59 protein-coding genes and 1 tRNA gene (2 of these 60 only partly in view) are annotated in these 55146 nt (G+C 58.0%); 32 read left to right on the forward strand and 28 right to left on the reverse strand.

What is annotated here, in order from left to right:
• From MARHY_RS14685 to MARHY_RS14695, 3 genes are all read right to left on the reverse strand, one after another.
• Nucleotides 1-219, reverse strand: partial view of an ankyrin repeat domain-containing protein gene (locus tag MARHY_RS14685; protein ID WP_014422499.1) — the beginning only. Its footprint begins 408 nt before the window's first position; 219 of the gene's 627 nt are visible here — the first part of the coding sequence; its start codon is at nucleotides 217-219; its stop codon lies off the left edge, out of view.
• 100 nt (nucleotides 220-319) lie between these two features.
• Nucleotides 320-1825: an MFS transporter gene (locus tag MARHY_RS14690; protein ID WP_014422500.1), complete on the reverse strand. Its 1506-nt coding sequence runs from the start codon at nucleotides 1823-1825 to the stop codon at nucleotides 320-322.
• 46 nt (nucleotides 1826-1871) lie between these two features.
• Nucleotides 1872-2333: a universal stress protein gene (locus tag MARHY_RS14695; protein ID WP_014422501.1), complete on the reverse strand. Its 462-nt coding sequence runs from the start codon at nucleotides 2331-2333 to the stop codon at nucleotides 1872-1874.
• Nucleotides 2334-2605: 272 nt separating this feature from the next.
• On the opposite strand from MARHY_RS14695, the gene MARHY_RS14700 reads away from it, so the two are divergent.
• From MARHY_RS14700 to MARHY_RS14710, 3 genes are all read left to right on the forward strand, one after another.
• A complete protein-coding gene (locus MARHY_RS14700) occupies nucleotides 2606-3964 on the forward strand; it encodes an MFS transporter (RefSeq protein ID WP_041655043.1) in 1359 nt (452 codons plus the stop codon).
• 88 nt (nucleotides 3965-4052) lie between these two features.
• Nucleotides 4053-4511 (forward strand): EVE domain-containing protein, encoded by a 459-nt coding sequence (locus tag MARHY_RS14705; protein ID WP_014422503.1) that lies wholly within the window; start codon nucleotides 4053-4055, stop codon nucleotides 4509-4511.
• 77 nt (nucleotides 4512-4588) lie between these two features.
• Nucleotides 4589-5410 carry an ion transporter gene (locus MARHY_RS14710; protein ID WP_014422504.1) on the forward strand — a complete coding sequence of 274 codons (822 nt, stop codon included), beginning with the start codon at nucleotides 4589-4591 and terminating at the stop codon, nucleotides 5408-5410.
• A 1-nt stretch (nucleotide 5411) separates the two neighbouring features.
• On the opposite strand, the gene MARHY_RS14715 is transcribed toward MARHY_RS14710, so the two are convergent.
• Nucleotides 5412-5783, reverse strand: a complete 372-nt coding sequence (locus MARHY_RS14715; RefSeq protein ID WP_014422505.1) for a SirB2 family protein — start codon at nucleotides 5781-5783, stop codon at nucleotides 5412-5414.
• 123 nt (nucleotides 5784-5906) lie between these two features.
• On the opposite strand from MARHY_RS14715, the gene MARHY_RS14720 reads away from it, so the two are divergent.
• Nucleotides 5907-7091 (forward strand): NnrS family protein, encoded by a 1185-nt coding sequence (locus tag MARHY_RS14720; protein ID WP_014422506.1) that lies wholly within the window; start codon nucleotides 5907-5909, stop codon nucleotides 7089-7091.
• A 71-nt stretch (nucleotides 7092-7162) separates the two neighbouring features.
• On the opposite strand, the gene MARHY_RS14725 is transcribed toward MARHY_RS14720, so the two are convergent.
• Nucleotides 7163-7678, reverse strand: a complete 516-nt coding sequence (locus MARHY_RS14725; protein WP_023008620.1) for an SRPBCC family protein — start codon at nucleotides 7676-7678, stop codon at nucleotides 7163-7165.
• 201 nt (nucleotides 7679-7879) lie between these two features.
• On the opposite strand from MARHY_RS14725, the gene fabA reads away from it, so the two are divergent.
• Both fabA and fabB read left to right on the forward strand, forming a co-directional pair.
• The gene (gene fabA, locus MARHY_RS14730; protein ID WP_011786589.1) at nucleotides 7880-8389 is read left to right on the forward strand and encodes a bifunctional 3-hydroxydecanoyl-ACP dehydratase/trans-2-decenoyl-ACP isomerase; all 510 of its coding nucleotides are present in this window, start codon (nucleotides 7880-7882) and stop codon (nucleotides 8387-8389) included.
• An 11-nt stretch (nucleotides 8390-8400) separates the two neighbouring features.
• Complete coding sequence (gene fabB / locus MARHY_RS14735) at nucleotides 8401-9612, forward strand: beta-ketoacyl-ACP synthase I (RefSeq protein WP_014422508.1); 1212 nt, start codon at nucleotides 8401-8403, stop codon at nucleotides 9610-9612.
• Here fabB and MARHY_RS14740 read toward each other — a convergent pair whose 3' ends face one another.
• Nucleotides 9613-9969, reverse strand: a complete 357-nt coding sequence (locus tag MARHY_RS14740; protein ID WP_023008621.1) for a helix-turn-helix domain-containing protein — start codon at nucleotides 9967-9969, stop codon at nucleotides 9613-9615.
• A 188-nt stretch (nucleotides 9970-10157) separates the two neighbouring features.
• Here MARHY_RS14740 and trhP point away from each other — a divergent pair, with 188 nt between their 5' ends.
• The 8 genes from trhP (at nucleotide 10158) to MARHY_RS14780 (ending at nucleotide 18152) form a co-directional block, all read left to right on the forward strand.
• Nucleotides 10158-11480, forward strand: a complete 1323-nt coding sequence (gene trhP, locus MARHY_RS14745) for a prephenate-dependent tRNA uridine(34) hydroxylase TrhP (protein WP_014422510.1) — start codon at nucleotides 10158-10160, stop codon at nucleotides 11478-11480.
• A 299-nt stretch (nucleotides 11481-11779) separates the two neighbouring features.
• Entirely contained in the window at nucleotides 11780-13228 is a 1449-nt protein-coding gene (sufB, locus tag MARHY_RS14750; protein WP_014422511.1) for a Fe-S cluster assembly protein SufB, read from the forward strand.
• 209 nt (nucleotides 13229-13437) lie between these two features.
• Nucleotides 13438-14199, forward strand: coding sequence for a Fe-S cluster assembly ATPase SufC (gene sufC, locus MARHY_RS14755; protein WP_011786594.1), 762 nt, complete (start codon nucleotides 13438-13440; stop codon nucleotides 14197-14199).
• A gap of 15 nt (nucleotides 14200-14214) precedes the next feature.
• Nucleotides 14215-15501, forward strand: coding sequence for a Fe-S cluster assembly protein SufD (gene sufD, locus MARHY_RS14760; protein ID WP_014422512.1), 1287 nt, complete (start codon nucleotides 14215-14217; stop codon nucleotides 15499-15501).
• Nucleotides 15502-15506: 5 nt separating this feature from the next.
• Nucleotides 15507-16760, forward strand: a complete 1254-nt coding sequence (locus MARHY_RS14765) for an aminotransferase class V-fold PLP-dependent enzyme (RefSeq protein ID WP_011786596.1) — start codon at nucleotides 15507-15509, stop codon at nucleotides 16758-16760.
• 12 nt (nucleotides 16761-16772) lie between these two features.
• Nucleotides 16773-17129: a HesB/IscA family protein gene (locus MARHY_RS14770; protein ID WP_011786597.1), complete on the forward strand. Its 357-nt coding sequence runs from the start codon at nucleotides 16773-16775 to the stop codon at nucleotides 17127-17129.
• Nucleotides 17130-17154: 25 nt separating this feature from the next.
• On the forward strand, nucleotides 17155-17697 hold the full coding sequence (gene sufT, locus MARHY_RS14775) for a putative Fe-S cluster assembly protein SufT (protein ID WP_041655047.1): 543 nt from the start codon (nucleotides 17155-17157) through the stop codon (nucleotides 17695-17697).
• Entirely contained in the window at nucleotides 17694-18152 is a 459-nt protein-coding gene (locus MARHY_RS14780) for a SufE family protein (RefSeq protein ID WP_014422516.1), read from the forward strand. Before sufT ends, MARHY_RS14780 begins: the two co-directional genes overlap by 4 nt.
• A 3-nt stretch (nucleotides 18153-18155) precedes the next feature.
• Here MARHY_RS14780 and MARHY_RS14785 read toward each other — a convergent pair whose 3' ends face one another.
• Nucleotides 18156-19367 (reverse strand): flagellar assembly protein T N-terminal domain-containing protein, encoded by a 1212-nt coding sequence (locus MARHY_RS14785; protein ID WP_014422517.1) that lies wholly within the window; start codon nucleotides 19365-19367, stop codon nucleotides 18156-18158.
• A 55-nt stretch (nucleotides 19368-19422) separates the two neighbouring features.
• The gene (locus MARHY_RS14790) at nucleotides 19423-19959 is read right to left on the reverse strand and encodes an LPP20 family lipoprotein (protein ID WP_041655613.1); all 537 of its coding nucleotides are present in this window, start codon (nucleotides 19957-19959) and stop codon (nucleotides 19423-19425) included.
• Nucleotides 19960-20210: 251 nt separating this feature from the next.
• On the opposite strand from MARHY_RS14790, the gene traF reads away from it, so the two are divergent.
• The 5 genes from traF to trmL all read left to right on the forward strand — a co-directional run bounded on the left by traF (nucleotide 20211) and on the right by trmL (nucleotide 25248).
• Nucleotides 20211-21464: a conjugal transfer protein TraF gene (gene traF, locus MARHY_RS14795; RefSeq protein ID WP_041655049.1), complete on the forward strand. Its 1254-nt coding sequence runs from the start codon at nucleotides 20211-20213 to the stop codon at nucleotides 21462-21464.
• A 140-nt stretch (nucleotides 21465-21604) separates the two neighbouring features.
• The gene (locus tag MARHY_RS14800) at nucleotides 21605-22726 is read left to right on the forward strand and encodes a tRNA nucleotidyltransferase/poly(A) polymerase-related protein (RefSeq protein ID WP_041655051.1); all 1122 of its coding nucleotides are present in this window, start codon (nucleotides 21605-21607) and stop codon (nucleotides 22724-22726) included.
• A 13-nt stretch (nucleotides 22727-22739) separates the two neighbouring features.
• A complete protein-coding gene (locus MARHY_RS14805; protein ID WP_014422521.1) occupies nucleotides 22740-23480 on the forward strand; it encodes a pteridine reductase in 741 nt (246 codons plus the stop codon).
• 125 nt (nucleotides 23481-23605) lie between these two features.
• Nucleotides 23606-24784 carry an acetyl-CoA C-acetyltransferase gene (locus tag MARHY_RS14810; protein ID WP_014422522.1) on the forward strand — a complete coding sequence of 393 codons (1179 nt, stop codon included), beginning with the start codon at nucleotides 23606-23608 and terminating at the stop codon, nucleotides 24782-24784.
• The gene (trmL, locus tag MARHY_RS14815; protein WP_011786605.1) at nucleotides 24784-25248 is read left to right on the forward strand and encodes a tRNA (uridine(34)/cytosine(34)/5-carboxymethylaminomethyluridine(34)-2'-O)-methyltransferase TrmL; all 465 of its coding nucleotides are present in this window, start codon (nucleotides 24784-24786) and stop codon (nucleotides 25246-25248) included. The genes MARHY_RS14810 and trmL overlap by 1 nt, the downstream gene beginning before the upstream one ends.
• A gap of 67 nt (nucleotides 25249-25315) precedes the next feature.
• Here trmL and secB read toward each other — a convergent pair whose 3' ends face one another.
• On the reverse strand, nucleotides 25316-25813 hold the full coding sequence (gene secB, locus MARHY_RS14820; protein ID WP_014422523.1) for a protein-export chaperone SecB: 498 nt from the start codon (nucleotides 25811-25813) through the stop codon (nucleotides 25316-25318).
• 132 nt (nucleotides 25814-25945) lie between these two features.
• Nucleotides 25946-26362 (reverse strand): rhodanese-like domain-containing protein, encoded by a 417-nt coding sequence (locus MARHY_RS14825; protein ID WP_014422524.1) that lies wholly within the window; start codon nucleotides 26360-26362, stop codon nucleotides 25946-25948.
• Nucleotides 26363-26562: 200 nt separating this feature from the next.
• Between MARHY_RS14825 and gpmM the strand changes: the two genes are divergently transcribed.
• The 4 genes from gpmM to MARHY_RS14845 all read left to right on the forward strand — a co-directional run bounded on the left by gpmM (nucleotide 26563) and on the right by MARHY_RS14845 (nucleotide 31573).
• Nucleotides 26563-28110, forward strand: a complete 1548-nt coding sequence (gpmM, locus tag MARHY_RS14830; RefSeq protein ID WP_014422525.1) for a 2,3-bisphosphoglycerate-independent phosphoglycerate mutase — start codon at nucleotides 26563-26565, stop codon at nucleotides 28108-28110.
• Between the two features lie 56 nt (nucleotides 28111-28166).
• On the forward strand, nucleotides 28167-29267 hold the full coding sequence (locus MARHY_RS14835) for a murein hydrolase activator EnvC family protein (protein WP_014422526.1): 1101 nt from the start codon (nucleotides 28167-28169) through the stop codon (nucleotides 29265-29267).
• Nucleotides 29268-29351: 84 nt separating this feature from the next.
• Nucleotides 29352-30758 carry a S41 family peptidase gene (locus tag MARHY_RS14840; protein WP_014422527.1) on the forward strand — a complete coding sequence of 469 codons (1407 nt, stop codon included), beginning with the start codon at nucleotides 29352-29354 and terminating at the stop codon, nucleotides 30756-30758.
• Nucleotides 30755-31573 (forward strand): divergent polysaccharide deacetylase family protein, encoded by an 819-nt coding sequence (locus MARHY_RS14845; protein ID WP_014422528.1) that lies wholly within the window; start codon nucleotides 30755-30757, stop codon nucleotides 31571-31573. Before MARHY_RS14840 ends, MARHY_RS14845 begins: the two co-directional genes overlap by 4 nt.
• Here MARHY_RS14845 and hisF read toward each other — a convergent pair.
• From hisF to MARHY_RS14870, 5 genes are all read right to left on the reverse strand, one after another.
• Nucleotides 31570-32343, reverse strand: a complete 774-nt coding sequence (hisF, locus tag MARHY_RS14850) for an imidazole glycerol phosphate synthase subunit HisF (RefSeq protein ID WP_011786612.1) — start codon at nucleotides 32341-32343, stop codon at nucleotides 31570-31572. The genes MARHY_RS14845 and hisF overlap by 4 nt on opposite strands.
• A 9-nt stretch (nucleotides 32344-32352) precedes the next feature.
• Complete coding sequence (hisA, locus tag MARHY_RS14855) at nucleotides 32353-33090, reverse strand: 1-(5-phosphoribosyl)-5-[(5-phosphoribosylamino)methylideneamino]imidazole-4-carboxamide isomerase (protein ID WP_014422529.1); 738 nt, start codon at nucleotides 33088-33090, stop codon at nucleotides 32353-32355.
• Nucleotides 33084-33725, reverse strand: coding sequence for an imidazole glycerol phosphate synthase subunit HisH (hisH, locus tag MARHY_RS14860; RefSeq protein WP_014422530.1), 642 nt, complete (start codon nucleotides 33723-33725; stop codon nucleotides 33084-33086). Before hisH ends, hisA begins: the two co-directional genes overlap by 7 nt.
• 27 nt (nucleotides 33726-33752) lie before the next feature.
• Nucleotides 33753-34346, reverse strand: coding sequence for an imidazoleglycerol-phosphate dehydratase HisB (gene hisB / locus MARHY_RS14865; protein ID WP_011786615.1), 594 nt, complete (start codon nucleotides 34344-34346; stop codon nucleotides 33753-33755).
• A gap of 102 nt (nucleotides 34347-34448) precedes the next feature.
• A complete protein-coding gene (locus MARHY_RS14870) occupies nucleotides 34449-34910 on the reverse strand; it encodes an SRPBCC family protein (RefSeq protein ID WP_014422531.1) in 462 nt (153 codons plus the stop codon).
• A 196-nt stretch (nucleotides 34911-35106) separates the two neighbouring features.
• On the opposite strand from MARHY_RS14870, the gene MARHY_RS14875 reads away from it, so the two are divergent.
• From MARHY_RS14875 to MARHY_RS14890, 4 genes are all read left to right on the forward strand, one after another.
• Complete coding sequence (locus MARHY_RS14875; RefSeq protein WP_014422532.1) at nucleotides 35107-37332, forward strand: AsmA family protein; 2226 nt, start codon at nucleotides 35107-35109, stop codon at nucleotides 37330-37332.
• Complete coding sequence (gene mutY, locus MARHY_RS14880; RefSeq protein WP_014422533.1) at nucleotides 37332-38396, forward strand: A/G-specific adenine glycosylase; 1065 nt, start codon at nucleotides 37332-37334, stop codon at nucleotides 38394-38396. Before MARHY_RS14875 ends, mutY begins: the two co-directional genes overlap by 1 nt.
• A gap of 64 nt (nucleotides 38397-38460) precedes the next feature.
• Nucleotides 38461-38733, forward strand: a complete 273-nt coding sequence (locus MARHY_RS14885; protein WP_014422534.1) for an oxidative damage protection protein — start codon at nucleotides 38461-38463, stop codon at nucleotides 38731-38733.
• Nucleotides 38734-38852: 119 nt separating this feature from the next.
• Nucleotides 38853-38928, forward strand: a tRNA-Phe gene (locus MARHY_RS14890).
• A gap of 192 nt (nucleotides 38929-39120) precedes the next feature.
• On the opposite strand, the gene MARHY_RS14895 is transcribed toward MARHY_RS14890, so the two are convergent.
• From MARHY_RS14895 to MARHY_RS18815, 3 genes are read right to left on the reverse strand one after another with little or no spacing between them, the layout of a single operon-like run.
• A complete protein-coding gene (locus tag MARHY_RS14895; RefSeq protein ID WP_158011894.1) occupies nucleotides 39121-40458 on the reverse strand; it encodes a serine hydrolase domain-containing protein in 1338 nt (445 codons plus the stop codon).
• Between the two features lie 14 nt (nucleotides 40459-40472).
• Complete coding sequence (locus MARHY_RS14900; protein WP_041655616.1) at nucleotides 40473-41990, reverse strand: phospholipase D family protein; 1518 nt, start codon at nucleotides 41988-41990, stop codon at nucleotides 40473-40475.
• Nucleotides 41938-42114: a hypothetical protein gene (locus tag MARHY_RS18815; protein ID WP_162132545.1), complete on the reverse strand. Its 177-nt coding sequence runs from the start codon at nucleotides 42112-42114 to the stop codon at nucleotides 41938-41940. The genes MARHY_RS14900 and MARHY_RS18815 overlap by 53 nt, the downstream gene beginning before the upstream one ends.
• Before the next feature lie 234 nt (nucleotides 42115-42348).
• Between MARHY_RS18815 and MARHY_RS14905 the strand changes: the two genes are divergently transcribed.
• Nucleotides 42349-43917 carry a methyl-accepting chemotaxis protein gene (locus MARHY_RS14905; protein WP_014422537.1) on the forward strand — a complete coding sequence of 523 codons (1569 nt, stop codon included), beginning with the start codon at nucleotides 42349-42351 and terminating at the stop codon, nucleotides 43915-43917.
• Between the two features lie 96 nt (nucleotides 43918-44013).
• Here MARHY_RS14905 and MARHY_RS18785 read toward each other — a convergent pair whose 3' ends face one another.
• The 3 genes from MARHY_RS18785 to MARHY_RS14915 all read right to left on the reverse strand — a co-directional run bounded on the left by MARHY_RS18785 (nucleotide 44014) and on the right by MARHY_RS14915 (nucleotide 45266).
• Nucleotides 44014-44190 carry a hypothetical protein gene (locus tag MARHY_RS18785; protein ID WP_153740605.1) on the reverse strand — a complete coding sequence of 59 codons (177 nt, stop codon included), beginning with the start codon at nucleotides 44188-44190 and terminating at the stop codon, nucleotides 44014-44016.
• A gap of 120 nt (nucleotides 44191-44310) precedes the next feature.
• Nucleotides 44311-44874 (reverse strand): NADPH-dependent FMN reductase, encoded by a 564-nt coding sequence (locus MARHY_RS14910; protein WP_011786697.1) that lies wholly within the window; start codon nucleotides 44872-44874, stop codon nucleotides 44311-44313.
• A 143-nt stretch (nucleotides 44875-45017) separates the two neighbouring features.
• Complete coding sequence (locus MARHY_RS14915; RefSeq protein ID WP_011786698.1) at nucleotides 45018-45266, reverse strand: hypothetical protein; 249 nt, start codon at nucleotides 45264-45266, stop codon at nucleotides 45018-45020.
• Nucleotides 45267-45463: 197 nt separating this feature from the next.
• On the opposite strand from MARHY_RS14915, the gene MARHY_RS14920 reads away from it, so the two are divergent.
• The gene (locus tag MARHY_RS14920; protein ID WP_041655059.1) at nucleotides 45464-46108 is read left to right on the forward strand and encodes a hypothetical protein; all 645 of its coding nucleotides are present in this window, start codon (nucleotides 45464-45466) and stop codon (nucleotides 46106-46108) included.
• A gap of 27 nt (nucleotides 46109-46135) precedes the next feature.
• Here the strand turns inward: MARHY_RS14920 and MARHY_RS14925 are convergent, their stop codons facing one another.
• The 3 genes from MARHY_RS14925 to MARHY_RS18865 form a co-directional block, all read right to left on the reverse strand.
• The gene (locus tag MARHY_RS14925) at nucleotides 46136-46804 is read right to left on the reverse strand and encodes an alpha/beta hydrolase (protein WP_011786700.1); all 669 of its coding nucleotides are present in this window, start codon (nucleotides 46802-46804) and stop codon (nucleotides 46136-46138) included.
• Nucleotides 46805-46854: 50 nt separating this feature from the next.
• Nucleotides 46855-47604, reverse strand: a complete 750-nt coding sequence (locus tag MARHY_RS14930; protein ID WP_011786701.1) for a ParA family protein — start codon at nucleotides 47602-47604, stop codon at nucleotides 46855-46857.
• A gap of 154 nt (nucleotides 47605-47758) precedes the next feature.
• Complete coding sequence (locus MARHY_RS18865; RefSeq protein WP_022990772.1) at nucleotides 47759-47914, reverse strand: hypothetical protein; 156 nt, start codon at nucleotides 47912-47914, stop codon at nucleotides 47759-47761.
• Nucleotides 47915-47989: 75 nt separating this feature from the next.
• Here MARHY_RS18865 and rhtB point away from each other — a divergent pair, with 75 nt between their 5' ends.
• Both rhtB and MARHY_RS14940 read left to right on the forward strand, forming a co-directional pair.
• Nucleotides 47990-48610: a homoserine/homoserine lactone efflux protein gene (rhtB, locus tag MARHY_RS14935; RefSeq protein ID WP_011786702.1), complete on the forward strand. Its 621-nt coding sequence runs from the start codon at nucleotides 47990-47992 to the stop codon at nucleotides 48608-48610.
• Nucleotides 48611-48700: 90 nt separating this feature from the next.
• The gene (locus MARHY_RS14940; RefSeq protein ID WP_014422541.1) at nucleotides 48701-49666 is read left to right on the forward strand and encodes a calcium/sodium antiporter; all 966 of its coding nucleotides are present in this window, start codon (nucleotides 48701-48703) and stop codon (nucleotides 49664-49666) included.
• Here the strand turns inward: MARHY_RS14940 and MARHY_RS14945 are convergent.
• The 4 genes from MARHY_RS14945 to MARHY_RS14960 all read right to left on the reverse strand — a co-directional run bounded on the left by MARHY_RS14945 (nucleotide 49663) and on the right by MARHY_RS14960 (nucleotide 54561).
• Nucleotides 49663-50517, reverse strand: a complete 855-nt coding sequence (locus tag MARHY_RS14945) for an Nmad3 family putative nucleotide modification protein (protein WP_014422542.1) — start codon at nucleotides 50515-50517, stop codon at nucleotides 49663-49665. The genes MARHY_RS14940 and MARHY_RS14945 overlap by 4 nt on opposite strands.
• A gap of 86 nt (nucleotides 50518-50603) precedes the next feature.
• The gene (locus tag MARHY_RS14950; RefSeq protein WP_014422543.1) at nucleotides 50604-51470 is read right to left on the reverse strand and encodes a substrate-binding domain-containing protein; all 867 of its coding nucleotides are present in this window, start codon (nucleotides 51468-51470) and stop codon (nucleotides 50604-50606) included.
• A gap of 11 nt (nucleotides 51471-51481) precedes the next feature.
• Nucleotides 51482-53512 (reverse strand): TonB-dependent receptor domain-containing protein, encoded by a 2031-nt coding sequence (locus MARHY_RS14955; RefSeq protein ID WP_041655062.1) that lies wholly within the window; start codon nucleotides 53510-53512, stop codon nucleotides 51482-51484.
• Between the two features lie 95 nt (nucleotides 53513-53607).
• A complete protein-coding gene (locus tag MARHY_RS14960) occupies nucleotides 53608-54561 on the reverse strand; it encodes a LysR family transcriptional regulator (RefSeq protein ID WP_011786707.1) in 954 nt (317 codons plus the stop codon).
• A gap of 129 nt (nucleotides 54562-54690) precedes the next feature.
• On the opposite strand from MARHY_RS14960, the gene MARHY_RS14965 reads away from it, so the two are divergent.
• A protein-coding gene (locus tag MARHY_RS14965) for an ABC transporter substrate-binding protein (RefSeq protein ID WP_041655065.1) crosses the window boundary here: on the forward strand, nucleotides 54691-55146 show its start. The gene runs 504 nt beyond the window's last position; the window shows 456 of its 960 coding nt (coding positions 1-456); the start codon lies at nucleotides 54691-54693; its stop codon lies off the right edge, out of view.

The following is a 55146-nucleotide window of genomic DNA, read 5'->3' on the forward strand; positions in this document are numbered from 1 at the left end:
CTTGCAGTCGTCCCCTGCGTCAACCCGGGCCCCACGCTCGACCAGCTCGGCAACCCGGTCAGTCTCGCCCTCTTCCGCCGCCACAATCAGGGGAGTTCTACCCCTGCTGTCACGGGCTTCCAGATCTTCGCCTTCACCCAGGAGCTGCCAGAACCCGAGTAACAGAGCCAGCGCCGACACTGCCCCCAGCAGCCCGGGCCAGCGTTCCCAGAACCCCATGATCCCTCTCCTGCTGCAACCACTTGCCCCCGAGCATACAAAAAACCCGCCGGGATTGCTCCGCGGCGGGTTGTCACAGTTCCTTTTTGGAAGAAAGGTTCTACCGTGCTGTCTGGCTGGCCAACCGCTGACGTTCCTCTTCTTCAATCTGCAGATCAACAGAAGAAACGTGGTATTCCTCGGAGAAACCGCTCTCAGGTTCCTTCAGCCACATAATACACAGCACCCAGCTGACAAAGGCCCCAGCTGCGATGATGAAGAAGAACTGGGTCGGGGTGACAAAAGTGAAGATGGTCAGGTAGACCACCGCACCTACGTTGCCATAGGCACCAGCCATACCAGATATCTGGCCGGTCAGGCGACGCTTGATAGAGGGGATGATGCCAAAGGTGGCGCCTTCTGCACCCTGTACGAAGAAGGACGTGAACACAGTGATCGCCACTGCCACAATCAACGGCCAGTTGGAATTCAGTAGCCCCATAAGGCCGAATCCTACCGCAATACCGAACATGTAGCTGAGCATCACGAAACGGCGGTTCCCCATGCGGTCAGATACCAGGCCGCCCATCGGACGGGCCATCAGGTTCACGAAGGCGAAAGATGCCGCAATCAGCCCGGCTGCCGTTGCACTCAGACTCCAGGTCTCTTCGAAGAACATTGGCAGCATGGAGACCACAGCGAGTTCCGCGCCGAAGTTGGCGAAGTAGGTGCTATTCAGGGCTGCCACACTGTTGAACGGGTATTTGTCGTCCTCAGGCACGCCTTTCTTAAGGATGGGGACGTTCACCCGCAGGATCTGAATAATCTGATAGCAGACAATGGCGAAGATTACCGCGTAACAGATAGCGGCCCCGGTGGCAGACAGGTACCCCATGTTCTGGATACGCCAAACCAGAATAGCCAATACCCCGACCAAAGGAATGGTCCACAGGATCAGCTTGACCATATCACCCCAGGTGCTGACTTCCAGTGCCACGGCCTTGCGGGGTTTACGATGCACGGTACCAGCAGGGCCGTCGGTAATCGCGAACCAGTAGTAGACGCCGTATGCCGCCATCACGATGGCGCTCTGGGCGATGGCCCAGCGCCATCCGTCTTCACCGCCGTACATGGTAATGGCAATGGTCGGCAGTGACATGGCCGCCGCCGCAGAACCAAAGTTGCCCCAGCCCGCATAAAAGCCCTCTGCAAAGCCTATGTCCTTCGGCTTGAACCACATGGCCGTCATATGGATACCAACCACAAAGCTGGCACCGATGGAGCTCAGCACCAGGCGACTGACCAGCAACTGAGACATGGTGTTACCGAAAGCAAACACCAGTGCCGGTATGGCCATCACCACCATCAGCACCGAAAATACCCGCCGCGGTCCGAAGCGGTCCAGCGCCATACCCACGATGATGCGGGCAGGAATCGTCAGCGCCACGTTACAGATGGCAAACAGGCGCAGGTCGTCCTTGGTCAACCAGTCCACGCTTTTGAGCATGCTGGACGCCAGTGGCGCCATGTTGAACCAGACATAGAATGTAATAAAGAAGGCAATCCAGGTCAGGTGTAGTGCCCTGATTTCAGGATTGCGGACGCGGAATACGTCAGCGACTTTCATTTCAGCCTCCCGGGGCTAAGACAATGGAAACAGGTAATCCCGGCCATCAACGGCTGGGCAGAATCAGAAGTGGGCACTGGATCCGGCGAGCCAGGAAGGAGCTGACGCTGCCAAACGTCATGTAATCCAGTTCGTCCACGAAATAGGTCAATGATCGGGCAATGAAGCCGCCGTCAGGCTCATGACTGTGACGAGCGATGACCAGCATGTCTGGCCGTACCTTCTTCTCTGCGGCAAACAGCAGGCTCTTTCGGGCGTCACCCTCCAGCATCAGGGTCTCAGCGCTTACCTGCTCGCTTTCACACAGTTCCAGCGCTTCCTGCAGGTGCTGTTTCAGCTCACCAACTTCTTCCTGAAACAGGTCTTCATTGCCGGAGGTGATGTCGCGTGGGTTTTCTGCCACCGCAACCAGCGTGATTTTTGGCTCCAGCCGCCGAAACATGGTGATGGTCTGGGCCAGCGCCAGTTTCGCGTTTCGGGAACCGTCGTAGGCAATCATGATGTTCATGGGGTTCTCCCGGTATCACACCCCCCAAAACGGAGGCATTCGAGTTGATATCAGTCAGCATTACCCCATAGCACCCAGCTGCCATAATTGATCTTGATCAAGCCTGAACTCGCGTACCCCACCAGAGAAAGCCCCGGAATATCACCTTTCCCGGGATAGTGACCATTGACCTACCCCCTTTGCACCCAGCAGGAGGTACCTCTAATGCGTCGGCCCAGAAATCCGGCTTTTTGGTATGGTTTCAGAGGAGAGTTATCTGGCCAGGAGAGACCATGACGAGCACGCCCGCAAAAGCTCAGCAATATCGGGCATTGGGCCTTTCTACCTTTGCCTTCACCCTTTGTTTCGCCGTCTGGACCATCTTTTCCATCATCGGCATTCGCATCAGTGAAGAGCTGGCGCTGTCCGACACCCAGCTGGGATTGCTGATGGCCACGCCGATTCTTACCGGCTCCATCAGTCGTTTATTCCTGGGCATCTGGACCGACCGTTACGGCGGGCGCTGGGTGTTCGGTGTTCTGATGCTGACCACGGCGGCCTGCGTGTATCTGCTGACCTTTGCCACCACCTACGCCATGATGCTGGTCGGGGCCCTCGGGGTGGGCCTGGCCGGCGGCGCTTTCATTGTCGGGGTGGCCTATACTGCGGCCTGGTTTGAACCGGCTAAACAGGGTACAGCACTGGGAATTTTCGGCGCCGGCAACGTCGGTTCTGCCGTGACCAACTTCGGCGCCCCGTTTCTGCTGGTAGCCTTCGGCTGGGAGAAAACCGCGCAGATATACGCAACGGTGCTGGCCATCATGGGTATCGCCTTCCTGCTACTGGCAAAAACCGACCCGCTGGCCGAACAACGCCGAAACGCCGAACAGAAATCGTTTGCCGAACAGATGGCGCCGCTCCGAGAGCTTCGGGTGTGGCGCTTTGCCCTGTACTATTTTTTTGTGTTCGGCGCCTTTGTTGCCCTGGCCCTCTGGCTTCCCCATTACCTGATCGGCGTTTATGGTCTGGACATCAAGGCCGCCGGCATGATCGCCGCGCTCTATACCATCCCCGCTTCCCTGTTCCGCATCCTCGGGGGCTGGCTGTCGGACCGCTACGGCGCCAGACGAGTGATGTACTGGACGTTTATTGCCTCAGCAGTCTGTACCTTCCTGCTGAGCTATCCACCAACCCGCTATGTGGTACATGGCATCGAAGGGGATATCCATTTCACCCTGGCCATGAGCCTGCCCATGTTCGTGGTGCTCACCTTTATCCTCGGTTTTTTCATGTCGCTCGGTAAGGCGGCCGTCTACAAACACATTCCGGTGTACTACCCGATGCATGTGGGGGCCGTCGGCGGCGTGGTAGGAATGATCGGGGGCATAGGTGGTTTCATTCTGCCGCTTACCTTCGGCGTGCTGAACGACATAACCGGCATCTGGCAAAGCTGCTTCATGCTGATGTTCGCCATTGTGGCGGCAGCCCTGGCCTGGATGCACTACGCCATCCGCAAGGCGGAACGGGTGGAATGGGCGGCCCAGACCGAGCAGACCGATCTGCCGGAACTGGCCTCCCCGCAGTTGTTCTATCCCATGAACCGTCATCCGGTAGCAGATGCCGCCATGCGGAACTCCGACCAACACGGGTAAATGCCCCGGCCACCGTTTCGTGCTTTATGCCCCGCCTGCGGGGCTTTTTTGTATACTGGCCCGACAATGATCGAGTGGAGTCCCGCTGGTGGCAAAATGGCTGGTTAAAACCGAACCCTCTGAATGCGGCATTGATGATTTTGCCCGTCAGCCTGAGGGTGTTATTCCCTGGGATGGTGTGCGCAATTACCAGGCCCGCAACTTCCTGGCAAAGATGCAGGTGGGAGATCTGGTCTTTATCTATCACTCCAGCTGCAAGCGCATAGGCATTGCCGGTATTGTTCGCGTAGTGAAGTCCGCCTACCCGGACCCGAGCCAGTTCAACCCGGAGTCTCCCTACTACGACCCGAAAAGCACTGCAGAAAATCCTCGCTGGCAAGCGGTCGACCTGCAGTTTGAACGGAAACTGCCGGCATTGATCTCTCTGGATACACTCAAAGCCATGCCGGAGCTCAGTGAACTGCCTCTGGTGCGCAGAGGCAGCCGACTCTCGGTCATGCCGGTCAGCGATGCCGAGTGGCAGCAAATCCTCCACCTGGTCGATTAAACTCAGATCACAGACCTACCACCGCCGGCTCCGGAGCTTTAGAATTGCCGCGTTTCAATTCTCCCGGAGCCGTCGAGATGTCCATGGACATGAATCCCGCCAGCAGCTTTGCCCAGCTCAAGCGCATTGAATCGAGCAAGGTGTTCCAGACTGTTGTTATCGCCATCATTATTCTGTCTGCCCTGACCATCGGCGCCAAAACCTATGATCTGCCACCTCTGGTGGAACAGAGCCTGTCGGTGATGGACAACGCCATCACCCTGTTCTTTCTGGTGGAAATCCTGTTCCGGTTCGCCGCCTGCCCACTCAAACGCCGCTTTCTCATGGATGGCTGGAACCTGTTCGACACCATCGTGGTGATCGGCAGCCTGATCCCTCTGGACAATTCCGAGGCGGTGTTGCTGGGCCGGCTACTGCGGGTATTCCGGGTGCTTCGACTGGTATCAGTGGTGCCCGAGCTGCGCTTTCTGATCAACTCGTTGCTCAAAGCCATTCCACGCATGGGCTACATTGCCCTGCTGATGTTCATCATCTTCTACATCTACGCTGCCATGGGCTCCATGTTCTTCGCCAGCGTTGACGAAACACTCTGGGGCGATGTCGCCATCGCCATGCTCACGCTGTTCCGGGTTGCCACCTTTGAGGACTGGACCGACGTGATGTATGCCACCATGGAAGACTATCCCATGAGCTGGTTGTACTACCTGACCTTTATCTTCCTGACGGCCTTTGTGTTCCTGAACATGATGATCGGGGCAATATTGGAGGTAATGAGCGAGGAGCAGAACGCCAAACAGGCCCAGAAGGCCCACGATGAGCGGGATGAGATTGCCCGTCAGCTCCGGGCTGTACAGGAACAGCTGCAGGAACTGACGAAGCAGGTCAGCGAGAAACGCTGATTCAGAATGGCTTGGCCATGGCCAGATGGAAAATAGCCGTCACCTGCACCAGGGCAAGTACCGCCGCCACAATGCGTGCGGGCTTGCCCACAGTGGTTTTCAGCGCAAACACCCCGGCAATGATGTAACCGAACAACAACACGATCTTGGTGATCAGCCAACCGGGCATGGCTGAGGCATAACCGGCCACAAACACCAGTGCAATGGCCGCGACCAGAAGGATGGTGTCATTGATGTGGGGAATGAACCGTAGCGGCGTCTGGCGCCAGCCTGGTCGCCCGACCGCATCAAGCAGTAGCCGCAGGGCAAACAGCGTGATGGTCAGGTAGGCGGTGGTCATGTGCAGGTGCTTCAGGATCATGTACGACGTCATGGAAGTTCCTTTGTTAACAAACGGGTTGCGGCCATTGTACGCAAACTACCCCCAAGCAGGTATGGTTAATACAGGCGCGAAGGTTTAACATATACTCAGAATACATGTATATGGGAGACATCTATGCAGGCCATACCGACTTCCCCTGAACGGGCGTCTGCCAGCCTCAGCCAACTCTTTTCCTATCCTTTCCGGATTTTTTTCCTGTCCATGACGGTACTGGCCATTGTTGCCATCCCGGTATGGGTCCTGGAAGTCACCGGCGTGGTTCAACTGCCACTGGCCCTGCCCGCCCTGTTCTGGCACCAGCATGAAATGCTGTTCGGATTTTTGTCGGCAGCCATCGCAGGCTTTCTGCTCACCGCCGTGTGCGTCTGGACCCAGACCAACCGAACCCACGGTGCACTGCTTGCAGGTCTCTGGAGCGTCTGGCTGGCCGGTCGCCTGTTGCTGGCCTTTGGCGGCAACCTGCCGGACTGGCTGGTACAGGGCGTAAATCTGGCGTTCCTGCCCCTGGTGATGATCGATGCCGGCTGGCGAGTGTGGAAGGCCCGCCAGAAGCGGCAGCTGATGATTCTGCTGGTCCTCGGACTGCTCTGGCTGATGCAGATCGGCTTTGTTACCCGCCTGGATATGGCGTTCAGCTACGGAGCACTGATCATGGCCATGGCGCTGATCAGCATCATCGGAGGCCGGATTACCCCTGCGTTCTCAGCCGGATGGCTTCGCCAACGAGGCGGCAATGCCGAGGCAGTCAAGATGATTCCGGCACTGGATATGGCGGCACTGTTCTCCATGATCCTGCTGATGGCATCCCTGGTGACTGGCTGGCAAACCGTCACCGCCGTCATTGCTGTGGTTGCTGCATCGTTGATGCTGGTGCGCCTGTATAACTGGAAAGGCTGGCTGGTGCGCAAAGATCCCTTGCTCTGGATTCTGCACCTGTCCATTCTCTGGGTGCCGGTTGCACTGATCCTGCTGGCAGGCTCTTTGGTGGCCGGATGGCCAACCAATGCCTGGAGCCATGCCGCCGGTACCGGCGCCATCGGCTGCCTGATTCTGGGCGTGATTGCTCGCGTGTCACTGGGCCACACCGGCCGCCCTCTGGTGCTGCCAAAGGGCATGGTTCTCGCGTTTGTAGCCATACAACTGGCTGCGGTTGTTCGAGTGTTGACTGCCTTGAACCTGATTCCCTGGCACCCCGGCATTGGCACCAGCACCCTGCTGTGGATACTGGCCTATGGCCTGTTTCTCGTACGTTACACTGGCATTCTGGCCAGCCCCCGGCCCGACGGGCGCGAAGGCTGATCCGGTTGCAGATACAAAAGGCCGGCTCGGGGCGTAACCGAGCCGGCCTTTCTGTTTTCAGCGACAGAACTTTAAGCCGCCAGCTTCTCTTTTAGCAGCTTTTCAAAATGGGAGCGAGCCGCACGGAACCGGGCAGCCGGAAAGTGAATGCTGATACCTTCCAGTGCCGCCATCAGCATTTCCAGATGGGCATCCCAGCCGGCGCAGGCAATGGGCACCACCTCATCGTCCGGTAACGACAGCGTCAGGCAAAGCCGGGTACAGACTCCTTCCCGCAGCAATTCCCAGGTCAGCGGCCGCTCGGGGGCATCGCCGGAACTCCAGGAGTAGGACAACAGCCGGTGAGGCCGGCAGGCGGTAATGGTACAGTCGATTGGCATGCCACTGTTGCCAAAATCCAGCTGAACCCGGCCACCTTCACGAGCCTCCAGAGACCCGGCAGCCAACCAGTTGGCCAAATGCACCGAATCGGTCAGCATATTCCAGACAGCCTCCGGAGGATGTTCCAGCAACCGTTCCAGGTGTACCAATACCCGACCCGCCTCGAACCGGATTTGTCCATCGATGAATTCCTCATCCGCAGACATAGGCCCTCCCAAATATGGCGAACTTCACAGATTCGACGAAAGTATCAAACCGGACAAAAATTAGCCTTGATGACCATCAACCGGCTCTGGCTGCGGGTCCGGGGAACTTCTGGGCGGCAATCATCCACTAAAGGTCAATAGCCGTTCCCAGAACAGGCGCTAAAGTAGAAGAAATCATTTTGCAACAGAGACACAGGCAACATGTATCCTGATCACTTTGACAAAGAAGACCTGATCCGCTGCGGCCACGGCCAGCTGTTCCCGGGCGCCATGCGCCTGCCCATCGACGAAATGCTGATGGTCGACCGTATTACCCACATCGGAGCCGATGACGGCGAATATGGCAAAGGCAGCCTGGTGGCGGAACTGGATATCAACCCGGATCTCTGGTTTTTCAAAGTGCATTTTGAGGGCGACCCGGTAATGCCCGGCTGCCTCGGCCTGGATGCCATGTGGCAGCTGGTTGGCTTCTTCCTGGCCTGGAGTGGCGGTGAAGGCAAGGGGCGTGCCCTGGGGGCCGGAGAGGTGAAGTTTTTCGGACAGGTTTTGCCGGAAAACAAAAAGGTCACCTACTATCTGGATATCAAGCGGTTGATTCGCCGCAAACTGACCATGGCCATCGCAGATGCCCGTATGGAAGTGGACGGGCGGGAAATCTACACCGCCAAAGACCTTCGGGTCGGCCTGTTCACATCGACTGATGACTTTTAGGAGTTAGCACAATGCGTCGCGTTGTAGTTACCGGCATGGGGATCGTCTCCAGCCTTGGAACCAACCAGAAAGAAGTGGCCCAGTCACTTCGCGAATCCCGTTCTGGCATTGCCTTCAGCGAAGAAGCCCGGGACAACGGCCTGCGCAGCCACGTCGCCGGCAAGATCGACCTGAACCTGTCAGAACTGATCGACCGCAAGATCTGGCGCTTTATGAGCCCGGCCGCCGGCTACTGCTACCTGGCCGCCAAAGAGGCCATTGAGCAGGCTGGCCTGACCGACGAACAGCTGCGTGCAAACACCACCGGCGCCGTATTTGGTACTGGTGGTGCTTCCACCGTCGAACTGCTGGATGCCATCGACACTCACCGCGACAAAGGCCTTCGCCGGGTGGGCCCGTACCGGGTACCCCGCACCATGGGTAGCGCCATCAACGCTTCCATCACAACCGCCTTTGGCATTACCGGCATCAACTACGGCATCACTTCTGCCTGCGCCACCAGCGCCCACTGCATCGGCCACGCCGCCGATCAGATCGCCCTCGGCCGCCAGGACGTAATGCTGGCCGGCGGCGGGGAAGACATTCACTGGACCCTGAGCCTGATGTTCGACGCCATGGGCGCATTGTCCACCAAGTACAACGACACGCCGGAACAGGCCTCGCGCACCTATGACGCCGACCGTGACGGTTTCGTGATTTCCGGTGGCGGCGGTACGCTGATACTGGAATCCCTGGAACACGCGGAAGCCCGCGGTGCCACCATCCTGGCGGAACTGGTCGGCTTTGGCGCCACCTCCGACGGCGCTGACATGGTTGCACCCAGCGGTGAAGGCGCCATTCGATGCATGAAGCAGGCCATGGCCAACATCGACGGCGAGATCAACTACATCAACACCCACGGCACCAGCACGCCGGCAGGTGATGTAACCGAACTGAAAGCGCTCAAGGAAACCTTTGGCGACAAGATCCCGCCACTGAGCTCCACCAAACCTCTGTGTGGCCACGCACTGGGTGCCGCAGGCGTACATGAGGCCATTTACAGCCTGATCATGCAGCGGGAGAGCTTTATTGCCCCGTCCGCCAACATCCAGACCCTGGACGAAGGCGCCGAAGGCTACCCGATCGTGCGTGAACGCATGGACAACCAGAATCTGAACCTGGTAATGAGCAACAGCTTCGGCTTTGGCGGCACCAACGCCACCCTGATCTTCAAGAAAGTCTGATCAGGACAAGCGAAGCGAGCGGTATTCAGCCGGCGGCGTTCCCATCCAGCGCTTGAACGCCCGGCTGAAGGCGCTCAATTCCGAAAATCCGAGCTGCTCGGCAATTTCCACCAGCGGCTTGGATTTATCTTTCATATAGGTGATCGCCTGCTCCCGGCGAACCTGCTCCAGCAGAGCCGCAAACGTCAGCCCCTCCTGGCGCAACTTCTTGTGCAACGTATACCGGCTCATATTCAACTGCCCGGCCACCGTCTCAACACCTACTTTCCCTCGCTCCAACTGAATCCGGATCAGCTTGCTGACCCTCATACTCAGCGAACGCTTTGAATTTTCAGGCCTTAATGGCTCTGATGCCATGCTGGTTCCTCCTGCCTATCGTCCTGGCCCAAACTGCCAACTCCATCAGCGTACACATGTTAGCCGAAATCAATCAATACGACCTTTGAGCAAGATCAATGGCGCAGTGGATTATTTGCGGCACAATGCCCGCTTTCAGAATGCCCTACCTGCATCCATCCGCTTTTCAGTTGATACCCGGAGACACCATGACCACCCCGGAACTGCTTGCTCCCGCCGGCACCCCCGAACACCTTGAAACTGCCTTCGCCTATGGCGCAGACGCCGTCTACGCCGGCCAGCCGAGATATTCGCTGAGAGTAAGGAACAACAGTTTCAAAGACGTTGCAGCCCTGGGCGCCGGCATTGAACGAGCACACGAACTGGGAAAACAGTTCTATCTGGTCTCCAACATTGCACCCCATAACAATAAAGTGCGCAGCTACCTGAGAGACCTGGAGCCGGTCATTGAACAGAAACCCGACGCCCTGATCATGTCTGACCCCGGCCTCATCATGCTGGTAAGGGAGAAATGGCCGGATCAGCCCATCCACCTGTCGGTTCAGGCCAACGCTGTCAACTGGGCCACCGTGGAATTCTGGCGCCGCCAGGGCATCAGCCGAGTGATCCTGTCCCGGGAACTGGGCCTGGAGGAAATCCGCGAAATCCGCGAAAAAGTCCCCGCGATGGAACTGGAAGTGTTTGTACACGGCGCCCTGTGCATGGCCTACTCCGGCCGCTGCTTGCTGTCTGGCTACATGAACCATCGAGACGCCAACCAGGGCGCCTGCACCAACGCCTGCCGCTGGAACTATAAAAAAGTCCAGCACAGCCATGACCAGACCGGCGATCTGATCGCCACCTCTGCAGATGCGGTGGAAACCTGCGAGCCCAAAGAAATCCTGCTGGAAGAACCCAATCGCCCCGGCGGCTTCATCCCGGCCTACGAAGACGAACACGGCACCTACATCATGAACTCCAAAGACCTGCGCGCCGTCCAGCACGTAGCGGAACTGGTCAAGATGGGCGTTCACTCTCTGAAAATCGAAGGTCGCACCAAAAGCACCTACTATGTAGCCCGCACCACCCAGGTATACCGGAAAGCCATCGACGACGCTCTCGCCGGCAAACCCTTCGACATGCACATGATGGACGAACTCGAAGCCCTCTCGAACCGCGGCTACACCGAAGGCTTCCTGCGTCGGCACGTGCCCCAGGAATACCAGACCTACGAACAGGGCTCCTCGTATCTCGGCACCCAGCAGGTGGTAGGCACCATTGCCGACGCGGATGACCGTTGGCTCACCATCGACGTAAAAAATAAATTCGCCCCCGGCGACCAGCTGGAGCTCATCACCCCGGCCGGCAACCTGCGATTCTCTGCCAACACGATGGAAAACCGCCACGGCGAGGCCATGGAGTGCGCACCAGGCAGCGGCCACATCGTCAAAATTCCTAAACCCGCGAACGTGCCGGAAAAACTGGACTTCACCTATCTGACCAAGATTTTTCCCGAAAACACCTGCCGTTAAACTCGAGGGGGCGATCTGTACGCCCCCTTAGTGCCCCAAAGGCCGATTAAGGTATAATCCCTACACAACCGATTTAATACCTGACTATTTTACTCTGGTATTGTATAATCGCTCGCCAGAAGCAACGGGAAACCGGCCAGCAGCCATTCCCGTCATCCAAAAACCGATTGCAGGGCGTACTCACGGAGAGAGCGACCACTGCGACACCAGCAAACCGAATACACCCATCCGCCAGCCCAAGGGCTGCCGATGACACAAAGGGCGCAAGCCCTGGATGAGAGAATTACGGAGCGACGATCATGGCGACCACCGACAACGAGGTGAAAGAGCTGATCAAACGGGAATACGAACACGGTTTTGTGACAGAAATCGAAGCCGACACGTTCGAACCCGGCCTGAACGAAGACGTCATTGCCCGCCTTTCCGCCATCAAGAAAGAGCCGGAATGGATGCTGGAGTGGCGCCTCAAAGCCTATCGTCGCTGGCTGGAAATGGAAGAGCCAGACTGGGCTCATGTCGGCTACCCGAAAGTCGACTACAACTCGATTTCCTACTATTCCGCGCCCAAGCGCAAAGAGGATATGCCACAAAGCCTGGATGAAGTGGATCCGGAGCTGCTGAAAACCTACGAAAAATTAGGCATTCCCCTGCACGAGCGCGAAAAACTGGCCGGCGTTGCCGTGGATGCAGTCTTTGATTCCGTCTCCGTGGCGACCACCTTCAAAGAGCCTCTGGCCAAAGCCGGCGTGATCTTCTGTTCGATTTCCGAAGCCGTTCGTGATTACCCCGAACTGGTCCAGAAATACCTGGGCACCGTGGTTCCCCACGGCGACAACTTCTTTGCGGGCCTGAATTCGGCGGTGTTTTCTGACGGCACCTTTGTGTACGTACCCAAGGGTGTGCGCTGCCCTATGGAGCTGTCCACCTACTTCCGCATCAACGCCGCCAACACCGGCCAGTTCGAACGCACCCTGATTATCGCCGACGAAGGCAGCTACGTAAGCTACCTGGAAGGCTGTACCGCACCCATGCGCGACGAGAACCAGCTGCACGCGGCCGTGGTTGAACTCGTGGCTCTGGACGACGCCCAGATCAAATACTCCACCGTACAGAACTGGTACCCGGGTGATGAAAACGGCAAGGGTGGTATCTATAACTTCGTGACCAAGCGCGGCGCCTGTATCGGCAAGAACTCCAAGATTTCCTGGACCCAGGTGGAAACCGGCTCCGCCGTCACCTGGAAGTACCCGAGCTGTGTACTGCGCGGTGAGAACAGCGTTGGCGAGTTCTACTCTGTCGCGCTGACGCATAATTACCAGCAGGCCGATACCGGCACCAAGATGATCCACCTGGGCAAGAATACCCGCAGCACCATCATCTCCAAGGGTATTTCCGCCGGCAAGAGCTCCAACGCCTACCGCGGCCTGGTGAAATTCGGCCCGGGCGCAGAGGGCGCGCGTAACTTTACCCAGTGTGATTCGCTGCTGATCGGCGACCGCTGCGGCGCGCACACTTTCCCGTACATCGAGAGCAAGAACAAGTCGGCCATCGTGGAACACGAGGCGACCACATCCAAGGTCAGCGACGAGCAGATGTTCCTGTGCCGTCAACGCGGCATCGACCCTGAGCAGGCGGTGTCCATGATTGTCAACGGCTTCTGTAAAGAGGTGTTCAAGGAGCTGCCGATGGAGTTTGCGGTTGAGGCTGGCAAGCTTCTGGAAGTGAGCCTTGAAGGGTCCGTTGGTTAAACGCTATGCCCCGCTGGCCTCGGAGGAGGCCAGCGAGCGGTGGAGCTTTCCGGGATACGCTGTGAATACATCCCTGTACGCTCGACAAAATCATCCCTGATTTTGACGATCCCGGAAAGCTCCACCGCTCACTGTCCCGAACGTTTTCAGGGGCATCAAAGGGTACGAATTTATAGATCGAAATTCAGGATATAGAGAGACATCTACAAATGCTGAGTATCAAAAACCTGCACGCCTCCGTTGAGGGCAAAGAAATCCTCAAGGGCATTAACCTGGAGATCAAGGCCGGGGAAGTTCACGCCATCATGGGCCCGAACGGTTCCGGTAAGAGTACCCTGTCACAGGTTCTGGCAGGCAACGACGCATTTGAAGTCACCGAGGGCGAAGTCACCCTGAACGGAGACAACCTCCTGGATCTGGAAACCGAAGAACGCGCCCGCGAAGGCATCTTCCTGGCCTTCCAGTACCCGGTGGAAATCCCGGGCGTGAGCAACCTGCAGTTCCTGCGCACCGCCGTCAACGCCATGCGCAAGCACAAGGGCCAGGACGAGATGAACGCGGCTGAGTTCATGAAGCTGGCCAAGGAAGTTTCCAAACAGGTAGACCTGGACCCGGCCTTCCTGAAACGCGGCGTGAACGAAGGCTTCTCCGGTGGCGAGAAGAAACGTAACGAGATCATGCAGGCCCTGCTGCTGCAGCCGAAACTGGCCATTCTGGATGAAACCGATTCCGGCCTGGACATCGACGCCCTGAAAGTGGTTTCCGATGGCGTGAATGCTCTGCGCTCGGAAGACCGCGCCATTCTGATGGTCACTCACTACCAGCGCCTGCTGAACCACATTGTTCCGGATTATGTGCACGTACTGGCTGGTGGCAAGATCATCAAGTCGGGCGGTCGTGAACTGGCCCTGGAACTGGAAGAGAAAGGTTACGGCTGGCTGGGCATTAAAGACGACGACACCAGCAACTGATCAGGAGGCCGTGGAATGAAATCTGTACCCATGCTTTCCAGCGCCTTCCTGCACCCGGCCGGGGAATCCCTGCCGGAGCCGTTGCTGGCGCTGCGCAAGGAGCGGGCCAGCGCGCTGGTGGATATGCCGCTGCCTACTCGCAAGACCGAGAACTGGAAGTACTCCAGCAAGTACCTGAAGCTGGCCGACGATATGGCCATTTCCCTGCCGGCCGAAGGCAAGACCGGCAACAGTCTCGCTGTGCCCGGCTACAAAGTGGTTTTCATCAACGGCGTGATGATTCCTGAAGCCAGCGAGTACCCGGATCTCGACGGTATCGAGATCCTGAGCTTCAACGATCTGGCTAACGGCGAAGCTGAAGCCCTGTCTGCAAAACTGGGCAGCACCCTGAATCACGACCAGGTTCAATTCGCCCGCCTGAACGGGGCGCGCTTCGAAGATGGCCTGTTCATTCGCCTGAAACCCGGCGCGGTGCTGGATCAGCCGTTGTTCATCATCCATGAAACCAGCGCTGACGCCAGCGGCTCCGCCTATCCACGTATCTACGTGGAAGCCGGCGCCAACAGCCAGCTGACCCTGGTAGAGGAGTACACCTCCAGTGGTGAAGCATCCGCCTTGGTCAGCACAGTAACCGAATTCAATCTGGCCGATGGCGCCAACGTCACCAGCATCCGCCTGAACATGGAAGGCGAGAATGTTCAGCACATTGGCGCTACCGGGGTACTGCAACAACGCAGCTCGCGCTTCGAGAGCCATTGCGTTGGTTTTGGCGGCCCCCTGCGCCGGCACGATCTGCAGGTGCGGCTTGAAGGCGAAGGTGCGGAAACCAAGCTCAATGGCGTGGTGGTTACCCAGGGCAAACAGCACTACGACAACCACACGTCTATTGACCATGTCGCGGCCCACTGCAACAGCGAAGAGACCTATCGCAATATTGCAGCCGACCAGTCCCATGCCGTGTTCAACGGCCGGATTCATATCCACCAGGACGCCCAGAAATCCAATGCGGATATGAACAACAAGAACCTGCTGCTGTCCAACGGAGCAGAGATTGACACCAAACCGGAACTGGAAATCTACGCCGACGATGTGAAGTGTGCGCACGGCGCCACCATCGGTCAGCTGGACGAGACTTCCGTGTTCTACCTGGTATCGCGCGGGATCGGCCGCCGGCAGGCCAATGTTCTGCTCACCATGGCGTTCATTAACGAACTGGTGCAACAGATTCCAGTGGAAGCCGTGCGTGAAACCGCCCAGGCGCGGTTAAGTGATTTCTTTGAGCAAACCTTTCAGGAGGCCTGAGGGGCATGACTGATCTGTCCATGGCAAACAACACCCAGTCAATGGTGTTTGATGTGCAAGCCATTCGCCGTGACTTCCCGATTCTCAATCAGGAGATCAACGGGAAGCCGCTGGTGTATCTGGACAACGGCGCGTCGGCGCAAAAGCCACAGTCTGTACTGGATGCCATGGATCGCTATTACCGCGAGATGCACTCCAATGTGCACCGTGGCGCCCATACCCTGGGTGATCGTGCGACGGCTGCGTTTGAAGGCGCCCGGGAAACCGTGCGCCAGTTTCTGAACGCGTCCAGCACCCGAGAAATCATCTGGACCCGAGGCACCACGGAAGCCATCAACCTGGTGGCCAATGGCCTGGCCCCGCGCCTGAAAGCCGGCGATGAGATTCTGGTCAGCCACATGGAACACCACGCCAACATTGTGCCCTGGCAGATGGTGGCCGAGCGCACCGGCGCCAGGGTTGTGCCCATCCAGGTGACACCGCAAGGCGAGCTGGACCTGGATTCGTTCAACAGCCTGCTGAACGAGCGCACCCGGGTGCTGGCGATCACCCACGTGTCCAACGCGCTGGGCACCGTCAACCCAATAGCGCCCCTGATCGAACAGGCGAAAAAACAGGGGGTACTGACCCTGGTGGATGGCGCCCAGGCGGTACCCCACTTCCAGCCGGACGTTCAGGCTCTGGGCTGTGATTTCTATGCATTCTCTTCCCACAAGCTGTTCGGACCCACGGGCATTGGCGTACTTTATGGCCGAGCCGAACTGCTGGAAGAAATGCCGCCTTATCAGGGCGGTGGCGAAATGATTGAGCGGGTATCGTTCGAGCGAACCACCTGGAATGTGTTGCCCTACAAATTCGAGGCCGGAACCCCGGCTATTGCCGAAGCAGTGGGCCTGGGCGCCGCCATCGATTATCTGAACTCGCTGAACCGAAAGGCCATGGAAGCAGCAGAGGATGCCTTGCTGCGCCGGGCCAATGAATTGGTCGAAACCGTGCCAGGCATGGAGATCATCGGTACCGCCGCCAAGAAGGTACCGGTGATGTCGTTCAAGATTGCCGGCCTGCACCCAAGCGACATCGGCACCCTGCTGGACCAGCAGGGCATCGCCATCCGCACCGGCCACCATTGCGCCATGCCATTGATGGATTTCTACGGAGTACCCGGTACAGCCCGGGCATCGTTTGCGTTCTACAATACGCTGGAAGAGGTCGAGAAACTGTTTACCGGCCTGCAAAAGATCCAGCGCCTGTTTGCCTGAGGAGGTGGAAACATGACAGCCGAAGTCTTCACCCCAAGCGATGTGAACGTGACCATGACCCCTACGGCGGTCAAACACGTTCGCAAACAACTGGACAAGAAACCGGAAGCCAAGGGCATTCGCCTGGCCATCAAAAAGAGTGGCTGTTCCGGTTTCAAGTACGAAACCCAGTGGGTAGAAACACCGGAATCCGATGACCGTATTTTTACCATCGACGGCGTGGACGTGTTCGTAAAGCAGGAACACCTGCCACTAGTGAACGGCATCGAAATCGACTTTGTCACCGAGGGTGTGAACTCCCTGTTCCGCTTCCGCAACCCCAACGCCACCGCTGAGTGCGGCTGTGGTGAAAGCTTCACGGTGGCGTAAAGCACAAAGATAGGACTGATCAAACATGCAAGAACGCGAAGTCGTCCTGACCAAACGCGAAGTGGAAGCCCGCCTGGTACCTGCCGGAACGGAAATCATGATTCCGTCAGACACCTTTGTGACCATTACCCAATCCCTCGGCGGTAGCTTCACCGTGGCGGTCAACGGCAATCTTGCCCGCATTGAAGGCCACGACGCCGATGCCCTGGGCAAGCAGCCGCTGGAAAGCAGCTTCGAGACCCCGGAAGACGGCACCATCAACGAAAACCAGGTATGGGAAGCGCTGCGTAACTGCTACGACCCGGAAATCCCGGTGGACGTAGTCAACCTCGGCCTGATTTACGAATGCCGGATTGAGAACGGCACAGAAGACGGCAATCACGTTTACATCAAAATGACCCTGACCGCAGCTGGCTGCGGCATGGGGCCTGTAATCACCGACGATGTGAAGCGAAAGGTGGAGCATGCCCCCAATGTGGACAAGGTTACCGTTGAGCTCACCTTTGATCCGCCCTGGAACAACGATATGCTCACCGACGAAGCCAAACTCGAACTGGGAATGCTATGACCGCCAGCAAGGAACAATTTCTGAACAATCCCCTGGGCAAAGACACCACCCTTGAAGACGTTCTGGATGCATTTGAGTTTCTGGACGACTGGGAACAACGCTACGCCTACATCATCGACCTGGGCAAACAGCTGCCAGGTTTTCCCGATGATGAGAGGGTTGAAGAAAATTACGTGCATGGCTGCCAGAGTCAGGTATGGCTGATTCACCTGTACGATGAGGACAGCGGCAAACTGTTCCTGCTGATCGACTCCGATGCCATGATTGTTCGCGGCCTGGCCGCCATCATTCTGGTGGCTCTGAACGGCAAGACGCCTCGAGAGCTGCTGGCCACCGATATCGACGAGCTGTTCGAGCAGCTGGATCTGTTCCGCCATATCTCCCCCACCCGGGGCAACGGCCTGCGGGCCATGGTCGGCAAGATCCGGGATATTGCGGCGGCCGAGGCCGCCTGAGACTTACCAGATAATGGCCAGGTCATCGCGCTGAACGTTGATCAGACCACCTTCCGTGGGGATTCGCCCGTTACTGAAATCCGGATGCACGTTGTCCAGTGTCAGCGTAACCCCGGTATCGGACAGCTCAGGCGTACCATCCAGTGAATCGAAGTATCGCTGACTGCGGTACAGATCGAGTTCATCCCCCGGTCGCAGGCCCGCCGTTGCGCCGGAGGCAAGAGTCACCCGGTTGCCATCCACACGGGTTATCCGGGCCATGAATGGCTGACAGGCCAGAGCATTGTTGACGGCGGCGGTCATCTCGGCAATGACACCTTCAACCGCCTGCCCCCACTCAGAACCTTCAAAGCCCGCCGAAGCAAAACCTCCGGTACCACTGCCATCCGGCTGCCAACGTGCCGAGGTTTCAAACCGCTGCCGGAAGACCGGAGAACCGCTGAAGCCATCAAACACCATCACTTCGGCCTCAAACCGGCGCGAGGTGTCGGCCATCCCGATACCTCGCTGCATACGATCCAGAATTGAGCTGCCCCAGGCACCGGGGTCAGCCAGGCCAATATCCCGAATCACACCTGCCACCACAAACTGCGCCCCCAGTTCCCGGGCCAGCTGAACCACATTCGTCAGCTGATTGCTGGCCGGGTTTTTCTGAGACGTGGGCGCATCCGGCAGGTTGCTGAACAGCTGTAACGATGTAGCCCCCAGCACCTGCAATTGCCCCTGTTGTTGCAAGCGAGCCACCAGTTCCCGCGGCAACTGTTCGCCGGCGTCATCCAGCGCCGCACCGCCACCCTGCTCCGGACGGGTGATCGGGAACGCGGTTACCGCCACCCGTTTACGCAAACCGGATGCCTGCCCGGCCTTGCAGCTGCCAGCGCTACCTTCGGCATCCGACAGCTCTGCCCGGACAATCACCCTCAGCAGATTGCCACTTCGGTACTCATCCACTATCGTGGCATTGCGAACCTGGGCCATGGCCGACAGCTCGGTATGAGAGCCCACAAGCTGACCGTTCTCCATGGTGTCCCGGGTACTGACCCTGGCCTGATATTGCAGCGCAAGGTCGCGCATCGCGGCCTGACGCGCCTCAGTGCGGGCCTGATCCAGATTATTCTCCCGGATATTGGCATGCCCCACGCCTTCAAGGACCACGCCTTGGGCAAGGCCGGTACACAAGCTCAGCACCCAGAACAGAAGCATTGATCTCATCATGGCAATTCAACCCACCGGAACGATACCGGTTCAATCACGGCGTTCATCAACAGACCTAATCCAGGTAGTACAGGGAATCTGTGCGACGGGCCTCAACATCCCCTACACGATCATTCCGTCTGGGCATGGGAATGGCACAGAGATCCTGCACCTGATCGTCCGCCACCTTCGCCACACATTCCCGAAACCTTGGCTCCAGGCGCAGCTCCATCACCGTTTCCACCACGCCATCGCTATGCTCATTCACCGCCACCATCCGGGCGCCGCGAATGTAGCTGTCCACATAGGTGCGGAAACTGTCGTTCTGCAGAACGAAGTCATTCACCGTGGAACTGCCGTAGATCACGGTACCGTAGACCCGCTCTGCCAGATTCCGGTAGGCATCCAGCTGTGAAGCCCTTCGAGCCAGTAACCGCTTGCGGGTATTGACCCGGTCGGCCTGAACATTCTCATAAGTACCAAAACCACTGACCCGAACCGTAATGGGCTCAAAGGTTTCGGTCCTGGCCTGATCGTTCCGGTAGCTGCCTACCGGCGCACAGGCGGCCACGGCAAATGCCAGAACAGGAACAAGGATCCAGCGCAACGTCATTATCTTGTCTCCGGAAAACACTTTCACCAGAACCATGAAAGAATCACGCCACATTCGACAAACCAATGATCTTTGGACGGTTTCGATTATTCAGCGCAACTCTTTGCCCATGCAGGCGGCAAAAAGCTGCCTTTGTTTACACATACAGAACAAACCGTTACCGGTTGTGCGCTGCGTCACGAAATAAACTGGTCTAACCTTTCAGACACTTAATGATTTGTTCATGCAATAAAACCAACTCAGGACCGCCCATGAAAGCAAACCGCCTCAGCAAACTGTCCCTGGCCATCGGCCTGTCTGTTGCCACCACGTCTGCACTGGCAAGCCCGCAAGCCTTTATGTCTGCCCGCTCCTTCGCCATGGGCGGAACCGGCGTCGCCGTTGCCCATCCCTCTGCTGCACCGAGTGCCAACCCGGCCATGATGGCTGCTGAACAGCACGGCTGGGCAGACGATTTCGGCCTGATGCTGCCGTCTGTGAATGCGCGTGCGGCCGATGAGGAAGAGGTGATTGATCAGGTTGATGATATCCAGGACCAGATCGAGCAGTTTGAGGACCTAAAGTTTTCCAATCAAGCCGATGCCCAGGCCAAAGCACGGCAACTCGTAGACAACCTGGAAGCCTTTGACCGCGACACCATGCGTGCCAATGCAGGCTTGGGACTTGGCCTTGCTATCCCCTCAAACTCCTTGTCCTTTGGCTTCTTCGCCAACGCCAATCTGACAGCGACTGTGCGCGGTGAACTGGACGAAAACGACCTTGACCTTCTAAATGACATCGCTAATGGCGTTCGCCCGCCCGCCACTACAGATCTTGATGCAGAGCTGAACTCACGCGGCAGAATCCTGGCCTCTGCAGTAGCAGAAGCCGGCATCAGCATCGCTCACTCGTTTATGCTTTCTAATGGCAACGCATTGCAGCTTGGTGTCTCCCCCAAATACGTGCAACTACAAACCTTCCAGTACACCGAAGAAATCTCAGACTTCGAGGATGATGATTTCGACAGTGACGAATACGAAACTGACAAAAGCGGCTTCAACCTGGACATCGGTGCTGCTTATGCCTTCGGTGCTGAAAACCAGTGGAACGCCGGCGTCGTCGTCAAAAACCTGATCCCGATGGAACTGGATTCGGCCCAGAATCATCCGACCGAAGAAAAATACACCCTCGAACTCAACCCGATGGTCACTGCAGGTATCGCCCACAAGAGCGACTACCACGTAATCACCGCAGAAGTGGACCTGACTAAGAAAGAAGCCTTCGGGTATGAAGACGATACCCAGTGGCTGGCCCTGGGCGCGGAATTCGACGCCTGGCGTTACGCCCAGCTGCGTGCCGGTGTTCGCCACAACCTGGCCAGCAACGATGACAACGACGGCATCGAGGAAGACACTCAGTTCACCGCGGGTCTCGGCCTGAACATCATTGGTGTTCGCGTGGATATCGGCGCCCTGTACAGCAGCGCCGATGTCGGTGCAGCCCTGGAACTCGGCACCTCCTTCTAAGCCGACGCCCCGACCGCAAAAGCCCGGTCTGCCCTGCGCAGCCCGGGCTTTCTTATTTCACGCCGCCTGTTTGCCTCTGGACGGTCGTGGCCGGATAATCGCGGTTACCGATGAATTGGCAATCAGGAACAAACTGCATTATGCAAACCTATCTGGTGGGCGGCGCTGTCCGCGACAAGCTGCTCGGCCTGGGCGTTAAAGACCGGGATTGGGTAGTGGTTGGTGCCACCCCAGAAGACATGCTCCAGCGAGGCTTCAAACAGGTAGGGGCGGATTTTCCGGTTTTCCTGCATCCGGACACCGGCGAGGAATACGCCCTGGCCCGGACCGAGCGCAAGCAGGGGCGCGGGTACCACGGGTTCAGCGTTTACAGTGCACCGGATGTCTCCCTGGAAGACGATCTTCGCCGCCGTGACCTGACCATCAACGCCATGGCAGAAACCGAGAGCGGCGACCTGGTGGACCCGTTCAACGGCCATGCAGACCTGGAACAGAAAAAGCTTCGCCATGTGTCTGAGGCTTTCGCCGAAGATCCCCTGCGCATCCTTCGCACCGCCCGCTTCGCCGCGCGCCTGCAGCCACTCGGGTTCAGCATCTGCCGGGAGACCATGTCGCTGATGCGGCAGATGGTCACCAGTGGCGAACTCGGAGACCTGGTACCAGAGCGGGTGTGGCAGGAAGTTCAGAGGGCATTGCATGAACAGGCTCCAGGCGTGTTCTTCGATGTGCTCCGGGAGCTCGGCGCCCTGAAGGTGCTGATTCCTGAATTGACCGATGAACAGGCTTTCCGCCAGGGTCTCAGCGCCCTGCAGTGCATCCACCGCAAACAGGGGTCTACCGCCCAGCATTACGCGGCGCTGCTCAGTGGCGTGCCCGAGCCAGACGCCGTTGCCAGGGCTAAAGCCATGAAAAGCCCCAACGACTGTCGGGAACTGACCCACCTGGTCTGCCTGTTCATGGCTCAGTTGAACGGAGCCTCGCCTGAAACCCGGCTGACACCGGAACTCGCAATGGAGCTTCTGGACACAGCCGATTTCTGGCGCCGGCCCGATCGTTTCGGCGTTTTGCTGGGTACCCTCGCCTGCACCCTTCAGAGCGAACCCGCCCATTTAGCTCAGCAACTGGAACTGGCCGCACATCGGGCCCAGAGCGTAACCCCTCACCCGTTCCTGCAAAAAGGCATTCAGGGCAAAGCTCTGGGCGAAGCAATCCGGAAAGAGCGCGTAGCCCGTATTACTGAGGCACTGCACTTACCGGAATAAGGAAAGATACCCCATGCCCCACCCCGTCGCCCTGATCACCGGCGCAGCCCATCGCCTGGGCGCCCAGACAGCAGAAACCCTGCACGCTCGCGGCTGGAATGTTGTGATTCATTACCGTGGCCGTCAACAACAGGCCCGCGCACTGGCCGACAAGCTGAACCAGCAGCGCCCGGAATCCGCCGTGTGTTACCACGCCGATCTCACCGACATGAACCAGCTCCGGCAACTGGCGGAACAGGCCTGCGCGCATTGGGGGCAGTTGAATGCGCTGGTCAATAACGCTTCCGTGTTTTACCCCAACCCCACCGAAGATGCCTCCGAACAGGACTGGGACACGATACTGGGCGCCAACCTGAAAGCCCCCTTCTTCCTGCTTCAGCAATGTTTGCCTGCGCTAAAAGCGGCCTCTGGCAGTGTGGTCAACATGATCGACATCTACAGTGAGAAACCACTGAAGGACCACCCCCTTTACTGCGCCAGCAAGGCGGGGCTGGCAGCCCTAACCCGCTCCTGGGCCAAAGATCTGGCGCCGGATGTTCGGGTAAATGGCGTGTCGCCAGGCGCCATCCTCTGGCCGGAAGGCGAATCAGCCGTGGACGCAGCCCACCAGCAGGCCATTCTCGATAAAACGCCCCTGACCCGCACCGGCAACCCCGCCGACATTGCCGGTGCCATTGCCTACCTGGTATGCGACGCGCCGTTTATCACCGGCCAGATACTGTCGGTGGATGGCGGCCGCAGCCTGAATATGTGATCACCCGCACCAGAACAACCCCGACCTTCGTTGTTTTGGCCGGCAAGCGCTTTGCCGCTACAATGCCTGCCATTCTTATAAACGGGCGCCACCCAACCAGGTGCCCAGATTAACGGAGAGTTCTCATGCGTGATGTTGTTATTGTTGCCGCCAAACGTACCGCCATCGGCAGCTTCGGTGGTGGTCTGTCCAGCCTGCGTGCAGACCAGCTGGGTACGGCCGTGATCAAGGCCGTGATGGAAGAAACCGGTGTCGCCGGCGACCAGATCAATGAGGTTATCCTCGGCCAGGTACTCACCGCTGGCTGCGGCCAGAACCCGGCCCGACAGTCTGCCATCAATGCTGGCCTGCCAGCTTCCGTGCCCGCCATCACCATCAACAAGGTCTGCGGCTCCGGCCTGAAAGCCGTGCACATGGCGGTTCAGGCCATCCAGTGCGGCGATGCCGAGATGATCCTGGCCGGCGGTCAGGAAAGCATGAGCCAGGCGCCCCACGTACTGCCCAACAGCCGCAACGGTCAACGCATGGGCAACTGGAGCATGATCGACACCATGATCACCGACGGCCTGTGGGATGCCTTCAACGATTACCACATGGGTATCACCGCTGAGAACATCGTCGAGAAATACGGCATCACCCGGGACGAGCAGGATGCCTTTGCCGCCGCATCCCAGCAGAAAGCCGTCGCTGCGCAAAAGGCCGGCTACTTTGACGGCCAGATTGTTCCTGTCACCATTCCCCAGCGCAAAGGCGACCCACTGGTGGTGGACAAGGATGAGTGCCCCCGCGACGGCGTCACCGGCGACAGCCTGGGCAAACTGCGCCCGGCCTTCAAGAAAGACGGCTCGGTAACTGCCGGCAACGCTTCCTCCCTGAACGACGGCGCTGCCGTGGTGATGGTGTGCAGCGCAGACAAGGCGAAAGAGCTGGGCCTGACCCCGCTGGCAACCATCAAAGCCCACGCCAATGCCGGCGTGGACCCTACCATCATGGGCACCGGCCCGATTCCGGCCAGCCAGCGCTGCCTGGAGCGGGCGGGCTGGACTGTTGACGACCTGGACCTGATCGAAGCCAACGAGGCCTTCGCCGCCCAGGCAATTTCCGTTAATCGGGACCTGGGCTGGGACACCGCCAAGGTAAACGTGAACGGCGGTGCCATTGCCCTGGGGCACCCGATTGGCGCTTCCGGTTGCCGTATTCTGGTCAGCCTGCTGCACGAAATGACCCGCCGCGATGCCAAGAAAGGTCTGGCCACGCTGTGTATTGGCGGTGGCATGGGTGTGGCCCTGGCCGTTGAGCGCTGATGCTGCACGTGGTCCTGTACGAGCCGGAGATACCGCCGAACACCGGCAATATCATCCGGCTCTGCGCCAACACCGGCTGCCAGCTGCACCTGATTGAACCCCTAGGATTCTCCCTTGAGGACAAGCAGATGCGGCGTGCCGGGCTGGATTACAGCGAATACGCTACGGTAAAGATCCATCCGGATTACGACAGCTTTCTGGCCACCGAGCAGCCTTCGCGGCTGTTCGGTCTCACCACCAAGGGAAGTCGCCATTACCACGAGGTGGCGTTCCGGGACGGTGACTACCTGATGTTCGGGCCGGAGACCCGGGGCCTGCCGGAAGACGTGCGCAACGGGCTACCCGCCGAACACCGTCTTCGGGTACCCATGCGTCCGGAAAGTCGCAGCCTCAACCTTTCCAATACCGCCGCCCTGGTGGTTTATGAGGCCTGGCGGCAACTTGGGTTTGAGGGCTCGATCTGACCAATCCCGGGTAATCACCCACAAAAAAACCGGCCGAAGCCGGTTTTTTTTCGTTGAGCAGCAGCGCTTAGTGAGTCTGCTCTTCCTTGGCTTCACCCGCCGCCTCTTCCTGCTTGCGCTTGAGCGCCTGGGCATAGATCGCGTCGAAGTTAACCGGAGCCAGCATCAGGGCCGGGAAGCTGCCCTTGTTCACAATGCCGTCAATCGCTTCGCGGGCATAGGGGAACAGAATCGTCGGGCAGTAGGCGCCGAGCATCTGGCCAAGCTGCGGGCCTTCAATGCCGGAGATCATGAATACGCCGCCCTGCTGGATTTCGACGATGTACGCCACCTTCTCACCGACCTTGGCCGTTACGGTCAGGGACAGAACCACTTCATACTGGTTGTCGCTGATCTTGTTATGGGAGGTGTTCAGATCCAGGTTTACCTGGGGCTTCCACTGCTCCTGAAAAACCAGCGGAGAGTTGGGCGATTCAAAAGACAGGTCCTTCACATAGATGCGCTGAAGGGCAAACTGTGGTTGGTTCTGGTTGTCGTTGCCTGCGGCTTGCTGATTCTCAGCCATGATCAGTCCTTTCGTTCTCGTATTATGGGGCCAGGCCCGTTGTTATGTCGTCGTCTGCCGGAACAGTCTACTGCCAGGTTCCGAATGGTAATGTGAAACAGTGCGTCAGATCGTCACTCAGATCAAGCCCTGTTACTTTTTCACAAGTGGCAGGTTGCTGGCCTTCCAGTCGGTAATGCCACCATTCAGACGCACCACATTGCTGAACCCCTCGGCATTGAGCTGCTTGACCGCCATGGCGGCATGCTGCCCCATCTTGTCGACAACAATAATCTGCTTGTCTTTGTGCTTGCTCAGCTCATTAACGCGGCTTTTTAGACTATTAAGCGGAATGTTCACCGAGCCGGTAATGCGGCCTTCGTTGAAGTCTTTGCGATCGCGGATGTCCAACACCACCGCTTCATCCTTGTTGATCAGCGTAACCGCGCCCTGGGCCGAGATCTTGGCACCACCCCGGCGCGATTCCAGCACGATGATGGCCAGCAGGAACGCCACAAACAGCGACACCAGAATGTAGTGATTAACAACAAATTCAAACAAGCGGTCCATGAAACTACCCTGACAATTGGTTTGGCCGGATTATACACACCCACACCGGCTCACAGAAGGCAGTCGCCCCGCCATGATAGCGCCAGCACATCGTGATCATGAGCAATGCTTCAGCGAACGCGCGTGGTCTGAGTAAATGAAAACGGTTACAATCTGCCCCACTCAAATTCTGTTCTTTTTGCAACCAAGCGGACGACACGATGACCGAGACGCGCAAGCCCACTGCACTGATAATTCTCGACGGCTGGGGCCACCGTGACCCGGCGGAAGACAATGCCATCTCCAATGCCAACACCCCCTTCTGGGACAGGATCTGGCAGAACCAGCCGAAAACCCTGATCAACACCTCAGGGATGTTTGTTGGCCTGCCCCAGGGCCAGATGGGCAACTCCGAAGTGGGCCATATGAATCTCGGCGCCGGCCGCGTGGTGTATCAGAGCCTGACGCGCATCGACAAAGATCTCGAAGATGGCGGTTTCCAGAAGAATGAGGCCCTTTGCAACGCCATCGACAAGGCTGTTGCCAATGGCAAGGCCGTACACCTGATGGGCCTGCTGTCTCCGGGCGGCGTCCACAGCCATGAAGATCATATTCTGGCGGCCGCTGAGCTGGCTGCAGCCCGTGGCGCCAAAGAAGTTTACATCCATGCCTTCCTGGATGGCCGTGACATGCCACCACGCAGTGCCCGCCCTTCTCTGGAAAAAGCCGCCGCGAAAATGAAAAGCCTGGGCGTTGGCCGGGTAGCCACCATCGTTGGCCGGTATTTTGCCATGGACCGGGACAACCGCTGGGATCGCGTGGAAGCGGCCTATAACGCCATGACCCTGGGCGAAGCCGAGTTCATCAGCGACGACCCGGTGGCGGCTCTGGAGCAGGCCTATGAGCGTGGCGAGAACGACGAGTTCGTGAAGCCCACCCACATCCGGGCCGATGGCGAGCCCGAGGGCATCATCAATGACGGCGACGCCGTGTTGTTCATGAACTTCCGAGCCGACCGCGCCCGGGAAATGACCCGCACCTTCGTAGAGCAAGACTTCGACGGTTTCGACCGCCGCAAGCACCCGGAACTGGCAGATTTCGTGATGCTCACCGAATACGCCGCTGACATCAAAACCTCCTGCGCCTACCCGCCCGAGCAACTGGCCAACGGCCTGGGCGAGTACATGGCGAAGCAAGGTAAAATTCAGCTGCGCATTGCCGAGACCGAGAAATACGCCCACGTGACCTTCTTCTTCAATGGCGGCCTGGAAACTCCCTTTGAAGGTGAAGATCGCATTCTGGTGCCATCTCCCAAGGTGGCCACCTACGACCTGCAGCCGGAAATGAGCGCACCGGAGGTTACCGACAAACTGGTTGAAGCCATCAAGAGCGGCAAGTACGACCTGATCGTCTGCAACTACGCCAACGGCGATATGGTTGGCCACACAGGCAAGCTGGACGCCGCCATCAAGGCCGCCGAGTGCCTGGACCAGTGTGTACAGCGTGTGGTTGAGGCCCTGGATGAAGTGGGTGGCGAAGCCTTGATTACCGCCGACCACGGCAACTGCGAGCAGATGACCGACCCCAACTCCGGCCAGGTACACACCTCCCACACCATTGGCCCTGTGCCTCTGGTTTACACCGGCCACCGCAAGGTGAACCTCCGGGATGACGGCAGCCTGTGCGATATCGCACCGACGCTGCTGGCCCTGATGGGTACCGAAAAGCCTTCGGAAATGACCGGGCACAGCCTGGTCGAGTTCGACTGATCGCTCCGCCGGTAAAGGTGTTGCGTAAACTGACCGTCGTGGTGCTGGCCCTCACATTGGGGGCTGCACCTTTAGGCGCCCAGCAGGATGTGACCCCCGAACAGGTCGAGGCGCTGAAGGAGCGTATCGCCGACATCGACCGCTGGCTGGCCGATGCCGAAGAAGACAGGTCAACCCTTGAACAGCAACTGGCGGCCACCGAGCGCAAAATCAGCACCCTGACCCGGGAACGCCGTACCCTTCGGCAGCAGGTCCGGGAACAGCAGGAGCGCCTGGCCGAGCTTCGCGCCCAGGAAAGCGAGCTGGCCAATACCCTCGAACAGCAACGGGAAAACCTGAAACTACAGATCCGGGCAGCCTGGATGGAAGGCGACGCGCCGGCTCTGAAAGTATTGTTGAACGAGATTGAGCCCGGCGAAGTTGCCCGCACCCTCACCTACTACGAATACCTGAGCAAGAATACCGTCTCCCGCCTGGAAGCGTTCCAGCGCAGCCTTCAGGAACTGAAAGCCGCCCGCGCCGCCGTTCAGGCCACCCGCACCGAACTGGCCAAGACCGAAGCCGATCTGGAACAGCGCCAGCAGCAACTGACCCAGAGCCGGCACGATCGGGCCAGAACACTGGCCGCCCTGAATGACGACATCCAGAACCGCCGTAGCGAGCGCCAATCCCTGGAAGCCGATCGCCAGCGCCTGGAGCAATTGCTGAAAGAGGTGCAGCAGGCCATTGCCAGCATTCCGGCCCCGAACGAATCCAGTCCGTTCAAATCCCGCCGCGACAAACTGCCCTGGCCCGCAAAAGGGCGGGTAGTCAGCAATTACGGCGCCATGTACGCCGATGGCAAACTGCGCCGTAACGGCATTCTGATGAATACCGCCGAAGAAGCAGAGATCAAGGCCGTGCACTATGGCCGGGTGGTATTTGCCAACTGGCTGCGTGGGTTCGGGCTGATCACCATCATTGATCACGGCGATGGCTACATGACCCTTTACGGCCACAGCAGCAGTCTGTTCACAACCCCCGGTGACTGGGTGCGCCCGGGCGAGACCATTGCCCTGGCCGGACGCACCGGCGGCACCGAGGACCCGGCCGTGTATTTCGAGGTACGGAGCAACGGCAAACCCGTGAACCCCAGGAGCTGGCTGGGCAAGCCATAACAGGGCTGACAAACGGCGTTGCGGGCGCCATACTGTCCGGGTCAGGAACCAGTCCAACTATTGGAAACAAAACAGGATATGTGAATGAAACGGGCCAGAAGTACACTCAAGACCTCGCCATTGCGCACCATGATTCTTGCCACCTGTTGTTTCACAGCCCCCGGACTGGCCCTGGCACAGGATCAGGACGCTCAGACCCAGCAGATTCTGGACTCCATTCAGAGTGGCGAGCGGGTTGAACTGAAACTTCCAGACCCGGAAGAACAACTTCCGCTGGAAGACCTGCGCAAGTTCACCGAAGTGTTCAGCCGCATCAAAGACGCCTACGTGGAAGATGTCTCCGACACCCAGCTGCTCGAGAGCGCCATCAAGGGCATGCTGTCCGACCTGGACCCGCACTCTACCTACCTGGCCCCCAAGGATTACGAGGAACTGGAAGAAAGTACCTCCGGGGAATTTGGCGGCCTTGGCATTGAAGTGGGCATGGAGAACGGCTTTGTCAAAGTCATCTCTCCCATCGACGACACCCCGGCCCAGAAAGCGGGCGTTCAAGCTGGCGACCTGATCATCAAGCTGGACGAAAAGCCGGTGAAAGGAATGTCGCTGGAAGAAGCCGTTAACCTGATGCGCGGCAAGCCCGGCACGGTGCTTACTCTGACCATCATGCGCGAGGGCGAAAGTGCGCCTATCGAGATTGATGTCACCCGGGATGTGATCAAAGTCACCAGCGTTAAATCCCGGATGATCGATAACGGCTACGGCTATGTCCGTGTCACGCAATTCCAGGCCGAGACTGGCCGGCAGTTCCTGAAAGCCCTCAGCGATCTGGAAGACGAACACGGCAACGATCTGGACGGCCTGATCATTGACCTTCGCAACAACCCCGGCGGTGTGTTGCAAGCTGCCGTAGAGACCGCGGATGCCCTGCTGGACGAAGGCCTGATTGTTTACACCGAAGGCCGTATCCAGAGTTCACGCCTGCGCTTCAGTGCCAAACCCGGCGACGTCATGGCTGGCACACCTATTGTCGTGCTAATCAACGGTGGCTCTGCTTCCGCGTCGGAAATCCTTGCCGGCGCGCTCCAGGACCATGAACGTGCGGTGGTGATGGGTACCCAGTCCTTCGGCAAGGGCAGTGTTCAGACGGTTATACCGCTGGACGAGACCCACGCCATCAAAATGACCACAGCCCGTTATTTCACGCCGGATGGTCGCTCCATCCAGGCCACCGGCATCAAGCCGGACATCGAGGTGCGCCCGGCGGAATTGAAAGAACTCGACAGCAGACCATTCTTCACCGAAGCCGACCTGAGCGGTCATCTTGAAGGGGAGAATGAGGAGGAGGCCCGCAAGGCCAGAGAACAGGCTGCGGAAGCACAGGCTTCTGCGGCCGACCGGGACTATCAGCTGCGGTCGGCCCTGAACCTGCTGAAGGGCTTGCACATCCTTAACCGGAAGAACGACAGCAAGCCGCAGGAAAACGCCCAGTGACTTTACGCTCGACCCTCGCGCTGCTGGCGCTTCTGGCCATCAGCCCTGTCGCTGCGTTTGCGTCAGGGCCGGGTGAACCCCAGCAGCCCACCATTGCCATCATTATTGATGACATGGGCCACAATCGGTACGAGGGCGAGCGACTGGCAAAGCTTGACCAGCCCCTGACACTGGCCTTCCTGCCTTACCGGCGCCACACAGTTCCCTTGGCGAAGCTGGCCCACGCCCAATCCAAGGAAATCATGTTGCACGCCCCGATGGCCAACACCCGCAACTTCGGTCTCGGCCCGGGCGGACTGACACCGGATATGGACGAGACGACCATCACCACCACCCTGCGCCGGGCACTGCAGTCCATTCCCTTTGTCAGCGGTGTGAACAATCACATGGGCAGCCTGCTTACCCAGCAACTGGAACCCATGGACTGGGTCATGAAAGAGCTGGACCGCTACCCGGTGTATTTCGTCGACAGCCGCACCATTGCCAATTCCATCGCCGGCAGTGTGGCCGATGCCTACAACATCCCGAGCCTGACGCGCGATGTGTTTCTCGATCACGAACAGACGGAAGAGTTTGTCGACAAACAGTTCAAACTGCTGATTCAGACCGCCAGGGAAAAAGGCACGGCCATTGGTATCGGACACCCCCACAAGGTCACCGTGGATTATCTGGAGAAGCACCTGCCGATGCTGGATGAACAGGGCATTGCCATCGCCACGGTCAGTGGTCTCTGGGCCATGCGCAACGGTAATCGGGAGATGTTTGCGGAAGGTGAGAAGCAGGCCATTCGGCCTGCCTATGCACGCAGCAATTAATCGCGGACTTCGATGCCCTGAGCCTTCATAAAGGCTTTGGCTTCAGGGATGGTGTGCTGACCGAAGTGGAAGATGGATGCCGCCAGCACCGCGTCTGCGCCACCCTGGGTAACGCCATCCGCCAGATGCTGTAGCTCACCGACACCACCTGAAGCAATCACCGGTACGACTACCGCATCGCTGATGGCACGGGTCAGGCCAAGATCAAAGCCGATCTTGGTGCCATCACGATCCATGCTGGTCAGCAGCAACTCCCCTGCCCCCAGCTCAACCATTTTCTTCGCCCACTCTACGGCATCCAGCCCGGTTGGCTTGCGACCACCGTGGGTAAAGATCTCCCAGCGCGGCTCCTCGCCTGCTGCGCTCACGCGCTTGGCATCGATGGCGACGACAATGCATTGCCGGCCAAAACGCTCCGCTGCCTCCCGCACAAACTCAGGATTGAAGACTGCGGCCGTATTGATGGAGACCTTGTCGGCTCCGGCATTGAGCAGTTTGCGGATATCATCGACGGTGCGCACGCCACCGCCCACGGTCAGCGGGATGAACACTTCCGCCGCCATGCGCTCTACCGTTTCGTAGGTGGTGTCGCGGCTTTCGCTGCTGGCCGTGATGTCCAGGAAAGTGATCTCGTCCGCGCCCTGCTCATTGTAGCGACGGGCCACTTCCACCGGGTCGCCGGCGTCGCGGATATCGACAAAATTCACGCCTTTAACCACACGGCCTTTGTCGACGTCCAGACAGGGGATGATGCGTTTTGCCAATGCCATTGTCAGTCCTCAGTTTTTCAGGCTGTCGCAATAGGCTTGCGCTTCCGCCACATCCAGAGTGCCTTCGTAGATGGCGCGGCCGGTGATAGCACCGATGACACCTGTGTCGGCAACGGTGGCCAGGCGCTTGAGGTCGTCCATGTTGGTAACGCCGCCAGACGCAATCACCGGGATGCCACCTTCCTCTGCCAGCTTGGCGGTGGCTTCGACGTTCACGCCCTGCATCATGCCGTCACGGGCGATGTCGGTGTAAACGTTTGAGGATACGCCGTCGTTGGCGAAGCGCTTGGCAAGATCTACCGCCATGACTTCAGAGACTTCGGCCCAGCCGTCGGTGGCGACGCGGCCGTCTTTGGCGTCCAGACCCACAATAATGTGGCCGGGGAATTCCTTGCACATTTCGGTGACGAACTCAGGCTCTTTAACCGCCTTGGTGCCGATGATGACCCACTGCACACCAGCCTTCAGATAGGCCTCAATGGTTTCCGCCGAGCGGATGCCGCCGCCGATCTGGATGGGCAGATTCGGGTACTTCACTGCAATTGCCTTTACGATCTCACCGTTTACCGGCTCGCCGGCGAAAGCGCCGTTAAGGTCAACCAGGTGCAGGCGGCGAGCGCCAGCATCTACCCACTTGGTGGCCATGTCGACGGGGTCGTCACCGAATACAGTAGAGTCTTCCATGCGGCCCTGGCGCAGTCTTACGCATTTGCCGTCTTTCAGATCGATAGCGGGGATAATCAGCATGTTCCGGTCCAGTTCGTAAAGTTTTCCAGCAACTGCAGTCCCGCCCGGGCACTTTTCTCAGGGTGGAACTGCACTGCAAAGATGTTGTCTCTCGCCACCGCTGCCGCCAGATCGACACCATAATGAGTGCGGCCGGCCATATCGGCGTTGCCTTCGGCTTCGGCGTAGTAGCTGTGTACAAAGTAGAAGCGGTCACCGTCCGGTATGTTGTGCCAGAGCGGGTGGTCCTGAGTGTGGTACACTTGGTTCCAGCCCATGTGGGGCACTTTCAGGCGTTCGCCGTTTTCGGTGAGGTTGTCGCCGAAGTAGCGGACTTCAGACGGGAACAGGCCGATACCTTCCACACCCCCGTTTTCTTCGCTGCGGGCCATCAGGGCCTGCATGCCAACGCAGATGCCGAGGAACGGCCGGTCCCGGGATACTTCTTTAACGAGCTCAACCACGCCCAAACGGTGCATTTCGGCCATGCAGTCGCGGATGGCGCCAACGCCGGGCAGAATCACCCGGTCAGCTTCACGGATTTTGGCGGCATCGTCTGTAACCAGTACGGTGCAGTCCGGGGCCACGTGCTCCACGGCTTTGCGGGCGGAATGCAGGTTGCCCATGCCGTAGTCGATGATGGCGACGGTCTTCATGGTGGTTCTATTCCTATCGGTGACCGGTTACAGGGCGCCTTTGGTGGACGGGGTGATGCCCGCCATGCGCTCGTCCATTTCAATCGCCATGCGCAGTGCGCGACCGAAGGCTTTGAACACGGTTTCGATCTGGTGATGGGTGTTCTTGCCCTTCAGGTTGTCGATGTGCAGGGTCACCATGGAGTGATTCACAAAGCCCTGGAAGAACTCTGCGAACAGATCGACGTCAAACCCGCCCACGCTGGCGCGGGTGTAGGGTACGTCCATGAGCAAACCGGGGCGGCCGGACAGGTCGATGACCACGCGTGACAAAGCTTCATCCAGGGGCACATAAGCGTGGCCATAGCGGCGAATGCCTTTTTTGTCGCCCACAGCCTGCTTGAAGGCCTGGCCCAGAGTGATGCCGATGTCCTCCACGGTGTGGTGGTCATCGATGTGCAGGTCACCCTTGCAGGTAATGTCCAGATCCACCAGGCCGTGGCGGGCAATCTGGTCCATCATGTGTTCAAGGAACGGCACACCGGTGTCGAAATTGGCTTTGCCGGTGCCGTCGAGGTTGATCTCGACGGTAATCTGGGTTTCGAGGGTATTGCGTTCTACCCGAGCCTTGCGTTCGGCCATGGAGACTCCGTTGAAAACTGGCTTGCTACCGTAAACTTTGTTTGCGGATTATACCTGTTAACTCAGCCGGAGTCCCGCAACCGGATCAATGACCCTGATAGCTCAGAACGCTTTTTTCAGGTTGGCCATGTAGGTGTCCACAAGGCTGTTGAACTCGTGCTTGATCACCGGGCTGATGGCCAGCTTGAGCAGGCTCGGCAGGGGAACGGTCAGCTCTGCGCTGGTCTGGAATTTCACTGCGGTGGCGTTGTCGCCTTTGGCAGTCAGGGTCCAGGAGCCACTGACAACTCCGTTGCCCTCGCCCTTGATGGGAGACCAGGTGATTTTGCCGGCGGCTTTGTCGGCGTGGTAGGTGCAGGCGTAAACCGACTGGATAGCGTGTTTGTCGACGCCTACCTTTTCCATTTCCCAGCGGTAGGCGTTATCGCCCAGGTCCACCAGTTTATCGACTTTCGGAAAGTGGCTGGCAGATTTGGGAACGTCTGCCAACAGATCGAAGACTTCATCATAGCTTGCCGGAATTTCCAGATCCCGGTTCAGCTCAATCGATACGGTAATGGCCACAGCCGACTCCTTATTATGTTTATTTGTGCCTCGGGGCAGGCTGCCCCGGCGGATAAATTGGGGGTGTATTTTGAACCAAGACTACCGCATTGTCATATTCCTGCACTGTTAATTTGCTAACCCTGCGTTATCCTTTGCTTTATTCACGCAATAAAACGCCGGCCACCAGCCTGCCGACAGGAAAAGGAACCCAGCCATGAAAGCTATCCGCTATGCGATCTACGCCGTTATTGCGCTGCTGTTACTGGCAGTGGCCGCCGTCGCCATTGCGGTTGCGGTGATCAACCCCAACGATTACAAACCCCAGATTGAAGCGGCTGTTGAGAAGCAGACCAATCTGGACCTGATGCTGGAGGGCGACATCGGCTGGTCTTTCATTCCTCTGGGCCTGGAGCTGAATGAGGTAGAGGCCAACCTTGACGGCGAGAGGTTTGTCGCACTGGAGCAACTGATTGCCCAGATTGATTTCTGGTCTCTGATTGCCATGTCTCCGCAGGTAAACACCTTCCTGCTGAATGGCCTGGATGCCCACCTGGAAGTTAACGAGCAGGGCGAAGGCAACTGGACCCGGATAATGCGGGAGCAAACCGCCACCGCTGAGGCTGGCACCGCTGCTGCCGAACAACAACCCGCCCAGGAAACAGCCGAGCCTGAGACACAATCCGCCAGCGGTGAGGCTCTCAACTTTAATGTCGAGAACGTTGAAATCAGTAACGCCAGCGTTCACTACAACGATCTGAGCACCGGGCAGTCTGTTACGCTGGAAGACTTCACGGTGACCGCCAGTGATATCACCCTCGGTTCCGAATTCCCCCTGGATATCCGCTTCCGCGTTGAAACCAGCCAGCCGCAGTTTGCGGTAGACGGCAGCATCAAGGCCCGCATCCAGGCAAACCAGGCGCTCAACGAATTTGCGGTATCTGGCCTGAACGCGGTATTTGATATGTCGGGCGAGCCGTTTGGTGGCGAATCGGTGACCGCAGAACTGGCCGGTTCCCTGGCCGCCAACCTGGAAAACGAAACCGCGTCCCTGAGCGACTTCTCCGCCAGCCTGGCCAATCTTAGCCTCAATACCAACCTGAATGTAAAAGGCTTTGGCGACAAGCCGGCTCTGGACGGTCGCATTGAGATTTCCGAGTTTTCCCTGAAGGAGCTTCTCAACAATCTGGGGCAACCCGCCATTGAAACCACGGACCCTGAGGTACTGAAAGCGATCGCGCTATCGACCAACCTGGGTGGCGAGCCCGGCGTTGTCGCGCTGTCTGACCTTGTCATTACCCTGGATGATACCCGCTTCAACGGTGGCGGCAGCTATAACCTCGCCACAGGTGGGCTGGTGTTCGACCTAGAGGGTGACAAGCTGAATGCTGATCGTTACCTGCCGCCCTCGGCCGAAGGCGATTCGCAAGGAGTAGGCAACGGGGACACACAGACCGACAGCAACACTCAAACAGCTGGGGCATCACAGCCTGAAACCGACCTGCTGCCACTGGAGATCCTGCGCACCCTGCTGCTGGACATTGATTTCGGCCTGGGCGAGCTGATTGTCAGCAACCTCACCATCAACGACATCGCCGCCAGCACCACCGCCAAAGATGGACTGCTGCAAGTAGACGAATTCAGCGGCAAGCTCTATTACGGCAGCTTTGGCGCCAACGCCACCATCGACGCCCGTACCGACAACCCGAAATGGCGAATCCGCTCGGACGTGACCAACGCACAGACCCTGCCGTTGTTAACCGATCTGGCCGAGGTAGACATGCTCTCTGGTGGTGCCAATCTGAAAGTGGCTGTCGATACCACTGGCAACCGGATTTCTGCCCTGCGTGAAAACGCCAACGGCGAGATCAGCTTTAACCTGGCCGAAGGCGAGTTCCGCCAGATGAACCTGACCCGTATGGCCTGCCAGGGTATCGCCCTCGCCAACCAGGAATCCCTGACGACCACTGACTGGGGCACGACTACCCCGTTCAACGACATGCGGGGCACACTGAAAATCGAAGGCAACACCCTGAACAACACCGATTTGGTCGCGGCGCTTGCGGGTATGCGCCTGGAGGGCAACGGCACCGTAGATCTTGAGCAAACTGACCTGGACTACGAACTCGGCCTGCGCATAGTTGGTGAAATTCACCGGGACGAAGCCTGTCGCGTGACCGAGTATGTGGAAAACGTGGTCATTCCCGTGGAATGCCGCGGCAACTTCGCCGAAGACCCGGCCGGCTTGTGTTCGTTTGATGGCTCCCGCTTCCGGGACACCCTGAAAGACATTGCGGCCAACGCTGCCAAGGCAAAAGCTCGTGAAGAAGTGGACCGCGCCAAAGAAAAAGCAGAAGAGAAGGTGCAGGAAAAACTGAAAGAAAAGCTGGGCGAGGATGCCGGCGGGAAGGTGAAGGACGCCCTGAAGGGACTGTTCAACTGATGCCGGACCGTTTCGCCGACAGACTGCTTCGCTGGTACGACCAACACGGCAGGCACGACCTGCCGTGGCATCACAACCGCAACGCTTACCGGGTCTGGGTGTCGGAGATCATGCTCCAACAGACCCAGGTAACTACCGTGATTCCTTACTTTGAAGCCTTCATGGCCCGTTTTCCCGATGTCCACGCCCTCGCCTCGGCGCCGGTCGATGATGTGCTCGGCCATTGGTCCGGCCTGGGCTATTACGCTCGGGCACGCAACCTGCACAAGGCCGCAAAACAGGTAGTGGATGAGTTCGGCGGCGAATTCCCGGCCGACCAGGAGCAACTCGAAAGCCTCACAGGAATTGGCCGCTCTACCGCCGCTGCCATTGTCGCTCAGGCCTTTGAAAAACGCGCAACCATTCTGGATGGCAACGTGAAGCGCGTGCTGGCGCGCTACCATGCCGTTCCCGGATGGCCGGGACAGACTGCCGTGCTGAACCAGCTCTGGGAGCACGCGGAGAGCCACACGCCGGAAGCCCGGATCAAAGACTACACTCAGGCGATCATGGACCTGGGCGCCATGGTGTGTACCCGCAGCAAGCCCGGATGTGAGGCCTGCCCCGTGAACGATGGCTGCCTGGCCTACGCCCGTGACGAGATCCGCCTGTACCCCGGCTCAAAGCCCAAGAAGGAAAAACCGGAAAAAACCACCTGGATGCTGATCCTGGAGGATGCCGAAGGCCGTATTCTGCTGGAACGCAGGCCACCCAGCGGCATCTGGGGCGGCCTGTGGAGCCTGCCCGAACTTGACCCGGCCTACGGCACGGATGAACTGCAGGACGCCTGTGCCAGGGAGCTGGGGCTGAACTGCCACAACCCGGAACCCATCAGCTGTTTTCGCCACACCTTCAGCCATTATCATCTGCACATACAACCGGTACGCCTGCCCGTAACCGGTAACACCCAGGTTGGCGATTCCGACCGCTTGCGCTGGCTGCACCGGGATGAAGCCCTCAACCTGGGACTGCCCGCCCCGATCCGCACCCTGCTGACGGAACCCGAGCAAGCCACGCTGCTGTAATCAAGCCAAGGTGCCGGATGGTCTGTTATCATGCCGGCATACTGACCTCAGCACAGGAGCCGACATGAGCCGCACTGTATTCTGCCGCAAGTACCAGAAAGAACTGGAAGGCCTGGCCATGCCCCCGATGCCCGGCCCCAAAGGCCAGGATATCTACGAGAACGTATCCAAGCTGGCCTGGGAAGAATGGCAGAACCAGCAGACCATGCTGATCAACGAAAAACACCTGAACCTGATGGACGTGAACAACCGGAAATACCTGCAGGCGCAGATGGACCGGTTCTTCAACAACGAGCCGTTCGACCAGGCCGAAGGCTACGTACCACCTGAAAAATAGGACGATTGATCAAGGCCTGAACAACCGGCAAAAACTTCCGAAAATTTTTGCCGGCCGGCCTTGACTCCCAAACCCTAAACCGGTTTAATAGCGCCCCGTTGCAGCACACAGCTCAACACGCCCGGATAGCTCAGTTGGTAGAGCAGGGGATTGAAAATCCCCGTGTCGGTGGTTCGATTCCGCCTCCGGGCACCATGAATTCAATAACTTAGCCCGCCTTGTGCGGGCTTTGTTGTTTCTGGTGTCCACGAAGTGTCCACAAGAGCTTTGCAGTACTCAGCAGTCAAAAGCTAGATGGCCTTCCAACTCCTTCTATCGGAGGAGCGGTAATCGGATCAGCCGCCAGACAAGGCTCTTTATCCCCCCGACACCAACGCCTTCGCGCCATCAAGGCCCTCCCGCTGGCCCTGCACCGCGCTCCTGACTCTTCAGATAATCCGCCACAGCCCGGTAAGCCGGCAAGGACGTCGGATCATTCGCCGCATTGCCGGCAACCGGGTTGGAGGCAAAGCGGACGATGACCATATCGGCAGCAGGATCTATCCAGATCGTTTGGCCATGCACACCGCGCGCCGCGAACGCCCCGTGGTCGTCGTGGCTGACCCACCACATGCCACGATAGCTCCAGCCATCGAGAAGTTCATATCCGGCTTTGGCAAACACCGCCCGGTCGCCACCATTGCGAATACTGGCAATCGCCTGGGCCGGGATAATCTGCTCGCCGGCCCACTTACCCTCGTTCAGCACGAGTAAACCGATTCGCGCCATATCACGCAACGTGGCGTTGAATCCGCCGCCAGCAAATGGAGTACCTATGGAATCGACCGTATAGAAAGCTTCACGCTCTGCCCCGATCTTTGACCAGATACGCTCGGAAAAGTAGTCGGCAACCGAAACCCCGGTCGTTCTTGCGATCAGCCAGCCCACCACATCTGAATTAATGGTTTTGTAGCCGAACGCTTCACCGTGCTCTCCGTCTTTTCTGACCGTTTTCAGGTAATCGAAGTAGCTTCGAGGCCCTTCACGTTGTTCGCTCACCAGATACGGACTCCCGGCCCTGGCATAGGTCCAGACTTCGGCATCAGGATCAGAATAGTCTTCCGAGTAGTCCAGCGCGGTGGTCATATCCAGAACCTGGCGAACCGTTGCATCACCGAATGCACTGCGTCCCAGTTCGGGAATGATGTCTCCCACCAAAGCGGTTTCATCCAGCTTGCCTTCGGCCACCAGCACCTCGCCGAGAAGCCCCGTCAGGCTCTTGGTGACGGACATTGCGCCGTGCAGAGTGTGCTCATCAAGGCAGCCATCGTAACGCTCATAAACCACCCTGCCCTGGTGCAGAACCAGGATGCCGTCGGTGTAATTCGCGTCAAAGGCATCGCGCCAGGTCATTGAGGCCTTACCTCCCAGGGGCAAGAATTCGACCCCCTCTATGCCGGCATCCATGTCTACAGGAAGCTCACTGACACCCTCGCTGCCATTACGTACCACCGTCGTCGGCATCAGCTCCCGGAAATGACAGACCGTCCAGCGCAGTTTAGGAAAGGCAAAATAGTCCGGATCCGTGAAGCGAATCGTTTTGTCGGGCGCCGGAGGAAAACCCTGCATCAGGCCGAGAGCGTCTGGAGTGGAGTCCGGCGCAGACAGCTGTGTCGCTTCCTGGGCCACAGCAGTCCCGCCAAGCGCCAGAGACAGCGCAAAGCCCAGGATTACAGCTGAGTTCATTGTCTTTTCCTTATTCAAAGCAGCCACTCAATTGGCAGTATCGACAACAGGAAAATGCCCGTGCGTTGCAAAAATCCTGTATTGGGTTCCTGCTCATGGCGAATGACATCGCCATCAACGTGCTCTATCCAATAAAGCTCACCGTTCTCGGTTAGTCGAACTTCGTAAGCCCGCAACGGGATGCTTTCTTCAAAGGCCTCGTGGATCTTTTCTGAAAGCGCCGGGCTCTCAATCACAAAGCCCAGCTCGGTGTTCAGGTTGATCGAGCGGGGATCGAAATTGAAGGAGCCAACGAACAGTCTCTCGCCGTCAACGGCAAAGGTCTTTGCATGCAGGCTGGAGCCCGAACTACCGAAGGGCCCGGCGCTCTGGTTCCGATCGTCATTGGGAGAGAGCCTGCGCATCTCATAGAGGTGAATACCGGCCTGAAGCAGTGCCTTGCGACGTTTGGCATAACCCGCATGCACAGCGGCTACGTCGGTGGCATCAAGAGAGTTGGTCAGTATGCTTACCTCAATGCCTTTACTCGCCAAAGCCGCAAACGCATCCACACCCGCGCGGGTTGGCACGAAGTACGGGGAAATCAATGCGACCCGGGATTCGGGTTCTCCAAGAATTTCGCCAAGCTTATGCGCCAGCAAATCTTCCTTTTCAGATTTCCCAAGCCCTTTGGCGGGGCTATCACTGACCATTCGGGTTCTGGCCCAGTCGAACTCCAGTACCCCAGACAACAACTGACGCACAAAATCAGATTCGGAAACTGCCTTCACATAGTCTGTCGCCGCCTGGTCGTTCTCAAGCTTCAGCGCACGACGCTCCAGCTCGCGCAAATCCGCATCGGAAGCCGCGGGCAACAGCTGTTCAACGGGATACGCAGAGGCACTGGCCCAATATCGATCAAAATCACTCGATACCTCAGGCACCACCGGGCCGATAGCCAGCACGTCCAGATCCGCAAAAAGAACGCCGGCGGTGGCACCAAAATACTCATCACCGATATTCCGGCCACCGACAATGGTGGCCTGGTTATCCGCCGTGAATGACTTGTTGTGCATGCGCCGGTTAGCCCGCGAGAAGTCCGTCAGGTACCCCAACCATTTGGGATTACGGATCGCAAACGGGTTAAAGAGTCGTACTTCAATGGAAGGATGACTTGCCAAGGCAGCGAGTTCGGCGTCTAACCCGGAGGTGCCGTTATCATCCAGCAGCAACCGGACCCGCACTCCCCGCTCAGCCGCCGTATGCAGTTCTTCCAACAGCAGTGTTCCGGTTATATCGCCATGCCAGATGTAATACTGAACGTCCAGCGTTCGATCGGCGGCGCGCGCCAGCAGAACGCGGGCAGCAAAGGCATCCCGAGGGTTTGCCAAGGTATGGATGCCACTATTACCAGGATAGCTCTCCAACTGCGGCGCAATGGCCTGTCCGAGCCGGGTATCGGCGGCCTCATCCAGGTCCAGGGCGCTGGACTCCGATCGGTCAGCGATTGGCAATGCGCAGGCCGACAACAAGACCGATAAAAAGAAGACCATCAGCAACGTTAACGTCCGTTGCTTTGGATTCGCGAAACCAAAATCCGGAATAAATTGTCTCAACGTGCCTGCCCCAATAGCGCCCCAACTCGCATGAAAACAGATTTGCCCAGGTAATGACCATAGGCGTTGATATCCAATGGTCAGACTACCATGTCGCTGGCGTCCGCCCTCTGCCCTATTAACAATCGGGCGATTATTCAGCCGGTCCTGGCGCAAACACCATCCTTAGCCATTCTCACAATTAAATTTACAAATCTTTTTCAAACTCAACTAAAAATTCAGGAGAAAATGCCGTATACCGTCCCAACAGGCCATTAAATGACTCGCAGGGAGGCGGTTACCAAAGGAAAAATCGATGCGTGCTTTTTGGGGAAACCTTGCGGTGGGAAAGAAGCTGGCTTCCAGCTTTGCGATTCTGGTGCTGCTCATCCTGATCGTCGCGGTCGTCAGCATCACCTCACTCAACGACTACAACCATCGCGTATCGATATTAAAACAGGCCAACCAAGCTGAAATCTCGTTGCTGGAGGCTGAGCGGGAGGAGAAGAACTATCGGATACACGAAACCCCCGAATCCATTGATCGAGCCGCCGACTACCTGGTGCAAACCAAAGCCGCTCTGGCCACATTGATAACACTGATCCAAAACGCAAGCGACCGGCAACTGGTTGAACAGATACGCGCCGATATCGAAGACTATCAGTCTCTCCTGAACACCTATACGGCAAGCCTATCCGCAGGCGCTGCTGATACGTCGTCCCTCGAAGAACAACTATTCAAAGCCGCTCACAACGCCATTGACAAGACCGAGGAACTGAAAGAACGCGAGCGGATTCTGATGGAAGAGCGATATGACCTGACGGTTATCGAAATCATCGCTATAACCGCACTGGCCATGTTTGTGGCGGCGATCGTGGCATGGACCCTCACTCGCTCAATAACACGCCCGATTAACGAAACCCTGAGTATTGCCAACAAGGTTGCATCGGGCGACCTCACCGTGGATAGCCGAAGTAGTCGCGGTGACGAGTTTGGCCAGCTGTTGGCAGCGTTTGGCATCATGGTCACCAACCTCCGGGGACTGATTCAGGAAATCAATCAGGGTGCGGCCAGCATCGCTTCGGCGTCAGAGGAACTCTCTGCGGTCACCCACCAGACAAATATGGGAGTCGCCGAGCAGAAGTCGCAAACAGATCAGGTCGCCACAGCGCTGAATCAGATGGTCGCGACGGTCACTGAAGTTGCTCGAAGTGCCGAAGCCGCCTTTCAGTCCGCAAATCACTGCAGCGACAAGACAGAAAGTGGTACAGCGGCTACCAACGAGACCCTCAGCTTCGTATCCGAGCTGAACTCGCAAAGCACCTCGGTCATGCAGCAACTCAATACCCTGAAAGCCGAAACCGACAATATCGGCACGGTGCTGGACGTTATCAAAGCAGTTGCTGAGCAGACCAACCTTCTGGCGCTGAATGCTGCGATCGAGGCTGCCCGGGCCGGAGACCAGGGGCGCGGCTTTGCCGTAGTGGCGGATGAAGTAAGATCGCTTGCCAAGCGAACCCAAACGTCTGCAGTGGAAATCGAGTCCTTGATCGGCAACCTTCTCGCCAGCGCCGAAGCGGCCGTATCAGACATGGGGCGCGGGCACCAATTAGCCAAGCAAACACTGGAACGTGCAGAACTGGGAGGCACAGCCATTCAGGCCATTGCGGAAGCTGTTGAAGAGATTCGCCGTTACAACAGCCAGATCGCTACCGCCGCTGATCAACAGATTTCGGTTGCCGAAGACATGAACAAGAATATGACTCAGATCCGGGATATTGGAGACCAGTCTGCGGCCTCCACGGAGCAGGTATCGGTGGCCAGCGAGGAGCTGGCAAGACTAGCCGAAGGGCTTCACACGCAAATCGCGCAATTCCGGTACTGACCAACCCAGCGGGCCTTCCGATCATGAACGACAACAACTTGAAGCGGGCAGCGAGGTTCGAGGTATCGATTAGGAGCTCGCTGACGCCAGAGACCGTTAGCCGACCCGGGCCTGCAGAGGGGACATCTTCCGCTCCACCTCCCCACGTTCCTCCTGGGCTCTTTTCAAGCGGGAATAGTTGGTTGGGGTCGGTTCCCGGTCATAGCGTGTCTGCGCCTGATGCGCCAGATCGCACTTCTCCAGCCACTGTTCGATAAGCTCTACTGTGCTCATGGTTCACCTCCGTTTTCGTTAGGTATGCGTTCACCATAAACGACCCACGGAGGTAGAATCCCGAAAGCTTTATGCTTGAATTGTGGCAAATAATGATCGGAAATCAGAGCGCCCGGTGAGTTAGCGCATGGCCTTCATTCCCTCGGCCCACTTGGCCAGCTCCGTCAGCATGGTCGAGGCCGATCCAGTATGATGCTCGGCCGCCTGGAACTTGCGATTTTCGTCCAGAAGTTCCCAGGGCATCTGCACCATCACGCCCTCCACCATCGGCATCATTTTAACGGTGGTCACCAGTTGTTTTGCCATCTGGGCAGACCTAAGCCCGCCAGAGACACCGCCATAGCTGACAAAGGCACACGGCTTGTAATTCCATTCGTTGTAGACGTAATTGATCGCGTTCATGAAGGAAGGCGGCGGGCAGAAGTTGTACTCCGGAAGCACGAACACGTAGGCGTCTGCGCCGGACACACTCTCCGACCAGTTTTTCGTGTGCTCGTGCTGATACTGCTGCTGACGCGGGTGATTGGGCTCGTCATAAACCGGCAAGTTAAAATCCGCCAGATCCACCAGCTCACTGTTAAAAGCACCCTGTTCGTTGGCAAAACCGTTGAACCACTCAGCGATGGCTGGGCCGACACGGCCGGGGCGAGTACTGCAGATGATTGTCTGTAACTTGAGGGACATGGCACGCTTCCTTTTGCTGATGAGACAGATCCGTCAACGCAAACCGTACTGCAAAACCGGTTCACGCCGTTATATATCTTTGATCAGTCTAGCCTCAGCGCCAGGCGATTGATAACACAAGCTTCTGCAGGAATTGTTCAGTTTTACTGACGATCCCGGAGCACCTTCCAGTCCAGAACATTTCCCTCGGAATCAAACTGAACATAGCCGGAATAGCCGTCGGATTCATGCCAGGTCTTAACGTAACCAACCACCTGGCCATCTTCGGCAACCATTTCAAAGGAGGTGTTCTTCTCGTGGGTAATGTGGTGATCATCACTGTCAGGAGCGACTTCTTGAAGTTTCAGGTTCGGGTTTCCGGGAAGTGCGATATCGAGCAGATGTGAGTTCATGGCAAAACCTCTTCGGGCATTCAGGCAGGGGACCGGTTTCGATCCGTCACGGCCAGTGTAGGCAGGATTTGTGTCGCTGCGTTGACACACCTCAAGACCGTTTCCGTGTTCAGCAGACTGTCACAATCCACGTCTTTGAACCCTGGACCGGCTGGCTGCTATGTTAGTTCCGAAAACAGGAACCGGAGGCTACCCCAATGGACTACGTCAGCCCGATCAGCAGCGCCATAATGGCGGTTGTCTGGATCGTCTACTTTCAGCTCTTTTTCCTGCAATACAAACGAAATAACCGCCCCTATCTGGTCATCCACCACGCCCAGAACGAGAACCCGGATGCACTGTGTTTGCTGGTGAACATGGGGCAGGAAACGGTGCATATTCAGTGTGTACAGGTTGTGGTGCATACCCGGGCTGGGCAAGAGAAAACCCTGACGGTTACGCAATACGAGAGCGTCGCACCGGATGACTCCAACGTACAGCATGCTCTGCGGCAGGGTCCGGTGCCTTCCGGTGGCTACCTGGTTCTGGGCTCGTTCCGTAATGTGATTCTCGGCAAGAACAGCGAGGACGAAGACAGCGACTATCTTTTCGAGGACATTACAGGATTTGAACTTCGGGCAGCCGTGATTCACGGCCCCAGCACCTACCCCGTAGGTGTGCGCCGGAGCTTCACTTTGCGCCACGATGGCAGACCAAAAATATTCCCGCACAACATTCACAGCGAGCAGCTAAACCGGCGCAAAGACCGCAACGAGGTGCGCCGCTGGCTTGAGGAAGAGCTTCAGCCCAAATGCAAAGGTCGTTCGGAATCGGACAGCTCCGACCAATCCACCAGCGAATAGGACGGGGAGGATGAGTCCCCGGCCGAGTTAGCGGTCTCCCGAGGTGAGCCGAGACAGGAAAGCGTCCAGGTCTCTCACCTCTTCAAGGCACAGGCTATGTTCCATTCCATAGCTTTGAAACTCCGGCTCGTACCCGAGATCCTGAAGTTTCCGAAGTGCCGCCTGGCCAAGTGATTCGGCCACGATAGGGTCGAAGCGACCATGGCCGATAAATATCGGTAACTTGCGGTTGGCTTCGCTCAGCTCAATGGTATCAGCCGTAGCGAAGTAAGTAGACAACGCAAACAGGCCGCCAAGACGCTCCGGATAGCTGAGGGCCAGCTCATAAGCCACCGCACCGCCCTGGGAGAAACCACCCAGAATGATGTTTTCACTGGCAACACCGCGCTCCCGCTCGGCCCGGATCAGCTCTGCAACCATGGCTGCGGATGCGCGAAGCTGTTCGGCATCAACCTTACGATCGACGTCCATGGCAAGAATGTCGTACCAGGCCGGCATCACCATTCCGCCATTGATGGTAACCGGCAGCTCCGGTGCATGGGGAAAAATGAAACGGACGGGCTGCTCCCGCGAGAACCGGAACTCCGGAACCACCGGCTCGAAGTCATGACCGCTGGCGCCAAGACCGTGCAGCCAGATGATGCTGGTTTGTGGATTGTCGCCGGTGTCGATTTGCAGTGTTTCAAGGGGTGTCATCAAGGCTCCACTCGTGTCGAATAAGTGCCGAGACTCTACCACTTTTCAGGCTATCGAGACCAAAGATCCGTTTTGATACCCGACCACAGTTTGCGGAATTCTCCTGCCGCCAGTGAGCCTGGGGCCAGCACTTCAAGTGGTTGCCCTTCTTCCCCCATACGCTCAACCGCACTCGCATAGGGGACGGCAGCAAGCGCAGGCAAGCCAAGCTTCTCTGCGTCCCGCGCCAACACATCCCGATGCAGATTCTTGCGCCTATCCACCATTGAAAAGAACGGACGCAACTTCTTAACACCGAGTTTTTTATCCTTCACAAACTGTTTCAACTGATCCCAGCTATTCAGGGACAACCAGGTGGGTACCACCGGTACATACACCATGTCAGCCACATCCAGCACCTGCTCGGTAAGTCGGGATAACGTGGGCGGGCAATCCAGAATTACCAGGCTGGTGTCTTCCGACAAAGGCGCCAGCAGGTCTTTCAGCGCACTGCCACCGTGCTCCTGTTCAAGCTTGATGTCGAAATTTCGAAAGCTGGAATGGGCGGGGATAAAATCCAGGTTGGGATAAACGTCTTCGTGAATAAAGCGGGCAATGGGCGATTTCCCCTCCAGCAGTTTGGAGAGTTTCCGGCCCTTCACGGGCTCTGCTCCGGCAAGGTAGAAACTGGATGCCCCCTGTGGGTCCAGATCCCAGAGCAAGGTCCTCAGATTGTCCCGGCTGGCCAGATAAGCGGTGTTGACCGCAGCGGCGGTCTTTCCAACCCCGCCCTTGGGGCTGTAAAAGGCGATGATTCTCATCCTGTGCGGCTCCTGCCGTGTTCCATGTCAGTAAACACTACAGGATAACAGCGACCCAGCGGCCATTCATGAAGCTTTTATGACAACCGGCCAGCGACGATTGGCAAGAACTGTCCGGGATAGGAGGGCACGAAAGGCTTTCGTAAAACCACTTTCACGCGGCTTTGCGAAAGCCCTCCGACCGAACCGTCTTGTCCCGGCTGCGCTTGTATTTGGTTTTGTCCTCAACCACACGCATCTGGTATTTTGGTGTTCTCAATTCCCGTTGCACAGCACTATGCTGCGTGGCTTTCGCCCGTTTTCTGGCCATCTCCCAGTCTCCTCTTCTGGCCGGTGTTTTGTGGCGGTTAGTATAACATCTTCGGATTCAGCAAGAGCGTAAGCAATGACACTCACTGTCTGGCTGACCTTTCTGGTCGCAGCTGTTTTTATCAGTATTTCGCCTGGTGCCGGCGCGGTGAATTCCATGAGCAGCGGGCTTCGCTACGGGGTGCGTAAATCTCTGCCCACCATTGCCGGTCAGCAATTCGGTTACGGCGCACAGATCGTGCTGGTAGGCGCCGGGCTGGGCGCAATCGTCGCCTCCTCCAATACTGCTTTGGCAGTGATCAAATGGATTGGCGTGGTTTACCTTATCTGGCTCGGCATCCAGAAATGGAGGGAGCCACCTATTGAAGCATCCCGGGCGGACCTCTCCGGATTCAGTCCAAGACAGCAGTTCTGGAACGGAGCTCTGGTAAACCTCACCAACCCGAAGGCCACCATCTTCCTGATTGCCCTGTTCCCCCAGTTTCTGGTGGCGGGCGCGCCCCATGGTCCTCAGTTGGCAACCATGGGGGCTACGCTGATCTTTGTCGATATCCTGGTGATGGTAGGCTATGCCATTCTCGCCAGCCAGCTGTTCCGGTTCATGACCACCCCTGCGCGCCAGCGGCAAATGAACCGGGTTTTTGGTGGCCTGTTCGTGACCGCAGCGGTGGCCCTGGCCAGTTTCAAGAGAGCCTGAATTGCCACTGGCTGATAGGTAGTTCTGTGTAATTGTGCGGCCATTGCGATTGCCGTCAAATACTCCGACATCAACCTGGGAGCCAACAACGTGCTGATTGCATCTCTCGCCATTCTTGCCGGCCTTGCCCTTCTGGTCTGGAGTGCCGACCGGTTTGTTGAAGGATCGGCCGCTACGGCTGGCCATTTCGGAATGCCACCTTTACTGATTGGCATGGTGGTGGTTGGCTTTGGTACCTCGGCACCGGAGATGGTGGTTTCCGCGCTGGCGGCCTCTCAGGGCAACCCCGGCCTGGCGCTGGGTAATGCCTATGGTTCCAACATCACCAACATCGGCCTGATTCTCGGTATCACCGCCGTGATTGCCCCCATTGCCGTACACTCTCAGGTGATGCGCAAGGAATTGCCGATTCTGGCCCAGGTTACCCTGGCGGCGGCCTGGCTGCTGTTTGACGGCGAACTCAGCCGGCTGGATGCGACCGGCCTGCTGGTGCTGTTTGCGCTGGTGCTGGGCTGGAGTATCTGGTCTGGCATGAGAAAAACTGATGATGTCTTCGCCACCGAAATGGATGCCGAGCTTGCCACTCATCCCATGCCCATTCGCAACGCGATGCTCTGGCTGGTCGTGGGGCTGGTTCTGCTGATTATCAGCTCCCGTATTCTGGTCTGGGGCGCAGTCGATCTTGCCACCCGCTTTGGCGTCAGTGACCTCGTGATCGGCCTGACCATTGTGGCTATTGGCACATCTCTGCCGGAACTGGCCTCTTCTATCATTGCGGCCCGCAAGGGCGAGCATGATCTGGCTTTGGGTAATATTCTGGGCTCCAACCTGTTCAACACCCTGGCCGTGGTCGGTATTGCCGGCTCCATTGCCCCCATGGCGGTGGCCAATGAAGTCTTGATCAGGGATATTCCAGTGATGGTGGGCCTGACCCTCGCCCTGTTTGTGCTAGGCTATGGATTTCGCGGGCCCGGGCGTATCAATCGTGTGGAAGGTGTTGGGCTGCTGGCCATCTTCGTGGGCTATACGGCCTACCTGCTAAGCACCACCTTTTAAGAGAGCAGTCCCGGGGTCAGCAACCATTCACTGACTCCCGGATACTGCTCCAGATCCAGGACAAACTCCTGACCACGTGCCGCGCACTTTAAGCGGCAGTATTCCCCGGAATCCTCCAGGCGCCAGCGTTCCGGATTGTGATGATAACTGAGGGGTGACTTACCAGGTTGGGGCATGAAGCCAGCCGGTAAGCGCCAGTCCGTGACCATTGAGGCTCCGGGTGCGGTCAGCCGGTGCTGATCTGACAAAGCCTCCACGGCTCCGGCGGCTGGCAAATCCTCACGCAAGCCTGGAATCTGAAGCCTGTCGCCGCTGACATAGAGACTGTTCTGTGCTGATCGCTCGCCATGCAGGTGCGGATGATAGCGCGCCCAATCCGGTACCGGCGACGCGTCGCCCAGAGGCCAGACGTCGGCCACCTGCAACCAGCCCCAGACAGCATGAAACGGTCGGCTATCGGGCACAAAGCGCCATCGTCTCCGATAACGTTCCACCGGCCGGAACAGCGCAAAAAAGAGAAAAAGATCACCAGGCCCAATGTCATGATTGGCCAGGTGCGCCTGGGCCGAACTGTGCTGGCCAAGCACCGGGCGCCAGCCTGGCAGCCGGGGATAGGCACTTTCGATAACATCGGGATCCAGATGCGCACCACGTCTGGAAAACGCCTGCTGCCCGGTAAGCTGCGACACCAGCGAACCAATGCTTTCTCCGTGGCGCCGGACCTGGCTATAGCGAATGGGCGACTGGTCATCCGGAATGGGCAGTGCCAGGCAACTGCCGTCCGGGAAGACCGGATTGGGACAGCCACCAGCGGAACTGTCGAAGCCTTTTCTGCTGAGGATCAGTTTCATAGCCGAGCATTATTGACCAAAGCGGCGCAAACAAAAAAGGCCCGTCGGCGTTTGCCGGCAGGCCTTAAGGTTCTGCTGCGCGAGAGTTACCGCACCGCGTTCACCACTTCATCCACTTGCAGCCGTACGCTCTGCAAGCCGCCACCGGACAGGTACCAGAGGCCTGGGTTAAGCACCACAACTTCGGTAGACACACCAGCCTCGGCCAACGAAGCTTTCAACGTCTCCGGCGCCAGCGGTTCATCTCCGATCGCGGCACTGCGATCAACCACCAGCAGGTTATCCGGCGCCATTTGCGCCAGAACATCGGCTGTTACCGGATAGAAGGTACGCTCGCCACGCACGACGGGCTGCACACTGTCTGGCACAGCCGCAGGTGTCAACGCCAGTAGCTCGTAGACCAATGCTTCCTGCCGAAGTGAAAAGTTCCCGTTATTATGGGTCACCACGGTAACGGTACCTGCGTCGGCCAAGGTCGCCTTTTGCGCCTCAACGTGCTGCCAGAGCGCGTCCAGCTCTACCCCAGCCACCTCTTCAAGGCCGTAGTAGCCAGCCAGGCTGAGCACCCGGTCATTCACCGCGGCCTGAAGATCATTCCCCTCCAGCGTGACATCACGTACTGGAGCCTCCTTCGCAAAGGACGTAAGGGCTTCCGCGCCCTGGCGCCCGGTCATCAGTACCAATCCTGGTTTCAGGTCAGTGGCCAATGCCAAATCGGGGGTCTTCAGACCGCCTGCGTCCGGCAGCCTTGCACCCAGGTCCGCCAGATAATCCGGCAGGCTCTGGTGTGGAATGGCCACAACCTTTTCTTCCAGACCCAGCTCCAGCAAGGTGTCCAGTGCACCGTGATCGTAGCTGATCACCGTGGGGCCGGTTACTTCCGTCGTGGTCGCGCACCCGGTCAGGGTTATGCCGGCCAGAGCAAAAGCCATAATTCGTTTCATTGAAGTCATGGTTACTATCCTCAGAAGTCGACCGCCAGGCCAAGGTTCAGGCGACGGCCATCCAGCACCACGCCATAGTCATCATTGGTGATTTCTTTATCAGCCAGGTTGTACAGACCCGCGGTCACCCGGGCAGAATCGGTCAGTTGGTAAAGCAGGCCAGCATCCATCAGCGTGTAACCCGGCGTGCCATCTGACATGCTACGGCGGCCAAGGTAATCGCTGGTTTCGCCACGGTAGTTGGCCTGGAACCAAAGATTCAGGCGGTTATTCGCTTGCCAGTCCAGGTTGGCGTTAGCCATGTGCTCAGGAATTTTGTTCAGCGGTTCGCCTTTGTACTCCCCGGTCTTCTGTTCAGAGTCGGTGTAGGTGTAGCTGGAATTCAGAGTGACCGCGTCGGTGAGCCGGTAATCCAGCGTCAGTTCGACGCCTCGCATTTCGGCTTCGTCGATGTTGGCCCGGGTACTCAGGAACAGGTAGTCGTTGCCCTGAAAGCTGCAGGTCCAGGTGGCCGGGTCATCGCGATCCCCATTGGGAGACTCACAAAGCCGGTCTTCGGCAATCTTGTCTTTGAAATCGGTCTGGAACAGCATCACGCTGGCGTTCAGCCCCATGGCCCGGCTATCAAACACCATTCCCGCCTCGTAGCTGATACTGGATTCCGGATCCAGTTCCGGGTTGCCGATGATCAATGCCCGTGGATGCGGCGCAGGTGAGCCACCGCCGCCAGTGCCACGGCCGAAGCCTTCGGTCACATCGGCCAGACCCGGCTGACGATATCCCGTAGACACCCCACCCTTGAGGGTCAGCTCTGGCGTCAGATCGTAAAGTGCGTAAACCCTTGGTGAAAACTCACCGCCAAACAGCTCGTCGTCGTTGTAACGCAGCCCTGTGGTCACCGACAACTGCTCGGTCAGCCCCCACTCCACTTCCGAGTACACCGCAGCGATCCAGCGATCAACACTGCGGACGGCGCCTGGAATATTGGATGTCAGCAAACCGTTGGTTTCGTCGGTCAGCTTTTCCTTTTTGTACTGGCCACCCACCGTCAGCACATGGTCGCCCCAGAACCGTGTAGCCTGGGTATCCAGCATCGATACTTTCTCTTTCTTGGTCTGATCCTGTACCCGCTCGGACAGGTCATGCTGGATAAAGCTCCGGGTCAACCAATCGCCATAGTTGCCGGCGTGAGACAGCACGTATACATCTTTGTCATAGATGTAGTTTGAGCCGGTTTCATCCTCTGCCACACTCTTGCCGGGTGTGCTGGTCTCTTCCAGACGGGAGCTGTCGTAACTCAGGGCAAATTCGTTGCGACTATCCGGAGTCAGAATCAGCTTGGCACCACCCTGCTTGCGCTTGCTTTCCGGGGTACTGCGTGCGGAGTCATCGGCACCGGCAAAATCGCTCTCATCATCCCCTCCCCAGGCAGCATTCACTTCCGCACTGAGCAGGTCCTCCACCAATGCGCCGCCGGCAAACAGGCTGGTCTGCCGGCTGTCGTTGCTGACATCGTTCAGAGATTTGGTGTACTCGGATGAGATAGTGCCCGCCCACTCACCACGGTTTTTGCGGGTGATGATGTTGATGACGCCGCCCATGGCTTCAGAACCGTACAGCGACGACATCGGGCCACGGATGACTTCAACCCGCTCGATCATGGAGATGGGCGGCAGAGCAATCTGCTTGCCACCGTCCTGGCCGTTGGTGTTTACCGAACGCCCCGCTGAGACCGGCCGACCGTCGACCAGATAAAGCGTGTAACTGTCGTCCATCCCCCGAATGCTGATGTCCTGCGCACCACCGCCACCGGTTACGTACACTCCCGGGATGTTATTCACCGCATCGACAATACTCTTGTAGGACTTCTTCGCCAGCTCCTCGCCAGAGATCACCGAAATACTGGCCGGCGCATCCGAGATGTTCTGCTCAAAGCCAGCGGCAGTCACCACAATTTCACCCAGCTCAACGGGCTCGGCCTGGGCCAGACTTGCGGTGCTGGCACTGGCCAGGGCAACCGCTGACGCCAGCAAAGGAAAACGACGGCGCATGAATAACTCCTTGTGTTGTGCAACGTTCACGATGTATCAGTTTTCGCATTTGCGAATCATTATCAGTGGCGTGAACATTAACACAGCGCAAGGGTTCAGGTGTTGGAATGATGCGTTCCGCTTTTCGGAACAGCCTGTGTGGCAGTACCACCGCCCCCAGTCCATTCCTCCGGGATACAGCTTCGTAGATGAGCAATAAAGGCCCGCACCCGACGGGGAAGAACACCATGAGGATAAAGCAAGGTCACTGGCAGGTCGGGTCCATACCACTCCGGTAGGCAGGACTGAAAACTGCCGGGATGAGCCGTCAGCCGACGTTCCACCAGCCAGACCGGCATCAAGCCAAGGCCGCGGCCCGCGGCAATGGCGTCACCCTGCACATTGAACTGGTCCACGGTAAACCGACGGTCCGGTAGCGATAGCGGAAAATTGCCCTGGCGGGAGTGGTGCAATATCACCCCGGTGTCTGCCATACCCAGCAGATCCACCCAGGGATGATGGGCAAGCTCTCCCGGTGCAGCCGGCTTGCCGTGCTGCCGGAAATAGGCCGGGCTACCGAAAATACCCTGCTTAAGTACACCGAGCACCTCCTGGCGCAGCGCTGTCTCACCGGTCTCGCCCAGCCAGATACACACACCGTCCTCGACCGCTTCCGGCAGGTTCCTCTGGGTGTGAATCGCAACACGAAGGTCGTCATGGTCAGCCATAAAGGACTCAACCACCCCGGAAAACCAGCCACGCACAAAAGATTCGTGACAACGCAATTCCAGCTTGCCGGTTACCTCGGCTTTGAGTTCGTCCAGTGCCTCCCGCCCCTGCACCACCAACTCGAGAATGTCGTTGCAATAGCGGTAGAACACACGCCCGGCATCGTTCGGCACGATCTTCCGGGATTGTCTCAGCAACAGTGGCTGCCCCACATTCTCCTCCAGTTGTCGAATCCGGCGGCTGAGAGTGGACTTGGGTAGTCCCAGATCCCGGGTACTGGCGGTCAGGCTGCCGGTGCGCACTACCGACACGAAAGCTTCCAGCTCCTGCAAGTCATACATGATTTGGTTCCATTATTTGCAACTGACCGTTCCAATTTATCACTTTAAAACCTTAACGAGAACAATTATCATTATTTTCCATTAAAATTTGTAAGCTATCTAACACCCCGCTGCCGGAGCGCACTGACCATGACATGCCGCACTCTCACCCCCAGACAGACGCTTCTCCGATCCATTGTCATACTGGCACTCTCCGCCATGGGCGCGGGTACCAGTCTCGCGGGTACCCGGTCTGTGGAAACGGCCTATGGCCCGGTAACGGTCAACGGCCAGCCAGAGCGAGTAGTCACACTGTACGAGGGGGCCCTGGACACGACACTGGCTGTCGATGCCAACCCAGTGGGTGCTGTAATTACCCGTGGCGGCAGCGACGTTGCCGATTACATCAAGTCCCGGGCAGGCGATATCGCTATTGTGGGCGCACCGGCCGAAACCAATATTGAAGCGGTTATCTCCATCCGGCCCGATCTGATTCTGGCAGCACCGCGCACCAATGAGCAGCAATACCAGTTGCTGTCGCGGATCGCGCCGGTGATCGTGTCAGATGTTCCCATGTTCCAGCCGGACAGCTGGGAACGGGAAACC

Source organism: Marinobacter nauticus ATCC 49840 (genome assembly GCF_000284615.1).
GTDB classification, from domain to species: Bacteria; Pseudomonadota; Gammaproteobacteria; order Pseudomonadales; family Oleiphilaceae; genus Marinobacter; species Marinobacter nauticus.

What these genes read in the sequence shown, in the direction of transcription:
- MARHY_RS14715 (WP_014422505.1), bottom strand. Translation starts at nt 5,783, where the DNA reads ATGACGTCGTACATGATCCTGAAGCACCTGCACATGACCACCGCCTAC.
- MARHY_RS14950 (WP_014422543.1), bottom strand. Translation starts at nt 51,470, where the DNA reads ATGACTTCAATGAAACGAATTATGGCTTTTGCTCTGGCCGGCATAACC.
- rhtB (WP_011786702.1), top strand. Translation starts at nt 47,990, where the DNA reads ATGACACTCACTGTCTGGCTGACCTTTCTGGTCGCAGCTGTTTTTATC.
- MARHY_RS14710 (WP_014422504.1), top strand. Translation starts at nt 4,589, where the DNA reads ATGTCCATGGACATGAATCCCGCCAGCAGCTTTGCCCAGCTCAAGCGC.
- MARHY_RS14930 (WP_011786701.1), bottom strand. Translation starts at nt 47,604, where the DNA reads ATGAGAATCATCGCCTTTTACAGCCCCAAGGGCGGGGTTGGAAAGACC.
- sufD (WP_014422512.1), top strand. Translation starts at nt 14,215, where the DNA reads ATGAAATCTGTACCCATGCTTTCCAGCGCCTTCCTGCACCCGGCCGGG.
- MARHY_RS14725 (WP_023008620.1), bottom strand. Translation starts at nt 7,678, where the DNA reads ATGTCTGCGGATGAGGAATTCATCGATGGACAAATCCGGTTCGAGGCG.
- MARHY_RS14780 (WP_014422516.1), top strand. Translation starts at nt 17,694, where the DNA reads ATGACCGCCAGCAAGGAACAATTTCTGAACAATCCCCTGGGCAAAGAC.
- MARHY_RS14700 (WP_041655043.1), top strand. Translation starts at nt 2,606, where the DNA reads ATGACGAGCACGCCCGCAAAAGCTCAGCAATATCGGGCATTGGGCCTT.
- MARHY_RS14925 (WP_011786700.1), bottom strand. Translation starts at nt 46,804, where the DNA reads ATGACACCCCTTGAAACACTGCAAATCGACACCGGCGACAATCCACAA.
- MARHY_RS14900 (WP_041655616.1), bottom strand. Translation starts at nt 41,990, where the DNA reads ATGGTCTTCTTTTTATCGGTCTTGTTGTCGGCCTGCGCATTGCCAATC.
- traF (WP_041655049.1), top strand. Translation starts at nt 20,211, where the DNA reads ATGAAAGCAAACCGCCTCAGCAAACTGTCCCTGGCCATCGGCCTGTCT.
- hisA (WP_014422529.1), bottom strand. Translation starts at nt 33,090, where the DNA reads ATGCTGATTATCCCCGCTATCGATCTGAAAGACGGCAAATGCGTAAGA.
- trhP (WP_014422510.1), top strand. Translation starts at nt 10,158, where the DNA reads ATGACCACCCCGGAACTGCTTGCTCCCGCCGGCACCCCCGAACACCTT.
- MARHY_RS14875 (WP_014422532.1), top strand. Translation starts at nt 35,107, where the DNA reads ATGAAAGCTATCCGCTATGCGATCTACGCCGTTATTGCGCTGCTGTTA.
- MARHY_RS14955 (WP_041655062.1), bottom strand. Translation starts at nt 53,512, where the DNA reads ATGCGCCGTCGTTTTCCTTTGCTGGCGTCAGCGGTTGCCCTGGCCAGT.
- MARHY_RS14905 (WP_014422537.1), top strand. Translation starts at nt 42,349, where the DNA reads ATGCGTGCTTTTTGGGGAAACCTTGCGGTGGGAAAGAAGCTGGCTTCC.
- MARHY_RS14785 (WP_014422517.1), bottom strand. Translation starts at nt 19,367, where the DNA reads ATGATGAGATCAATGCTTCTGTTCTGGGTGCTGAGCTTGTGTACCGGC.
- MARHY_RS14805 (WP_014422521.1), top strand. Translation starts at nt 22,740, where the DNA reads ATGCCCCACCCCGTCGCCCTGATCACCGGCGCAGCCCATCGCCTGGGC.
- MARHY_RS14920 (WP_041655059.1), top strand. Translation starts at nt 45,464, where the DNA reads ATGGACTACGTCAGCCCGATCAGCAGCGCCATAATGGCGGTTGTCTGG.
- MARHY_RS14825 (WP_014422524.1), bottom strand. Translation starts at nt 26,362, where the DNA reads ATGGACCGCTTGTTTGAATTTGTTGTTAATCACTACATTCTGGTGTCG.
- MARHY_RS14810 (WP_014422522.1), top strand. Translation starts at nt 23,606, where the DNA reads ATGCGTGATGTTGTTATTGTTGCCGCCAAACGTACCGCCATCGGCAGC.
- MARHY_RS18815 (WP_162132545.1), bottom strand. Translation starts at nt 42,114, where the DNA reads ATGGTCATTACCTGGGCAAATCTGTTTTCATGCGAGTTGGGGCGCTAT.
- MARHY_RS18785 (WP_153740605.1), bottom strand. Translation starts at nt 44,190, where the DNA reads ATGAGCACAGTAGAGCTTATCGAACAGTGGCTGGAGAAGTGCGATCTG.
- fabB (WP_014422508.1), top strand. Translation starts at nt 8,401, where the DNA reads ATGCGTCGCGTTGTAGTTACCGGCATGGGGATCGTCTCCAGCCTTGGA.
- hisH (WP_014422530.1), bottom strand. Translation starts at nt 33,725, where the DNA reads ATGAAGACCGTCGCCATCATCGACTACGGCATGGGCAACCTGCATTCC.
- MARHY_RS14885 (WP_014422534.1), top strand. Translation starts at nt 38,461, where the DNA reads ATGAGCCGCACTGTATTCTGCCGCAAGTACCAGAAAGAACTGGAAGGC.
- hisF (WP_011786612.1), bottom strand. Translation starts at nt 32,343, where the DNA reads ATGGCATTGGCAAAACGCATCATCCCCTGTCTGGACGTCGACAAAGGC.
- mutY (WP_014422533.1), top strand. Translation starts at nt 37,332, where the DNA reads ATGCCGGACCGTTTCGCCGACAGACTGCTTCGCTGGTACGACCAACAC.
- MARHY_RS18865 (WP_022990772.1), bottom strand. Translation starts at nt 47,914, where the DNA reads ATGGCCAGAAAACGGGCGAAAGCCACGCAGCATAGTGCTGTGCAACGG.
- MARHY_RS14895 (WP_158011894.1), bottom strand. Translation starts at nt 40,458, where the DNA reads ATGAACTCAGCTGTAATCCTGGGCTTTGCGCTGTCTCTGGCGCTTGGC.
- MARHY_RS14800 (WP_041655051.1), top strand. Translation starts at nt 21,605, where the DNA reads ATGCAAACCTATCTGGTGGGCGGCGCTGTCCGCGACAAGCTGCTCGGC.
- MARHY_RS14960 (WP_011786707.1), bottom strand. Translation starts at nt 54,561, where the DNA reads ATGTATGACTTGCAGGAGCTGGAAGCTTTCGTGTCGGTAGTGCGCACC.
- fabA (WP_011786589.1), top strand. Translation starts at nt 7,880, where the DNA reads ATGTATCCTGATCACTTTGACAAAGAAGACCTGATCCGCTGCGGCCAC.
- sufB (WP_014422511.1), top strand. Translation starts at nt 11,780, where the DNA reads ATGGCGACCACCGACAACGAGGTGAAAGAGCTGATCAAACGGGAATAC.
- MARHY_RS14690 (WP_014422500.1), bottom strand. Translation starts at nt 1,825, where the DNA reads ATGAAAGTCGCTGACGTATTCCGCGTCCGCAATCCTGAAATCAGGGCA.
- MARHY_RS14945 (WP_014422542.1), bottom strand. Translation starts at nt 50,517, where the DNA reads ATGAAACTGATCCTCAGCAGAAAAGGCTTCGACAGTTCCGCTGGTGGC.
- MARHY_RS14915 (WP_011786698.1), bottom strand. Translation starts at nt 45,266, where the DNA reads ATGAACTCACATCTGCTCGATATCGCACTTCCCGGAAACCCGAACCTG.
- gpmM (WP_014422525.1), top strand. Translation starts at nt 26,563, where the DNA reads ATGACCGAGACGCGCAAGCCCACTGCACTGATAATTCTCGACGGCTGG.
- MARHY_RS14720 (WP_014422506.1), top strand. Translation starts at nt 5,907, where the DNA reads ATGCAGGCCATACCGACTTCCCCTGAACGGGCGTCTGCCAGCCTCAGC.
- hisB (WP_011786615.1), bottom strand. Translation starts at nt 34,346, where the DNA reads ATGGCCGAACGCAAGGCTCGGGTAGAACGCAATACCCTCGAAACCCAG.
- MARHY_RS14790 (WP_041655613.1), bottom strand. Translation starts at nt 19,959, where the DNA reads ATGACGTTGCGCTGGATCCTTGTTCCTGTTCTGGCATTTGCCGTGGCC.
- MARHY_RS14695 (WP_014422501.1), bottom strand. Translation starts at nt 2,333, where the DNA reads ATGAACATCATGATTGCCTACGACGGTTCCCGAAACGCGAAACTGGCG.
- sufC (WP_011786594.1), top strand. Translation starts at nt 13,438, where the DNA reads ATGCTGAGTATCAAAAACCTGCACGCCTCCGTTGAGGGCAAAGAAATC.
- MARHY_RS14910 (WP_011786697.1), bottom strand. Translation starts at nt 44,874, where the DNA reads ATGTCCCTCAAGTTACAGACAATCATCTGCAGTACTCGCCCCGGCCGT.
- MARHY_RS14765 (WP_011786596.1), top strand. Translation starts at nt 15,507, where the DNA reads ATGACTGATCTGTCCATGGCAAACAACACCCAGTCAATGGTGTTTGAT.
- MARHY_RS14840 (WP_014422527.1), top strand. Translation starts at nt 29,352, where the DNA reads ATGAAACGGGCCAGAAGTACACTCAAGACCTCGCCATTGCGCACCATG.
- MARHY_RS14770 (WP_011786597.1), top strand. Translation starts at nt 16,773, where the DNA reads ATGACAGCCGAAGTCTTCACCCCAAGCGATGTGAACGTGACCATGACC.
- sufT (WP_041655047.1), top strand. Translation starts at nt 17,155, where the DNA reads ATGCAAGAACGCGAAGTCGTCCTGACCAAACGCGAAGTGGAAGCCCGC.
- MARHY_RS14740 (WP_023008621.1), bottom strand. Translation starts at nt 9,969, where the DNA reads ATGGCATCAGAGCCATTAAGGCCTGAAAATTCAAAGCGTTCGCTGAGT.
- trmL (WP_011786605.1), top strand. Translation starts at nt 24,784, where the DNA reads ATGCTGCACGTGGTCCTGTACGAGCCGGAGATACCGCCGAACACCGGC.
- secB (WP_014422523.1), bottom strand. Translation starts at nt 25,813, where the DNA reads ATGGCTGAGAATCAGCAAGCCGCAGGCAACGACAACCAGAACCAACCA.